The following is a 57,671-nucleotide window of genomic DNA, read 5'->3' as shown; positions in this document are numbered from 1 at the left end:
ATGCTTATTCGACAGCGCCATCAAAATCGTACCACGTATCCGCGCCTGTATATTTTCCTCGGTAGCATCCGCCGATAAGCCAGAAAACTCTTGCTCGAGCGTTGTATTAAAAGAAGCGAAGCAATCATTAATAGAGATTTCATCATAACGTACAGCAAGACGCTGAACCATATCGCGAGAGTCAAACAAAGAAATATCCGCTGTATACGGAGATGGCATCATTACCGCCCTAACCTTACCCGCTCCCAGCGCATCCACCGCAATCGCGAGCGTCAAGGCCGAATCTACACCACCAGACATCCCAATCAACACATGTGGAAAGCCATTTTTCGTGACGTAATCACGCACGCCTAACACCAAGGCTTGATAAATCTGCGTCTCCACACTTAAAACCGCTGTGATCTCTCCAGTCATTGGTGTTGCGCCGTCAAACACTATAACTTGCAAATCTTCCTCACAGTGTTTGAGGCTGGCGCAAAGCGCTCCGTCTTGACGCATTACAAAAGAATTGCCATCAAAAATAAGTTCATCCTGACCGCCAACCAAATTTGCGTAGACCAAAGACATTCCCTGCGCAGCCACATTTGCTCGCATAATCTCCAAGCGCTGATCAGGCCTACTCATATGAAAAGGAGATGCATTTGGGACTAATAAGACTTCCGCTCCGGCCATCCTAGCTTTACTCGGGGCATGAGGATGCCAGGTATCTTCGCAAATATTAATTCCGAATTTTGTTCCTTTTACTGAGAAGACGACAGGCTGATCCGATTCAACAAAATACCGCTTTTCGTCAAATACCATATCATTCGGTAGATCGCTTTTACAGTAGGTAACAGACACACTGCCGTTTAACAAAACAGAAACCGCATTAAAACGTAAGCCATTTTTTTCAAACGGATGGCCAACTAAAACATGGACATTAAGAAATTGCTGTAATTTAGTAGCTAAGTTCAGCAAAACCTCTGCGGTTTTTTCATAAAACGCAGGTCGTAACAATAGATCTTCCGGCGGATAACCGACCAAGGAAAGTTCAGGCGTGACGACAATATCGGCGCCCTGTTTAACCGCAGCATGTACGGCTTGAAAGATTTTTTCAGCATTGCCTAGCAGATCACCAACAATACTATTAATTTGGGAAATAGCAACTTTTACTGTCATAGTGGCTTACATCATCTTTAATCAGATATTTAATAATAGAAATGAACATTCCTACCGTGCAGACATATTATCGCATGAGCATCCTCAATTCTCTGAATGATGTTGGTCAGAAACAATGGGATGCATTAGTACAATCACAAAATAATGCGAATCCTTTTCTCTCGTTTGCATTTTTAAACGCCCTCCACGAATCAGGCTCAGCGTGCGAAAAAACGGGTTGGAAAATGTCTTACCTGTGTCTGTGGCAAGAAAATCAACTAGTTGCCTCTATCCCTTTATATGAAAAATACCATTCTTATGGTGAATATGTTTTCGACTGGGCCTGGGCGGATGCCTACCATAAGAGCGGACTCAATTATTATCCAAAATTACTCAGCGCCATTCCCTTTACACCCGTAAGCGGAAATCGTCTTATTGCCAAAGACGCTGCGGCGTGGCGCGCTTTATTGATTGAACTTATAAAATATCAACAATCTGGGAATTTCTCATCGACACATATACTGTTTCCGTCGAATCAAGAAACAGAGCTATTGGGTAAAACAGGATACTTAATACGTGAGGGAATCCAATTTCACTGGAAAAACAATAACTATTTAAACTTCGAAGAGTTTCTTGCAACGCTTGAGTCCAAAAAAAGAAAAAATATTCGCGCAGAGAGACGCAAGATCAAGCAAAGCGAAATTGAATTTGAGCATCTTAAGGGGAGCGAGATGACGCAACTCAACTGGGAAATTTTCAAACAGTGTTATGACCAGACTTACATCGAGCATCACTCCTCCCCCTATTTGAATCTTGATTTTTTTCATCGTATTGGCGCGACTATGCCAGAAAATATTCAACTCGTTTTTGCTAAAAAAAATGGCCGCACAATTGCAGCATCTTTATTAATACACGATGAGAAAACAGTTTTCGGACGCTACTGGGGTTGCCTGGAAACTATTCCCTGTCTTCATTTTGAGACCGCTTATTACCAAGCAATAGACTTTTGCATTAAAAATAAAATCGAAACGTTTGAGGGCGGAGCTCAAGGAGAGCATAAAATGGCACGCGGTTTTCTCCCTCAAAAAACATATTCAGCACATCACCTCAGCGATCCTAGATTCTCGAATGCTGTCGCCGAATATTTAGAAAGAGAAAAAGCAGGTATCGCCCATTATTTAACTGACCTAAATGAACATACACCATACAAAGTCATTTTCAGAGGCGAACTTACATAAGCTCACAAACAAAAGCTTGAAATTTCATGTCCGTCAAGGCATGCTGTGGAAATGATACCGAACACCAGTCTCCCAACTAATAGCAACGCAACTAGCCCTCCAATACGAAGAGTAGGACGCTTCTCCATTACCGAAAAATTAGGTAGCGGTTCAAACGGCACTGTGTATTTAGGGCATGATCCAGTAATCGACCGCGCTGTTGCGATTAAAGTTTTGTCTCCGGGTCTTGCAATTGTCGATAAAAAGCAGCGCGAACAACAATTCATCAATGAGGCGCGAGCAGCTGGAAGGCTATCCCATCCGAATATTGTTACTATTTACGATGCCTCTACTGAAGGTGGCACCACCTTTATCGCCATGGAATTCCTACATGGTAAAGACTTAAGAGAACTGATGGAAAGCGGCAAACGTTTCGACATCATCGAGACTGTTAATATCATTTGCAAAGTGGCCGAGGCATTAGCATACGCACACGAACATGGTGTTATTCATCGTGACATTAAGCCCGCGAATATTTTCATACTCACAAATAAACAACCCAAAGTACTTGATTTTGGGATCGCGCGCGCACCGAATCGTGTACTTGATGACAAAGGCAATCCCGCTGAGACCTTATTCAACAACAACATACTTGGCACACCCAATTACATGTCACGCGAACAGGCTTTAGGGCAGCAAGTTGATGCCTTAACCGATGTTTACTCACTCGGCGCTGTCATGTATGAGATGTTGACTATGCAGAAACCATTTCAGTCTCACAACATCGACAAATTACTTTACCAAATCGCCAATAAGACACCTAAAGCACCGATGGAAATTCGTCCAAGCATTCCGGAGAAATTGTCTTACATTACGATGAAGGCCATGCAAAAAGATCCAGTAGCTCGCTACAAAAATGCTGCAGAGATGGCACATGCATTGCAAAAAATAATCGCGCGAGATAATCGGCTTAAGCGCAATCGTCAAAATAACGACAAGTCTGTTGAGATTGGTGCATCGAAGAAACAAACCAAGAGCAGTCTATTTTGGCTAAGCTGCATTGCGTTAATAGTAGCGCTTGCTGCAATAGTTATAGTGACGCTTCGTTAAAGTTAAGATCGAAAAAAAAGGCACAGATATTGTGCCTTTTTTCCTTTTAAATGCGAATCTCAATCAGCATTTATTGCCAAATATTTATTCTTTGGATTTTTTGTAATTGGCGACACCATCAAGAATTTCTGTTTTTGCATCCTCCGGACCGCCCCAACCCTCAATCTTGACCCATTTACCTTTCTCCAAATCTTTATAGTGTTCGAAAAAATGCTGAATTTGGCGCAGGCGCAGTTCATTCATATCTTCAGGCTTCTGCCAGTGTGTATATATTGGCAAAATTTTATCAATAGGAACGGCTAAAACTTTACCGTCGCTACCGGCTTCATCCGTCATTTTCAATATCCCGATTGGGCGACAACGGACAACAACTCCTGGTATCAGTGGAAATGGTGTAATGACGAGTACATCAACCGGATCTCCATCGCCAGCGATCGTCTCAGGAACATAACCATAATTACATGGGTAATGCATCGCAGTACCCATAAAACGATCTACAAAAATCGCGCCCGACTCTTTATCAACTTCGTATTTAATCGGATCGGCATTCATCGGTATTTCGATGATCACGTTAAAATCGTTAGGAAGATCGCGACCAGCTGGGACTTTATTCAAGCTCATATTGCTCTTTCAATGTGAAAATTTGAGTTATCTCGGCGAGATTATATCTAGTTTTCCGTATAATTTGTGCATTGCAACAGCAACAAAGCTATTTCATAGTCGCAATCGCACATAAGCGGTAATGTTTTGCAGCCTCATCGGCCTGCCCTAAAGCCTCGTGCAACTGCCCCAGTTTAAGGTTTGCCTCACGGACAGTTCTTGATTCAACTGCATCAGATAAAGCTTGCTCAAGATGTCTTTGCGCCTTACCCCAGAGTTTTTGTTTAAAACACAGCACACCAAGTGTCAGCGCTAGTTCCGGATCATTTGGTCGCTCTTTCTTCCAATTCTCACAGTGTTCAATTTGAGTTAATAAAGAAGCCGCGCCTTCTGATGAGCAGGCATCCCGATAAACTCGCATTAATCGATCATCCCAGTTTTCGGTCAAAGCTTTTTCCACTATGATACGGGCATCGTCGTGCAATCCACTTGCATTAAAAAATGTCGCTCCCGTAAATGCGACGAATCGAGTTTTACGATCAGACGCTGGAATTTCAAACCATACACGACGTAAGGAGTCAGCATCGTGACTTTGATTTTTAAGCATGTCTTCATACGCCAATTCTCGCAAGCGGCTAGATAAGGCTGGATGCAATGCATGATGTTTATCCAGGGTGCGCACCAACTTCAAAACCTCGGGCCATTTCTTGGCTTGCTGATTCGCTTTCAAAGACCACCGTAAAACCTGAATGTGTCGAGTGCCACTCGCATTGAGTTCTTTCACAGCAGCCAAGGCGTCTTCGGCTTTATGCTGATCGACTAGCAATTCCGTCATACTAACTAGGCGCGCAGTCTTGTAACTGGTATCGCTCTCTATGCTAGAAAACCAAGTATCGCGTCGATCAAACTGACTCATAAAATGAGCTGCTCGAGCTCCAATCAAGGCTGCTACTGCCGCATTTTCTGGCAAATTTATCGCATTAGTTGCAGCCTTTTCAGCACGGCCAAAACGCCCTTCAAATAGAGCCTTTAGCGCCTCACGCAGTGCTTTATTGCTGTCTCTCTCACGTTTGTTTTTTCGGTAAGCCGCTACTTTCTGCGGCATTTCTTGCGTTGCAACCAAAGTACGCAATAAAAAATAAACTAGGACGAATAATAAGAGCGTCAGACACAGAAAAAAATTCAAAGATAAATCGACCCTATATGGCGGATAAAAAAACACCACATTTCCGGGATTAAAACGAGCACCTATCGCCAGACCAACTGCTAGAGAAAAGAGAATCAGAAGCCGAATAAAAATGCGCATATTATGGCTTCACCTTATAGTTACGAACTGCATTAAGGCTATCTGACAAAGTCGGCATTTCTATTGATAAATTACTCGCTTGAACTTGACGAAGTAAAGCTTGAACCGTTTGTGCTTGCTTAGCGCGGGTATCAAAATATTTGGTCAAGGCATCTTGGGCAGCAATCATGTCACTGCGAAACGCATCTTCATTGCGAGACAACAGCGCCAAGCGTGCATTCAATAAACGTAATTTAAGATTCTCACGTGCAAAATAGCCTTGCGATGGCGTCAGTAACAAAGCGTCTGGCGTTTCAACATTACGAACCCGCATTAACTGCTTAACTTCTATCAACATTTCGCTGAAAAAACTCTGCCAGGCATCCTGGATCCGCATACTCCAGCCATTTTCTGGCACATCTTCGCTACCTTGTTTGCTACCGCTTTTTGAATTTGAACTCGGCGCCTTGGGTAAAACACGCAATGGTGCTTTCGGTGCCAGCCCTGTCGCGACCACTTTTTCATCGGACCATAGTGGAATATGATCAACCTGTGCGATCACACTATCGAGACGCAAAGCCACACCAGTTAAATCCAAAGCAGGCAAAGACTTCAGTTTTTCTACGTCTTTGGCAATCGCACGGCGGATAGAAATAAATTGCGGCTTTTCTGATTTAGCTAAACGGCTATCTGCATTTTGCAATGCGATAATCGCTCCTTGAACGTTGCCGGCCAATTGCAATTGTTGACTAGCAGTCGCTAATACTTGCTCAATTTCTGCCAAAGCCCATTCATCACGATTTTTGGATAAATCTTGATATAGCTGTTCGAGTGCCAACTGTTGGCTCTGCGCCTCACTTTGCTTACCTTCTAAAACCGCAACTTTAGCTTGGATTTCTTTCGATCCATCGTACACAGTTTTGGCAAGCAGTTTAGTCTCGCTACTATTGGTTTCAGCGCGCTGCAAACGCAGAGCGAGCTCTTCTCGCAAACTAGAGATCTGGGTTTGCGATGTCCACCAGTGGACACCTAACAAAACCGTCACCGCTCCTAACATCAGATAAACGGGTTGTGTCCAAACTATTTTTGGGCTGTTGGTAGTATCGGATAAAACAGCTGCTGCCAGCTGCTTTGAAGCCGAATCGGTCGAATTGGCCGTCGATGCGGCGTCGTGGGGTAATTGCTGTTCGCTCATAGTTCAGATTGTAACGCGACAAGCAGACGTTCGTCGCCTGATCCTGTCAGTGTAATGGATAAAAATCCAAGTATTTTTGCAGTTTCTGCGATCCGAGCATGCGGAACCAGTATTTGCTGGCGTTGCATTTTTGCCACGCCATTTTCAAAATCAATTTGCTCGGCCCACGAGAGCATGGTTTTCAGCACTTCAGAACTAGTGACTACCCATGTGTTTTTCTGAGAAAGTAAGCTGTTCAACTGGCTCTGCCGTTGTGCATTAAACTCTGGCGCCTTGCGACAATAAGCGGCAACTTGAACCACTGCAATAGATTTAGCTCTGAGCGCGTCCGCCAACAATTCCCGACCAGTCTCACCGCGTATGATTAATACACTGCGTGCTTTCAACCCATCCAGATCAAGTTCGTCCAACAAGGTTTCCGAGTCCGTGCGTTCAGGATTCGTTGGGCTGATGATATGTGCATTGATATCTGTAATGCCATGCGCAGCCAACGCGGCACGACTGCCCGCCCCCATCACTGCAATCGTCACACTCTGCGGCCAGCTCTGTATATACGAAAATACGGCATTGACTGCATTCGGACTAACAAAAGCAACCATAGCGAAATCCCTTAACCTCGCTAAAATTGCTCTTAACTGCGTATCATCAGCCAGTGCATGAATTTCCAGCATCGGAAATATTTCTGGCTTACGGCCAATTGCCTTTACTTGCTCGGAAAACCCCTTGGCTTGCGCGAGTGGTCGAGTAATGACGACAGCCTCAACTTGCACAATACTCTTCTTACTATCCGGCATTAAATCAGATTTTAATTCGTGCATCGAATTCAATTTACTCTGTAATTTGCTCTTTACACACCGCCAAGATCGCCTCAGCATCCTGCGCCGACAATGCCTGAACGACTTCTAATCCAAGCTCCAGATACATTTCAGACTTACCGTGAACCTCAGCACTAACAACACGTGTGCCGTCAGGAGTCGCGACCATGGCTCGCAAATGCATCATGCCGTCGTGCACGGTCGCAAAAGCTGCCAGTGGTATCTGGCAACTCCCTCCAAACGCCTTCGATACTGAACGTTCTGCACTTACTGCTTGCGAAGTGGGTAAATGATTCAACGGAGCCAAACAAGCCAATAAATCAGGTCGATTAGCGGCGACCTCGATCGCCATCGCACCTTGGCCAGCGGCCGGCAAACTTTGCTCCGGTGCGATGAATGCACGTATTCTTTCTGGCAGCCCCAGTCGTTTCAAGCCAGCCGCAGCCAAAATAATTGCCGCGTAATCGCCTTGATCTAGCTTGCGCAAACGGGTATCGAGGTTGCCGCGAAGTGGATGTATAACTAAGTGCGGATAGCGCGCTGTGATAAGTGCCTGGCGCCGCAAACTACTAGTACCAACCACAGCACCGGCCGGCAAATCATCCAGAGAGGCATAGTCATTCGAAACAAAAGCATCACGGGGGTCCTCACGTTCCAGAATTGCCGCCAATGCATAGCCCTCAGGCAAATCCATAGGGACATCCTTCAAGGAATGCACCGCAAAATCGGCGCGCCCTTCTGCCATGGCCACTTCCAGCTCTTTGACAAAAAGCCCTTTACCACCAACCTTAGAGAGCGCTCGATCAAGAATTTGATCACCGCGCGTGGTCATACCCAAAATTTCTATAGTACATGCCGGATACAAGGCCACTAATTGATCTCGCACATGTTCGGCCTGCCACATGGCCAAACGACTTTCACGCGAGGCAATGATCAATTTTGTCGGCGGAGAATAGGTCGAAACGATTGCTGTCATTTTTCAATTAAAGTATAAATATTTGAAACTTAATTTTACCACGCAGCAGCATCCTTTCCTTGACAAAAAAGCGCTGCAGACGGCATTATGCGGATATGAATCAAGCAAAACCACTTTCAAATTTATGCTGGCGCAGCGTTTAAGCCTAGGGGCGGCGCACCCGGTTACGAAGTAATTAGAAAATCAGATCCTAGCGATCTAATCAATGCCGCCACACTGAGCGGCTTTTTTTTCGCCACATCAATCGAAAATACGACTAATTCAGCCTCAACCTTACGGAATATACGCATGAGCGACGATAAAAAACCTTCTTCTACACCGACAGAAAATACCCAACATTTGATCCTGACTGGCGACCGCCCGACCGGTCCGCTGCATTTGGGACATTTTGTTGGCAGCCTTCGCAATCGCGTTCTGTATCAGCACCAATATCAGCAGTACATCATGATCGCTGATGCGCAGGCGCTGACAGACAATATGGATGATCCTGCAAAAGTGCATAACAACGTGCTCGAAGTCGCATTAGATTACCTAGCGGTTGGGATAGACCCGAGTAAATCGACGATTTTCATACAATCGCAAATTCCTGAGCTGACCGAGCTTACTTATTACTATATGAATTTGGTCACCGTAGCCAGACTGGAACGCAATCCAACCATCAAACAAGAGATAGTCTTACGCAATTTCGAACGCGATATTCCGGCTGGATTTTTCACCTATCCGGTCAGTCAGGCGGCCGACATCACCGCCTTCAAAGCGACACTGGTACCAGTAGGCGACGATCAGATCCCGATGATAGAGCAGACCAATGAAATCGTAAGACGTTTTAACCGCTTGGTAAAGCAAGATATCTTGCTCGAATGTGAAGCCCTAGTTCCTGAAATTGGACGCTTGCCGGGTATCGATGGCAAAGCCAAGATGAGTAAATCACTGGGCAATAGCATCAATCTTGGTGCCAGCGCTGCCGAGATCAAAGCTGCAGTTAAAAATGTTTATACCGACCCTTTGCACTTAAGAGTAGAAGATCCTGGGCACTTAGAGGGCAATGTCGCATTCATTTATTTGGATGCCTTTGACCAAGACAAAATCAGTTTGCAAGAAATGAAGGATCACTATGTGCGCGGCGGGCTTGGAGACAGCAAAGTTAAGCAAAGGCTAGAGGCGGTTTTACAAGACATGCTGACACCGATACGTGAACGCCGTCAAGAATATGAAAAAGATCGCGCTCAGGTTTTGCAGATGCTCAAGGTTGGCACCGAAAGAGCCAGAGAAATCGCAGCAAAAACTACCGATGAAGTAAAAGCTGCACTGGGATTAAAGCACTTCTAATATAGCGATAAATAGATGGAACTTACCCTCGCCTCGGCCCGTGCGCTACACCTCGCGGCGCAGGGTTTATTAAATCCAATTCAAAAAACAGCCTGCAAAGCCGATGTACTGCAATGCATACGCCAAATGTCGGCCTTACAAATCGACACCATTAGCGTGGTGGCACGCAGTCCGTATTTGGTGTTATGGAGCCGACTCGGCCAATATCAAAACGCTTGGCTAGACGAACTCCTGGCAGAAGGCGCTATTTTTGAATACTGGTCACACGAAGCTTGTTTTCTACCTATAGAAGATTACGCTTTGTATCGCCATCAAATGGTGTCGCCACAAGGCTTGGGCTGGAAATACAACCACCGCTGGTTGACTGAAAACACCCAGCAAGTTGAGCATGTTCGTCAGCATATACAGCAACATGGAGAAACCCGCTCAGTTGACTTTGAACGCAAGAGTGGTAAAGCAGGCGGTTGGTGGGAATGGAAACCCGAAAAACGCTCACTAGAAGTACTGTTTACTACGGGTGAATTAATGGTTGCCAGACGCCATAATTTTCACCGTGTCTATGACTTACGCGAGCGCGTACATCCGCACTGGAGCGATCAACGCGATTTACCAGAGCAATTACACTGCCAGCAGCAACAGGTACTCAAAGCAGTGAAAGCCTTGGGCATAGCAAAAGCTTCGTGGATCAGCGATTACTTTAGAATGGGGAAATTAAACCCTGTAATCCAGCCTGCGCAACTGGCGCAACAAGGCCTATTAATCAGCTTACAACTGGCAGACTCGGATCAGCCAGTCTATGTCCATCCTGACCACGAAGAACTGCTGCATCAGGCATACGACGGCGCACTCAAAGCGAACACGACACGAATACTGTCGCCATTTGATCCTGTGGTATGGGATAGAAAACGCGCTGCCGAATTATTCAATTTCGATTACAAACTCGAATGCTATACGCCCGAGGCGGCCAGACGTTACGGCTACTTCAGTTTACCGATATTAAGAAACGGTAATCTGATCGCGCGCATGGATGCAAAAGTTCATAGAAAAACCGGCGTGTTCGAAATTAAGAAACTCCATCTCGAATCGGATACTCGGGTCAGCGCAAGCTTGGCAGCGGATGTTTCTCGCTCAATTAAAGACTTCGCACAGTGGCAGCAATGCATAGAGATTCAGTTGCAGCACTGCAGTTCACAGGCGTTTTTTAACTTACTCAAAAACAAATTCTAAATTCAACTGCTCTACAGCAAATAAAAAATGGGGCGCATACCAGCGCCCCTTTTTTTTTAACGCAATACTACCCTAAGTGAAGCATTAATATTCGACCTTCACTTTCACTCCAGAAAAGGCCGATTGCCCATATAAACTGACATACATATAGCCTGAAGGTGGATTGTTGACGGTAACCGCTTCCGTGTTCCCGACCGCGTATGAGCCATAATTATAGTAATCGCGTGTTGCCCAGGTACCCAGGGTGCTAACAAACAAATCGGCATTACCTGTACCACCAGATGTAGTGATACGTACTTGCTTGGTTCCGGCAGGTACATACAAATACATATAAGAGTAATCGCCGAGTGGTGCAGACACATTACTTCTCACGCAGTTTTTACCTAAAGCTTGTGCAGTACCTGGACATTCAGGCAAAGTAGTGCCCGCTTGAATCACGATGCTTTGACTAATCGTAGCTTTTCCACCGCTATTATCAGTCACAGTCAATGTAACCGGATAAGTCCCTGCAGCCGCATAGGTTTTCGATGGATTGGCAGCGCTAGAGCTAGTGCCATCACCGAAAGTCCAAGCCCTGGATGCGATTACGCCATCACTATCGGTCGATTTATCCGTGAAAGCCACCGTCATACCTGAAACCACATTGCCAAACTGGGCAACAGGTAAAACATTCACAGGAGTGCCTCCGACAATCACAACAGATTTGCTGACAACTGACTTGCCGCCGCTATTATCGGTGACAGTCAAACTCACTGTGTAAGTCTTCGCTGTCGCATAAACATGACTAGGATTAGCAAGGCTAGAGCTTGAACCATCACCGAAATCCCATACTCGTGAAGCGATGCTGCCATCACTATCGGTCGAGGCATCAACAAAATTTGCTGCCATGTTCGACACCGAACTACTGAAATTAGCGACAGGCAAAGCGTTGCCACCGGTCCCAGTTGGACAACCAGGCAAAGTCGCATTATTCACACATGGCAACCAAGCTTTAAAATCGGCATCCATGCTGGAACCCATGGCTGAACCGTTCATATAGCTGGTGTATCCGCTATAGTTACCTGGTCGGAAATATGCCAATAGATTAGAGACTTTGTTGCGCTGTTTTTCAAACATGTAACGCACTGCCAGATAACCCCAGTAATAAACCCGTGTTTGTCCAACACTGTAATCATTCTGGAAGATAGTACTCAATGGAAAAGTGGCCTTCGCTGCCTCTGTTTGAGCGCCCGTATCGGCCAGATTGCGATACGAGTAGGACACATACTCAGCGAAACCCTCGGTCCACCAGGTCGATTTTACCGACATGCCTAAATCAAAGTCTCCATACATATCGAAACGACCGTCGAGGTAATGGATGTACTCATGCGTCAAATTCCAGATCTCAAATTTCGGCAACATCCATTCCGCTTGATACGCGATGAAACGCGGCTGATTACCAACCACCTCTGGGCTACCTTCCAAATACATACCGCCGTTGTTGGTATCGATGCCGTAGATCGCACCGGCATAACGTTGGTAATCGAAACTGCTATTGAAGACCACCATCTCTAACTGGGTATTATTGTCCTTCGCCACAGGGATATTGCCACTAGCAACCATCTTATGAAAGTAGCCCTCCTCGGCTCCGACAATATTGCAGGCCTCAGTCATTTGGGCATCCGTCAAGGCTTGCGCACGCAGACGCAAAGTTGGGCTACATGACTTCGCTTTAGGCAATACTTCTTTATCTAAACGCGCCACAAAATCGCACAAATTGTAGTAGCTACAATTAGGCTTATCGAAATAGTCGATCATCTCTCCGACACCGACCCATAAGGAGGCCGTAGTTCCAGTGACATTGCTACGATCGATCATCAACTTTGCCTTAGGTTTGGCAGCAATTTTCGCTGCGCTGGTATCGGCATATTGCAGAAAGCGCCCCAACTCACGCCCTGCATTTGAGACCAAATATTCATTGTCGCCGCCTAACTGCGCAAAATTAGCATTGACGAAGTTGTACAGCGTATCAACGATGGATGTATCAGTTGCGATCAAAGCCTTAAAATCGTCGTTTTGATGGGCCCGAAACAAGACGGTAAACACATTATTCACCGCACCACGCATCCACCAATAAACGTTATAACTAGGGTTGTACGAATTTAGCAAGCGCTTAACTACCGGGGTGAGGAAATGCGCATTCTCACTAGAACTGTCCACCAAGGTGACAAACTCTGACAGGACCTCGCCATGAACATCATTCACCAATCCAAAATTTCCATTATTTACAAACGCATCCATCGCGGGCACGATAGCGGCCTTCATTTTGGCGCCATATACGCCCGTGTCGGCGCTGTTGTACCAATTAACATAGTAGCCGGCGCGCAGGAACAAGACCAACTGCAAAGTACTCGCTGAATTAGTGCCGTTATAGCTAGCAGCGTTCGCTTTGAACCCATCGGCGATCGTTACCATTTGCGCTTCATTAAATACTTTTCCGGCCATCGCACCGCTTAAATTAAACAGATCGTTAATACATGCAACGCTAGACGAGGTCACCGCATTGAGCAAAGCCGAACCGCTCACGGTGTAAAGATTGGCATCACAGGCAGCCGCAGCAGCTTGGGCGCCCTGCATCCCCTTGGCACCTTTGGCAAGGACCGCGGTCGAAGTGTTTTTTGCCAAGCCAGAAGGACGCTTCAAAAAGTCAGGGCCGTGCGTCGCCAAGGAACCATAGCTAGAACGTGCGTTGGCGGCATGGGGCATTTTAGGACCACGCTCACCTGCTTTTTTGGCTTTATGCTGATGATGCTCAGCTTGATGAAGTTTTTCGGAGCTCCCTGCCGCGCCGCTGACACCCGTAGTTAGTGTGGCGCCAGATGGGGCAGCAACAGCAGTGTTGGAATAGCTCATGAAAGCCGCAGAAATTGCAGCAGCGCAGAGCGCTAGGCTCATATTCGGTTTAATAAAAGTAATTGATTTCACTATTGATTCTCCTGGTATTTTTATGTCGTTTTTGGTCCAAACCTATCCTCGAAAAACAGCAATGTATTCTTTGCGGATAAGGTAAACCGGCTTATCGGATCTATTAGAACTTACGCAAAACCGCCCCAGCGTCTTTGTATCCGCCTTGCCGTAAAAACTACAGTCTTCGGCGGCACGCCTAGCTGGAACAGTTTTTCGTAAGTCCTAATGGTGTTTACTTGGCAGAATTTCGTCCCAAATAGGTCCTGGGTCTGCAGACAAAAACGTCACTCAACTGCCCTTGCATGTTTCAATTCAAGCTTGATCCACTCGATAATCGACTTAGCTGCCGCGCTCAAGGAACTTGAATCGTACGGAGTTGCGACTAAACAAAACCACTCAGTTGTTCGTCGCGGACCGGATGCCTTACTATTCAAATGGAGATAAATCACTCTTCACTTAAATTCAAAAAAGTCATCAGAATCACCGTTAAAATATATTAGCAATATTTTTAATTAATATCGAAAGAATATTGTAAGCATGTGTTTCGACTGTCTGATTTACGCCGCACAGACTTATACATTCACAATAGTCAATGATTTAAAGGCAATAATCCCATGCATTTTTGATGTTTTAATACTAATGAGAAATAAATTCTCAGCATATTGAGCTGGTCTTTTTAACACCGAAAATACCCGGTGAATACGGCGGCAACAGCAACGCGCATAGTGTTTTCAAGAAAAATAAATGCTCCTGCCTCAACGCACACTCAACGCGCAATCTGCATGCGGGCTGTAGCCTAGGCAGGCTGGAAACCCGCGTAAACATTGGGCTTTCAGGCATGCTCACATTTGCTTAGACGCTGCCCTCCGTTTTTGCCTGCATTTATCCCGTCGCGAGAGGCCTCGCTGCTCCCGATCTGGCACCCTACCCGGAAAAATAGGCGAATACAGCGCTGCAGCGGTCCCCAAATTACTTAAATAACAATCTAGATCTCAGAGAAATATCTCGCAATATCAATGCCTTAGCACGGAAATTTTCTATTTCAGGTAAAATCGCGCCCATGAATCCTTTACCGCAAAATCTGTTCTCTTTTCCCCGTTTTCGTCCTGAAGTGGGTGGCAACAATGCCGCGCCCTTTTTACCTATGTCGCGCGCCGAAATGGATGTGCTGGGCTGGGATAGTTGTGACGTCATTTTAATCACCGGTGACGCCTACATCGACCATCCTAGTTTTGGTATGGCCTTGGTCGGTCGCTTGCTGGAGCAGCAGGGCTTTCGTGTCGGTATCATCAGCCAGCCAGACTGGCATTCGGCCGATGCATTTCGCGCCTTGGGTCGGCCTAATCTGTATTTCGGCATCACTGCCGGCAATATGGACTCTATGGTTAATCGCTATACGGCTGACCGCAAGATACGCTCAGACGATGCCTACACGCCCGATGGCGAACCAGGCAAACGCCCCGACCGCGCAGTCGTGGTGTATGCGCAACGCGCACGCGAAGCCTATGCCGACACCACAGTCGTGATCGGCAGTATAGAAGCAAGCTTGCGCCGCATCGCCCATTACGATTATTGGTCGGATAAGGTCAAGCGCTCGGTGCTGCCCGACTCCAAAGCCGACATCCTATTGTTTGGCAATGCCGAACGTGCGCTGGTCGATCTGACACACCGTTTGGCCGCGGGTGAACCGATTAAAGCGATCCGCGATCTACGCGGCACCGCCTTCATGACGCCACCCAATTGGCTGCCCGACGAAGACTGGGCCGAAATTAATTCTATCAAGCTAGACACACCCGGCAAGGTCGAAGGTCACACTAATCCTTACGAAATGATCCCGGAAAAAGAGGCCAAATGCGCCACCGGTGAAGCTGGCAATCAAGCTGCCGGCGATGCAGACACCATCGCCGCCGATGTGGTCAAGCAGCAAGCGGTACGCATCATGAGCCGCGAAGAACGCCAACTCATGCTGCGCGACAAACACAATAAAACCGTGATACGCCTGCCTTCGTTTGAAGCGATCAAGGATGATCTGGTGATGTACGCACACGCCTCCCGGGTCTTTCATCTGGAAGCCAATCCAGGCAATGCAAAGGCGCTCTCGCAAGGCCACGGTGAGCGTGATGTCTGGATCAATCCACCGCCATTACCGCTGGCGATGGACGAGATGGATGGCGTGTTTGACCGCCAATATGCACGTGCGCCCCACCCTAGCTACGGCAAGGCACGCATCCCGGCCTGGGAGATGATACGTTTCTCTATCAATATCATGCGCGGTTGCTTTGGCGGCTGTACCTTTTGCTCGATTACCGAGCATGAAGGACGGATTATCCAAAGCCGTTCCGAGCCTTCCATCCTGCGCGAGATTGAAGAAATCCGTGACAAAACCAAGGGCTTTACCGGCACCATTTCGGATCTGGGCGGGCCTACCGCGAATATGTATCGTCTAGCTTGCAAAGACAAAAAAATTGAAGAAACCTGCCGCCGCCTGTCCTGCGTCTACCCTTCGATTTGCAGCAATCTGGGCACCGATCACAGCAAACTAATTTCGCTATACCGCAAAGCGCGCGCCGTACCTGGCGTCAAAAAAATCTTGATCAGTTCAGGCTTGCGCTACGATCTGGCAGTGCGCTCACCCGAATACGTCAAAGAATTAGTGACCCACCACGTCGGCGGCTTACTCAAGATCGCGCCTGAACATACTGAAGCGGGTACTTTATCGAAGATGATGAAGCCTGGCATCGGCGCCTATGACGAGTTCAAGGCGATGTTTCATAAGTACTCGAAAGAAGCCGGCAAAGAACAGTATTTAATCCCCTACTTCATCGCGGCCCATCCTGGCACCACCGATGAAGACATGGTGAATCTGGCTTTGTGGCTAAAGAAAAATGATTTCAAGCTCGATCAGGTGCAGACCTTCATGCCTACCCCGATGGCATTGGCCACCACCATGTATCACAGCCGCAAGAATCCTTTGAAAAAAGTGAGCCAGGATTCAGAAGTCGTAGAAACCGCACGTTCAGGAAAAATCCGAAAATTCCACAAGGCACTACTGCGTTATCATGCCCCGGAAAACTGGGAAGTCGTCAGAGAAGGCTTGCTGCGCATGGGAAGAAACGATCTGATAGGCAGCAGTGAAAAACATTTAATTTCATCGCGTCCGCCTTTGCTGCCGCTGCCCGTAGCGAGCGGCAAACCTGCTGGCAATGCGACTCGCGGTGTCGCGCCCAAGATGAATACCTATGGAAAAAAACCAGCGACACAGGCCTCAGTAAAACCTGCAGCCAGACCTGCTAGCAAAGCGCTTACGCCATCGGCGCGGCCAGCACTTGCATATCGCTCAGCAAAGGCAGCGCCTAGCAAAACAGGACGCAAATAGGACGTCAATAGGAAGTAGGTAGTAAGGAATCGCCAAGCACTGGTACGCCCAGATTAAAGTTTATTACATGGCAATTAGACAAGCTTATTTTGGCGATTTTTGAAGCTAATACGCAGTCTGGCTGCGGCTCCTGGCAGGATTTGGGGCTGCAAGCCGCAGCCCGATTGCGCGATCACTTTTGAAATGCAAAGTAGCGCTAAGAAAATACGCCAATTAAGCGGGAACACCACTGCGAGATCGACTTGCCGAATCCGGAAGTATTATTTTTGAAAAAACTTTTTTTGGCATTCTCGATCTGAGTACGTGTGGCTTCCTGTTGGCATAGCGCTGAACCCATCATTACTGCACCCGCACCGTCCAGCATCGCCACAGCGGTTTCATACTTTAAGCAAGGCGAGCCCGCCACAACTTCTAGCTCTTGTATCAATTCTTCTAAAGCGATTTTTAATCTCTGCTGAGGTACATAATTTGCGACGATTAAATCGATATTCACGACCTGCTCAGGTTTTTTAGCATAATAATAAATAAGCCCGTGTAAACGCTCGCGGTAGTGCGCATTCAAGCCCAGTTGCTGGCCAACCAAGCGGCTTAACTGCAAGGCATCACTACCCAGATCGAACACACTGGAACTTTCGAGCCCACCATCAACTACTGCGGGAAGATTCACCAAGGCAAAATTACTAATGCCGAGATGAATAATGGTACTTTCTATCGCCTTTAAAGCAATGCTCTGCTCGACAGTATCAGTCTGATCGGCATGTTGCTCCTCCACGATGCTCATCGCCTGCTGCCACTGTTCCCAACTAGGGGGAGGAAAATGAGAATTGGATAGCTTCCAAGCGCGCACAATTTTCCTGTGCTGCTCCAGATAACGCAGGTTTTTTACGTTTTTTATTGCCACTATAAGTCTATGATTTAAGCTGCTTTTTATTTAAATTTTATCGATGCTTATCCTTGCCACGAATAATCAATAGCCCGTTTTCATGACATATTCCAGACCGTTCAGCGTGCGCAGCAAGTCTATCTGTCGCGTTAACACTGGAGCGAATCCAAATTCCAGTATGTGTTGAAGATTAAACTCCCCAACCACACCTTCGTAGGCCATAGACTGCACGATCAGGTAAGCATCTTTATGCACAACCGCGATGCTGCTCTGGCGTGGTTCTTGATGATTATCCAAGATCGCCATTTCCAGTCCATAGTGGCACAAGCGCTCTCTAAGGCTTTGAGTAAGGTGCTGCCATCTTCTCTCTTGCGCATCCTGCTCTTGATAAACAAAAACAAATTCATGCGGATGTATCACGCCCTCTTGCGGCACAGCATTTAGGCCGCACACAGGCTTGACTATGCTATTTCCTGCATAGGTAAAATTAAGCACTTTATTTACTTGCATAAGATCAATTTATAAATGGCGAATTGCCGTACTTCAACAGAAACGCATCGCAAACTGAGAAATGCGCACGCTCGCCAAGTTTTTAATTGATCGATGAGAGTGCGCAATATTCAAGGAAATTTAAAACGGATAGGCCGGCGTAGCCGCTTCAATATCTAGCCATGTTCCGGTAGCGAGCTGATTCCCCTTACCCGGTGCCAAGGCATAAAAAGTTAAGGGAGCAATGTCCAATTTCAGATCAGCGATAGAGTCCAAAGATTTTTGATCCAAAGGCAAACCATAGGCCGCAAAATAGGTACGCATATCTTTGCCGATGATCTTGGAGCTCAGTACATACAACAGATCGTGATTAGTGATGGCATTGGTGGTATAACGCCCCATGCCATACTTGGCGGCGTTCGCCACTGTCCAATCCTTAGACACCAGGCGATCACCCTTGGTCAACATAGTCAGGTATTCCAGGCTGGCATCAGGTGTCGGCACAGCCATGCCACGACGGTATTTGGTGTATAAAAATCCCAATTGAAAATGCACTGCACGCATGGCATTCTGACCGCCGTTCCACAGCTTGTTTTGCATATCCAAGCGCTGCGCTTCACCAGTCTTGCCTGTGGCACGGCTATCTACAATGAATTGATACAGGCCTTTATGATCAATCCGGTCACCGTTCCAATCAAGCTTATTATCTAGGCCATACTGGCGCAGAGCCGAAGCGCTGGACAAAATATTGTTATCGCATTCGACCACGCAGCCAGCTGTACCAGGTGGCACGATGTGATGCACCCTTTGTACAGTGTTGTGACCGAGCTCATGCCACCAGCCCCAGCCAGAAGCAACTCCAGTAAATCCATCCGAAGGATTGCCTGAGCAAAGCCAACCGCAAGCAGCGATCCAGCCTATAAAATGCTGCACGCCAGGCGCCCTATGCATGGCGCCATCACAAGTCCAGCTAAGATCAGCGCACAAGCCACTGACCGCCGCTGCCATAGGCATATTGCTGTACCCGTTGGCGATATGATTTGAATCAAACAGTCGCGCCCTAAGGTCATTGAGGACATAGTCTTTAGGTTCAGTATTGCCAATCACGCTCAGTGCATAGGCATTAGTCTGATGCACTTCACCGCCGACAAATTTGTTGGTCTGCCAGCCAAAAGTTTTTGACTTGATCGCGGCAGAAGCGGCATCGATCTCGGTCTGACTCATATTTTTTGTAAAATCAAAATGTCCGTATTTGGCTGTACCCTTTACCCGCAGCTTGACTACGCTACCACCGGACATGCCGTTGTAATTGAGATATAAGGGGCCGCCAAACGGAGTCACGAATACATTATCTTTGGCAGCCGCGATCGGTACATTAAACGAGATAGGGCGACGCGGATGCGCATATTTTTTACCATCGCTAAGCGGGTTACCGTAAGAGCGCGCATAGCCCGATTGCAGGCCTAAATTGCCACCCGCCGCATCGAGTATCTGTATCGTCACGGTCTTGCCTGGAATCGCAGCGCGGCCAATCGCGGTAATCCCACCGCCTTGGGCGATCGTCACATCAAGATCTTCCCAGTCAGCACTGACAGCAATGTTTTGCGCTTCTTTAGGCATAAAGTCGCCATAACCCAAGGGTGCAATTGATGTTTTGCTGCGATTAAATACCACCCAAGAATCAGAAGCATAGGCGCGTAAAAAATCGGTCGCTGTAGCACGTTGTTCCGGTGGCATCTTGCCGTATTTATCAATACTAGGACGCCAGAGATCAGCCCACAGCACCAACTTTTTGTGCAAATCCATAGTCGGTAACTGAAACAGATTGATGCCTTTGCCATGCAAGGCCGCCAGCTCATTATGGATTTGCGAAATTGGATTGGTGGGTGATGCATCCGCCTTGAAATCCCAATCGAGCTTGTCATCCATGAGTTTTTGTATCGTGACGATCAAGGTCCCCATCTTGTCGGCGCGCGCCAGGCTATCGACTGAAGTTCGGCTAGCACTAATCGTCAGACCGGTCGCGCCCTGAAAATAGTTACCTGGATAGCCGCCCAACTCCATCCCCATAGCACTAGCGACCTTGCGCCCACCGGAGGACTCTATCCAATTCGGTGCCATATAAATGACAGCCTTACCTGCCGCCAGATATTTTTGCACTTGCGCCGTCAAACCAGCAGTGTCTTGCGTATCACCGCCAAACACCAATAGGTCGGCGTTTTGCCAGCATGTATTGTTAACATCGGGCAAATCACATTTCTGTTCGGCACCGGCACTGCCCAGACGTGTCAGCAGCGCTCTTACATTATTCGCGTTGTAGCCGGCCGTTGTAAATTTTATCGATGTGGGTAAAGCGAGATCCGGATCACCGTTAATCAGCCAGGTAAACGCACGCGTAAATAAAGGCAAGTGCTGTTGCTGAGCGCTCGTTCCGGCCATCCAGCCGAGCACATCGGCGCCATAGGCCATGCCGCGTCCAGCTCCGACCTGAGTCAAGGCCGCCATGCCATTGCCATTATCGGCACTAAGAAAGCTCATGCCAGAAGTGGAATTCTGCAAAGACACAGAAATACTGCTATTACTGAATGTCAGTGCCTGACTCAGATCCGCGCCATTTTTTTGCAATATTTTGCTCAAAGTGGAAGTCTGAAAATTTCTGACATCGAGCGCGATGTTTTGCGCCTGCTGCAACAAGGTCAACTTCGCTTTGGCATCGAGTCCACTTGCGTCACCGCTGATCATTGCTTTGGCAATGCTGTCATCCGCGACAATCGGCGGAATTCCAACCGAAGGTGGTATCACTACGACCGGAGGCACTGTCAAAGGAGGCGCAGGATCAAGCGGTGGGGGATTCGGTGGATTTGCTCCGCCTGATCCATCGGGATTAGTCACTGGCGGCACAGTTCCACCTGAACCATCAGGATTAAGCACTGGTGGTACAGTGACTACGTGGTCAGGTTCTTCGCCACCGGTTTCAGGACTTGGCGGCGGCGTCACCGCGCCTGGTGGCGCCGCATCGAAAATCTTTATCGCTTCACCACTACCGCAGCCAACAGTCAGCAGCATAGTGGCCAGCAGTGAAATAAGTATTCTATTATTCATTTCTACTTTCTAAGTACAAAAACGGGGAGCGGAGTTAGCGTTGATCCCAAATCAAAGCGAATTCCAAAATCAAATAGAGGCGCACAAGCGGCCCATCATTCAAGCGATATCAAAAATTGACGTGAAGACTGAGCTCTATCCAAAAGCGTCGATAAACTTGAACTAGTCCAACTATTTTTTGATCTAGAAAGGTCGAGGAAGGCAGCGCATTTATGAGTACGCGAGTTTATGTGTGGCAATTTTCCCAGTCAATTGCCCTTTGGGGCAATAACATGGTTTTTAAGCACGAAAAATGAATTTAATGATGAGATAGTGCTTAAAAACAAAATTTTCTTGCGAAAATTGCTCTGCATCTGAGAATGGAATTGAAATTTTTTAGAAAAATATTCAGCACCGATGTCGTGAATATTCCGAACTATGCTTACCGCACTTACTTCAAGTGGGTTTGTACGCCAGTTAAATATAACCTAGTTGCTTAGCCACCAGTACCAATTGCGCAACTGAAGTCACCTCCATTTTCTCCATGACCTTGCTGCGCTGAGATTTAATGGTGCGCTCTGAATTACCCAATTGAAAAGCGATCTGCTTGTTCAACTGCCCTCGCACCACCATATTGAACACCTCTATTTCACGCGCAGTCAATCTTGCATAGCATAGACGCACATGAGATAAATTCCCAGATTCGTCCATAGTTTTCCGATAATGCTCAAGCGCACCCTCTATCGCGACCAGCAGATCATCTTTCTGCACCGGCTTACTCAAAAAATTTTCTGCGCCAGCCTTCATCGCTCTAACGCTTAAACTGATATCGCCATGCGCCGTCAGAAAAACTATCGGTATATGGCTATTGACCTTGTTTAAATATTCCTGCAACTGAAAACCGCTCATAGTCGGCATATTCACATCAAGCAGTATGCAGCTAAGCTCATCGTGTAGCGGATTTTCGATAAACTCCGAGGCTGATTCATAGGTAAGCACACGGTAGCCGCAAGCGAGTAACAGGCGATACATCGCTGTGCGCAAAGGCGCGTCATCATCGATGACATGAATTAATGGTGCTGGCATATTATTCATCACGGACCGCTTCCGCTAAAGGTAGGGTAAAGCGCACTACCCCACCGTCTGCAGCATTTTCGGCCCAAATGCGACCACCATGCGCTTGCACTATCGCCTCAGTAATCGCTAAGCCTAAGCCCATACCTTTTGCTTTCGTCGTAAAAAATGAATCAAACACACGTTCAATATTTTCATTAAACCCGGCACCACTATCGATTACCGACACCTGTACATTATTGGCATCGTAGAGCTCAGTAACTACTAAAATATTACGCCTAAAACCATTGCGTTCATCGATAGCATCAAGTCCATTTAAAATCAGATTGACCATAATTTGCTGCAATTGCACCGGATCAGCACTGACAAACAGAGTCACCGCAGTAAGCTCGTCATTGAGCTGAACATGCCGCATTTTCGCCTCGCCAGATAGAAAATTTAATACCTTCCGTACCATGTCATTGATATTGACAAGGGTGTCCTTCGATTCGTTTTTAGAATCGGACTTGGTCAGTAAACCTCGCATACTCTTGATCAAGTCACCGGCACGCAAGTTATCACGCTTAATATTGGCCAAAATATCCTGAACCATCTCTAGCTGTGGCGGGCTTTGACTGAGAAACAATTGCGCCGCCTCGGCGTTGCTCAAAATTGCAGCCAGCGGCTGTATCAATTCATGCGCAATCGCCTCGGAATAAACCGTTGCAGTGATTTTCCTGTTCATGAAGGCGATCTGCGTCAGTCGTTGACGCGACTCATCCACCGCAGCGCTACGGCGCTTGCGCTCTATCAGCAATGCACCTAACAGTGCTAGCAATAGCGCCATGACAGTAAATGTCGCTGCGATTTGCCAGCGATACAGTTCCCATACGCCGGGCGTAAAAAATCGTAACTCACTGCCGACCGGATAATTACTTTTCTCCACGCCCCAACGCTTCAATTCTCGCCAATCCAGTAGCGGGGTAAAAGTTAATTTCTTAATCGGCAATGAGGATGTTTTTTCACCTCCCAGTAACTTGCTGAGCAAGTCTGCTGTCTCGCGCCCTTGTATGCTGGCATCAAATGAAATTGCGCCAATAGGGCCCAAACCGATATGCGTAGGATTATCGACCAGCAAGGGTGCATTGGCCATCCTGACAATTTCCTGCAAGGCGTATTTGCCATCTAATTTTTTAGATGCGCCATCTCGCGTGAGCATAGTGAAATACACGACCGTATTTTTAGGCAAACTTGCGACTGCAATTCTTAACTCTGATAGAGTTTTTCCGCGCAAATCAATAATATCTATCTCTGCCGAGAAACGCGCAATCTCTTCGGGCAAATCATTTCTATAGACATCGAACTCAGGAGAATTACCCAGAATGGCGATATGTCGAGTCTCCGGTAAAAGCTTTTTTGCCAGACCAACTACATCAGCAAACCCAGCCTTAAGACTGATGCCAGCCACATTTTCTGGCAAGGATATTTTTTTAATCTCAACATCACTAGCTAATGTATATAGGATGGGAACATCTGGCCACAATACCTGCCGATATTCCAATAGGTAATTGAGTGCGCTATGACCAATCACCACGATCGCATCGATTTTAGTATTTTTATATTTGAGATTGAGCCACTTGTCCAGATTTGGTGGGTAAGTGCCAGTAGGAAAGCGCGACAGATCAAGGCTCTCTTCATAGATGACGACAGATTCTGAACGTCCCTCGTTTAATTTGAGCTTGAACGCCGAATAAAAATCATAGAGGTACGGTGAACTTAACAAATCAGGACTTAGTAGCAAAATAGATTTTTGCTTATTACTCTCGGCCCACGCAGGTGCACTACAAGAATAAAATAACACCAACAAAAGCAAACGCAATATTGGAATTATCATGAAAAGGCCTTTTAACAAATAGTATGCCCAGTATAGACACGACCATCTGATTCATCGAAGCGTACACAGAATTGAAATTTGTAAAAGTCGACACTGATTAGCCCGCTGATCAGTGTCGACTTTAAATCAACCCAGAAACAGGCTGACAGTCTGGTCCGTATTATTCGCTCGTAACAACATCAAGCAACCCAATGACGGGCATTTCTGAACATACGCATCCATGGTGAGTCTTCGCCCCAGCCTTCTGGATGCCATGAATTCAACACTGAGCGGAACACCCTTTCAGCATGCGGCATCATCACGGTAAAGCGGCCATCTTGATTGGTCACCGCAGTAATACCCAGCGGTGAGCCATTTGGATTGTAAGGATAAGCTTCAGTCGCCTGTCCCTGATTGTTCACGAAGCGCATCGCGACTTGCGCCGCCTTGATGTCACCCGTGATAGAGAAATCGGCAAAGCCTTCGCCATGCGCAATCGCGATCGGAGTTTGCGTACCTGCCATGCCTTGCATGAAGATGGATTTCGATTCCATCACTTCGACCATGGCAAAACGACCTTCGAATTGCTCCGATTTATTTTTGGTGAATTTCGGCCATGCCGTGGCACCAGGAATGATGGATTTAAGATTACTCATCATTTGGCAACCATTACAAATGCCTAAACCAAAGGTATCAGTGCGATTGAAAAATTCAGAGAATTGCTCGGCCATCATGGCATTAAACAAGATCGTTTTAGCCCAGCCCTCACCTGCTCCCAATACGTCGCCATACGAGAAACCACCAACTGCAATCAGACCTTTAAAGTCAGACAAGCGGGCGCGACCAGAGATCAGATCACTCATGTGAACGTCAACTGCGGTAAAGCCTGCCTTGTGCATCACGTAGGCAGTTTCGATATGTGAATTAACACCCTGCTCACGCAAGATTGCGATTTTAGGGCGAACGCCAGTGGCGATGTAAGGTGCGGCAATATCAAGCTGTGCATCAAACGTGATCTTGGGCTGCATGCCAGGATCCGTCAGATCGGCCAGGCGCGCATACTCGGCATCAGCACAAGCCGGGTTATCCCGCATGCGAGCGATTTGCCAGCTGGTTTTACTCCAGATCTGATGCAAGTCGCTACGTGACTGCTTGTAAATTTCTTTGGCATCGCGCGTGAATGCAATATTACCGCTAGCACTTGGCTTACCAATGATGTGGCTGCAAGCGCCCAGATTGTGTGTGCGCAAGACATCCATGACTTCTGAACGTTGCTCAGTACGTACTTGTATCACCGCACCGAGTTCCTCGTTAAACAAGGCGCGCAAAGTGAGGTCATTACGTCGCTCGGAAACCTGCCCGGCCCAGTTCTTGGCATCACCTTGATCGGCCGCATGTTCGCTTTCCATGGTCAGAATATCGAGATTAATATCCAAACCACTGCGACCAGCAAATGCCATTTCACACAAGCTAGCATACAGACCGCCATCTGACCTATCGTGGTAGGCCAATAATTTGCCTTCAGTATTCAACTGCTGTATCGCTGAGAAAAAAGCTTTTAAATCTTCCGCACTATCGACGTCCGGAGTCTGGTCGCCAAGTTTTTGCATTACCTGTGCAAAACAAGACGCGCCCAAACGGTTTTTACCACGTCCCAGATCAATCAGGATCAAACTAGTATCGCCGGCATCGAGCTTGATTTGCGGCGTCAGTGACTTACGCACATCATAGACTGGAGCGAAGGCAGAAATAATCAGCGATACCGGTGAGGTCACAGATTTATCGACGCCCTCATCTTTCCAGGTAGTGCGCATAGACAAGGAGTCCTTGCCAACAGGAATACTGATACCTAAGGCAGGACACAACTCCATACCGATTGCTTTGACGGTATCAAACAAGGCGGCATCTTGGCCGGACTGACCGCAAGCAGCCATCCAGTTAGCCGATAATTTAATCTCAGAGATATCCTTGATAGGCGCAGCAGCGATATTGGTGATTGATTCACCGACCGCCATACGACCGGAAGCGGCAGCATTAATAACGGCCAAAGGTGTGCGCTCGCCCATAGACATGGCTTCACCCAAGTAGCCTTCCAGGCTCATTGCGGTCACGGCGCAATCTGCCACTGGCACCTGCCAAGGACCAACCATTTGATCTCGCACCGAGGTAGCTCCGACAGTACGGTCACCGATGGTAATCAAGAAGGATTTATCACCCACGGTAGGTAGACTCAACACTCTTTGCGCGACTTCTTGCAAATCCATGCCAGTCAGATCTATCGCAGGAAAATCGGTCACATCATGTGTAACATCTCTGTGCATCTTCGGTGGTTTACCTAACAGCACATCCATAGGCATATCGACCGGCGTACTGTCTTGCTCAGGATCGATCACCTTGAGCTGACGCTCTTCAGTAGCAGTCCCAACTACCGCAAACAGGGCGCGCTCACGTTCACACAAATACTTAAATAATGGCAAACTTTCAGGCGCAATTCCCAAGACGTAGCGTTCTTGCGATTCATTACTCCAGATTTCTTTTGGCGCCATACCGCTTTCTTCCAACGGCACCTTACGCAAATCAAAAACAGCGCCGCGCTTGGCATCATTAGTAATCTCGGGAAAGGCATTCGACAAGCCGCCAGCACCAACATCGTGAATCGACAAGATAGGGTTATCATCACCCATTTGCCAGCAAGCGTTAATCACCTCTTGCGCCCGGCGCTCCATCTCTGGGTTGCCGCGTTGGACCGAATCAAAATCGAGATCTGCAGTATTGGTGCCCGTTGCCATCGAAGAAGCCGCACTGCCGCCCATACCTATGCGCATACCAGGACCACCGAGTTGTATCAGCAAGCTACCGACTGGCAAATCATTTTTATGGGTATGCTTATGCGAGATATTGCCGATACCGCCAGCAATCATGATGGGTTTGTGATAGCCATGTACCGTGCCGCCGACATTTTGTTCGTAGGTACGGAAATAGCCGCCTAACACCGGACGTCCGAATTCATTATTGAAAGCCGCGCCACCAAGCGGGCCTTCTATCATGATCTGCAAAGCCGAGGCGATGCGGTCTGGCTTACCGTAGCTGGCAGTCGCATGATCCGAGGAGGCTAGTACGTCACGGGTGTTCTCCCATGGCTGCACAGCATCAGGTAGCATCAGGTTAGAAACGGTAAAACCGGTCAATCCAGCTTTAGGACGGGCTCCGCGGCCAGTTGCACCTTCATCGCGAATTTCACCGCCCGCGCCAGTAGAGGCGCCAGGAAATGGGGATATTGCCGTCGGATGATTGTGGGTCTCGACTTTCATCAAGGTATGGGTCAATTCCACCGTGCTCTGATACTCATTACCTTTGGCTGCACCATTCGGATAGAAACGCGTTACCACAGCGCCTTCCATGATCGATGAGTTATCACTATAGGCAACCACCGTACCTTTTGGTTGTAACAAATGGGTATTCTTGATCATGCCGAACAAGGAAATATCTTGTTCGACACCGTCTATAGTCCAATCAGCGTTAAAAATCTTATGACGGCAATGTTCACTATTTGCCTGAGCAAACATCATTAATTCTACGTCTGTAGGATTACGTTTGGCGCTGACAAAGGCATTGACCAGATAATCAATTTCATCATCCGATAAAGCCAAACCCAATTCGGCATTGGCATGCAATAAAGCAGTTTTACCGCCACCCAATACGTCAATAAATTCGAGTGCCTTGGCATCGAGTTCAGTAAACAAACCGCGCGCGGCCTGAAGATCTTGCAACACCATTTCTGTCATGCGATCATGCAAAATCGCAATGACTGCCGCTTGCGAAGTCTCGGCAAGTTTTTTAGCTCCACCTAGCAAGCCAGTTTTCACTTTTATAAAATACTGCACGCCGCGTTCTATGCGTTTAATTTGTGCCATACCGCAATTATGTGCGATGTCAGTCGCCTTACTTGCCCATGGAGAAATCGTGCCAAAACGAGGAATGACGACGAAGCTATCCCCGTCCTCCGAACCAGCAAAGGCATCACCGTAAGTCAGCAAGGCATTTAAGCGACTTGTATCGTCATCGCTTAACACGGTAGTCGATTCAATAAAGTGGCTAAACCTAGCGCTAACACCGACTATGCTTGCATCAACAGCTTGCAGGCGCGACAGTAAACCTAGGGTACGAAAAGCAGACAAGGCATTGGAGCCTGGCAATATCAACATGGCGTGAGTGTAGTTGAGGCAATGAGCAGACCGATCAGCGAGGATAGCGGCTACATTGCGGGGGTGAATCAGAAAGACCGAATTATACCTTGATGCTGACAATGGCTCCAGTACGATCATCAAGGTTTAATTGGATAAATATTTCACTAGAGCAATAAAACTAAGCATACAAACACGTCTTTAGCTTGAATTAGTTTGCGTCTTTACTTCTCGTCGCAATTTCCCTGGGGTGGAATAATAGCCCACGCAAGCCTTAGCGCAGAATACGTATTGGTACGATCTGGCATGAGGTCTAATTGTTGCTGTTCGCCTATTTGCGGCCAATGCACCTGCAGCTGCGTCAGCATATCAACATTCGGATCCCAAACCACCAAAGCACCGCAACTGCTCAGCTTAGCTTTTGAAATCCAGGGGCTGATAGTCAAATCGCCGTCAATGAGCACCTGAGTCTGAAAGCTACTCTCGAAACTTGCCACCCCAGCTTCCCAAGAAGTGCCGACAATATAACGTAGCGGCTTACCTGGGAAAGCCAGTCTCCATTTTTGATCCAATGCCTTAGCCAGTTCCGGCCCGGGATAACTGGCTCTGGCATATTTATTCGTCAATTGATGCCACCCAGCGGTATTTTTTGCGGCATAAATCGCACCGAAAAAACTCATTAACAAGACCCATACAATTAGCCAGCGAGGACTCCACAATAGCTCAATACGCGCAGCCAATAACCGAGCAATGATCAAGCCACTGAGCGGAAACATCGCTGTCGCCCACATAGGATGTAGATAACTGCCACTCAAGCCTAGCAACACAGTGATTGCGAAAGGTCCAAAGCCCATTACCCATAAAAAACGCTTATTGAGCCGGCTAAGTTCCGGCATCGTTGAACACTCAAGACTCGTTTCAGATTTATTCCGGCTGCCTAGCAAACCCCAAACGCCCACGCCGATAAGTACCAGATGTACCAAGACCTGCATCGCCACGTAAGAGATAAATCGCTCGCTCCAACTAGCATTTAATGACAAATCCCCCAACCTATCGTTCATATAGTGGATAGGCGCAAAGTCATGCTGCACCAACCACAGCAAATGCGGACCGAGCACGACAAAAAAGGCGATGGCAGCCAGACCGATATTCTTAACAGTTAAGAAGCGACGCGCCTCCTTCTCCCACAGCAGCAACAGCACACATGCAAGAGGTAAAAATGCAGCGCTGTATTTGCTTAAAGTAGTCACACCTAAAGCAGCACCGAAGCCTATCCAATATCGTGCGCGTCCATCCGACACCGCAAAATAGAAGGCACTCACGGTGAGAGCCCAGAACGGTATTTGCGCAACGTTATGGTTGTAATCAGGCGCATACAGATTGTAATAAATCAGCGTTGATTGCAAAAATAAGGCGATGATGCCACGCTTGGCCCCAAAAAATCGCAACGCCAATGGCCAGACCGCCAAAATTGCGATACCAATTGAAAGTGCACTAGGAATAAACAAGGCGAAAGAATTACGCCCGAAAATCGATTCACTAAGATAGATGCCCCATGCCGGCAGCGGTGGATGTTTGTAGTAGCCTAACTGAGGCACATGCGCCCAAGTCGTCATCTCTATCACGTCTAGTGGTGGTGTGTGATGCCCTAGGATAGGAATTAAAGTCCAAAAAGTCACTACGAAAGCGAGTAAAAAATACAGCACTGCGCGGTTCTGCAATGAAATGTGCGGCATGCCGCACATTTTTTGGGGTGCCGTGCTTGGTCTAGATTCCTGCATTTTTTTACATTCACTTTATTAAAGAAAGGGATAATAGTTATACACAGCAAACGCAACGACGTAAAAAACCGATAAGAGTATTCCACAGGCGCAAGCGCCATTATAATGTGGCGCAGTGTAACTCGTATTAAAACCAAGTACTAACGACGTATGAAAAACTCAATGACATTGTCCCTGCCTCCACTACCAGCGAAACAAACGCGACCTGCATCACCGAAAATCAGTTGTGTGGTTCCTGCGTACAACGAAGCCAAGCACATTGCCAATTTTTTAATCGATTTACAGACAACACTTGCTGCGTTTACAAGCAACTATGAAATCATCGTTGTTAATGACGGCAGCACCGACAATACCGCGGAGGCAGTAGCTACGGTCGCGGCTGACTGCGCAGTCCGTTATCTGAGTTTATCGCGCAACTTTGGCAAAGAAGCTGCATTATCGGCAGGTATAGATAGAGCCAAGGGCGATGCCGTCATCCTCCTTGATGGCGACTACCAGCACCCGCTAGAGTTATTACCAGAAATGCTCAGTCTATGGCAGACCGGCTACGACATGGTATACGGTGTCATTGCAGACCGTCGTCACGAATCACTCTTAAAACGCTGGGGAACCGGTTTGTTTTACAATTTAATGGAACGCGACTCGGTCATTAACATTCCGAGAAATGCGGGTGACTTCCGCCTATTAGATCGCTGTGTGGTTGACGCACTACGTCAACTACCAGAACGAAATCGCTTCATGAAGGGTTTATATGCCTGGGTCGGTTATAAAAGTATAGCCTTGCCCTTTACTCCCTTAGATCGAGCCTCTGGTGTTTCAAGTTTTCGACTGCGAGGTTTAGGTAAGTTAGCCTTGGCAGGAATTACCGCCTTCACAACCTTACCACTGCGCGTATGGAGTGGCATAGGAGCCGTAATTTCAATAGCCTCCATCCTGTATGCGCTTTACGTTATGCTTGAAACTCTGTTTTTCGGCAACCCAACGCCAGGCTGGGCCACTCTGACCGTCAGTCTAATGTTTTTTTCCGGTGTTCAATTATTTTCAATCGGCATTTTGGGTGAGTACTTGGGCCGAGTCTATGAGGAAGTGAAAATGCGCCCGCTCTATTTAATTGCTGAAGACCTAGATCACGGCAGAACAGATGCAGCAACACGAACAATTAGCACATCATCAGAGAATATACAGTTGTGAAATTATTAGAATTTAAGCGCATATTACGTTTTACTGCTGTTGGATTGAGCGCTGCGGCGATACATTATGTGAGCGTGGTCATTCTAGTCGAAACGCTATCAACAGCACCTCTACTGGCAAATATTGCTGGTTTTTTAATTTCTTTTTGGATGAGCTATTTCGGCCATAGATTTTGGACCTTTGGCGATCACGCTAGTATTAACAATAACTCTTTTTTGCGTTTTTTAGCGACGGCCTCGCTAGGCTTTGCAATGAATGAATTACTGTTTTATTTAATGCTGACGTATACCTCGATTCCATACACCATCGCTCTTGCCATAGCCGTAGTGACAGTGGCGATTTCAACCTATTTCCTTAGTCGCCTATGGGCATTTCGTTCGCAAAGGACACTACATTCATGAACGACTACAAAACGGAAATTGCACTTTGTGTAGACGATTTTGGACAACATGCAGGCATTGATGCATCAGTTTGCGAACTTCTACAATTAAATCGAATCAGCGCGGTTAGTTGTATGAGTGGAGCACCGCGATGGTCATCCCACTCCGCGCCCATGTTAAGAGAGCGAGAAGCTTGTGCTGATTACGGCTTACATTTTAATCTCACCGAAGGCTTCGGCTCAAGATCGAGCGGGTCATTATCAAGCTTAATATTACGCAGTTATTTGCATAGATTAGAGCCGCAAGGTTTGCGCACTATGCTACAGACGCAGCTAGACTCATTTGAAAACGCCTTGGGTCGTACACCTGACTTTATAGACGGTCATCAGCACATTCATCAATTGCCTATGGTGCGCGATGCACTACTTGAAGTAGTCAAAAATCGCTATACAAGTAACAGACCTTGGATACGCAATACCACTCCAGCAAATCCTAACTGGGGAGGAAAAGCGAGAATACTCAAGTATTTGGGTGGTGCCACACTTCACAAAAAGCTAAATCAGTTTCAAATACCTAGCAACCATGATTTTTCTGGCGTATACGGCTTTGATACGGAAAACTATGCCGCTTGCTTTGAAGACTGGTTAAAATTTACTAGCAAGGCTAGCCTGATCATGTGCCACCCAGCAACCTCGCTTGACACACATGACCCTATCTCCAAGCAACGACTGGTCGAACACAAGTTTTTTAGTTCAGAACTTTATACCAACTTACTAGACCGCTACCGCGTAAAAATCGAACGCATGTCATCCATATTAAGTACTCAGAAATAGCCTAAATTAACTAATATAGTTAAACAAAGACAAAGACGAAGTTTTAACAAATGACTGCTGTGCCGCTTGCAAGGTTACTTCTTGTTGTTTTAACTCAGTAATCGCCTTAACGTAGTCCAAGTCCTGCAACTCAGCCAACTCTTTTTTGTACACCAAGCCAATACCATCACCAGACTCATCCAGAGTATCAATTTCTTTTAAACTAGTCCCCATATTGGTGCGCGATACGATGACGTTGGAGAGTGATGCATCGACATTATTATTCGCTTGCGCCAATCCAGCCGAGAGATCGGCTTTTGCCCCCAATGATCCCGACGAGGTCCTCAAAACATTGATCAAATCAGTCAAGGTTTCAAAAATATTTTGATTTCCAGGCTGAATTGAAAAACTATCCCCGATGCCGGGAGCTGTAGGCGTATCTGTGATATTAACTTGAATTCCGTCGAAAACAATAGGGCTACCGCTAGTGTAGGTCTGAGCACTGAGGGCAGGAAGACCGGTAGTTTTATTTAACACATCGAAATTTGTAGCCGATGAAAATTTTATCTCATAATTATTTCCGGTAAGTAAAGCGGCGTTAGCAATACTTTCCCCTGAGATCACCCCCTTCCCCAAATTCGCAGAATTTGCAGCAACAGCAAAGGCAGTTTTACTGGTACGAATATTTCCGAATACAGCAGGTCCTACATCACCCATCGCGATCTGTCTTGAGGTGTCAGCCTGCACAAATCTTTGACCTTGATCGCCAACGTAGTTTGCACCATTCGCAGTTTTAACATACGGCATGACAGTGTTTGTAAAACCTGAAAACATATAGTTTCCAGTTTCATCAGTGGAGTTCGCGAGACTTAACATTTGATCAAGGTTGCCTTGCAGTTGGGTCGCGATATAACCTCTATCCACATCAGTCAATGAACCATTACCAGCATTCACAATCAATGTCTTTACACTTTGCAGCGTGCTGGTCACGCTCGCGAGAATATTTTCAGCGCCATTTAGTGCATTCTTTCCATTGCGCCTATTTACGGCATATTGATCATTGACAGAATCTGATTGACTAATGACTAAAGCGCGAGCTGAGGCGATAGGGTCATCAGATGGGGTCAATACCCTACGACCAGTGCTCATCTGCTGGTTCGTTTTATTTAAGGCGACCTGCAAATCGCTAATCCTCGCCGCACCAGAGTCGTAGATTGTACTTGTACTAATTCGCATAATAATACCTCTAAACTTTATCTACCCAGCGCCAGTAAAGCATCGAATAACTGACTGGCTATTTGCATCAATTTACCCGCTGCCTGATAAGCCTGCTGATACCGGAGTAGGTTGGCTGCCTCTTCATCAAGATTCACTCCTGAGTCGGCTTGCTGCGCTTGCACCGCCTGCTCAAGCAGCTTTGTCTCCGACAAATTCGTCACTTCTAATTCATGCGTTTTATTCCCGACAAAACTTACGAATTGCGCGTAAGCACCTTGAAAACTCGTGCTTTTACCCACTAAGGTATTCTGTGTTTGCAATTTGCCTAGCAATAAAGCATTACGATTATCTCCCGATCCGTTACTGTTTGGAGAGATAGTAAATACATCGCCGTTAGCCGGTGTGCCAGTCACATTAAAACTGACACCACTCACCTTCACGGTTGCACCGCTGGTATATGGCACTGGCGTACCAGCCACATATGGCCCGTACGGGGTTGTCACACCATTTACCGTGACTGACACATTAGAACCTACGGGAAATCCGGTAAATGCGTTGGCAGAAAAGCTCAAACTAACTGGCGGTACGAATGATGCAGGAACAAAAGTTGCATCTATCACGCCAGGGCTGATTTTCCCGCTACCGGTATTAGTACTTGGAAAGTTGGTGGCAATTGGCGCTGCTGCAGCTAACTTCGAAGTATCGTTGATAGCAACACTAAATCCACGCACCCCAGCTGCAGTCGGGCGAATTAAAAATTCATCTCCGTTGGTCGGCGCCACCGCGGGTGCATTAAACGAAACACCATCAAATATAACCGGCAAGGTCGGCGACAAAGGTGGTGTTGTAGAGGCTCCATCCGAGAGGCGCGTAATTTGATAGTTTCCGGCTAAGTACTGGACACGATAGTCACTGGTAGTCAATGCACCTACATCCACAATACTTGCCGACATATTGCCCGTTACGCCATTATTGGTTGCGCTTGGCTGCGAGATAGGCACGCCAACATTGAAGAAATTACCGCCTAAAGCGCCATTCAAATCCTGACCTAATTTATGCTGGTCATTAAATGTAGTAGCCAAACCAATTGCAACTCGTCCTAGGGAGTTTTCCGACACATCAAGAGAGTTTGCCCTAAAACTAAATAAGCCACCTAATCGACCACCGGTCAAACTGTTTTCAGCAATCTGAACCAAAGTACCATTGGTCTCATAAGCCACTTCTAGTCTTGAGGGATCAGTTAAAGAACTTGTAACTTGCAAACTCGATGCTTTACTGCCTAATACCAGGGGTTGGCCAGTTCCCATGAAAATATTAATTTTCCCGCCCTGCGGAACCACAGAAACATTAACCAACTTACTTAATTCAGTAATAAGGTTATCGCGATGATCCAAGAGATCATTCGGCAAACCGCCGACGCTTTGAGCGCGCTCTATCGTTTCATTTAATGCAGCCAATTGACTCGTATAACTATTAATGGTGCCGACCGAATCTTGAATTTGACCGTTGACACCCTCACGCAGTTGATCAATACGGTTTTGCAAACTTTGAAGTCTTGCAGTGAGGGCTGAACCGGAAGATATAACGGATTGTCGAGCGGCAGCACCTGCCGTTCCATTTGGCGTAGTCGCTAGATTTTGTACTGAATTAAAAAACTCTTGGATTGCAGGCGAAGCACCCGCCTGCGGATCTGCAACTAAGTTATTTATTTGTTTGATTTGACCAAAATAGGCATCCGCATAATTTTTGGAGGACTGCGTTGAGTTAACTTGCTGTCCTAGAAATTGATTATAAACCCTTGCTACCTGGTCAACTTTAACGCCTTGCCCGAGATAGGATCCACCATTACCTTGAGGCTCGGCCGCACTCTGCGAGATAACTTGGCGGTTATACCCAGGAGTTGCTGCATTGGCAATATTATGCCCGGTGGTTGCAATCCCTACTTGCGCAGCCAAAAGTGCACTTTGCCCTATACCTAATACGTTGGTGCCCATGAGTAAACCTATTTAGTTTGCTTGCGTTAACAGTTTCAACATTTCTTAATCAAGTTAACGGGGATAATGCCAAAAACTTTAATCAGAGAAATTGCCCTTACTATGCAGATAATGTTTGTTTGATAATTTTCGAAAGTTTCATTGCGTATTGAGGATCAGTCGCATATCCAGCCTTTTGCAATCCAAAGGCGAAACTTGTCGCGTCTTTGGCATTTGCAATAACATTTTCATAACGAGGGTTTTTTGTTAGCAATTTCGCATAATCTTTGAATGCATCGCTATATGAATCGTAAGCCTTAAATTTTTGAATTTTCCGACTAGCAACACCATCAATATACTCTGTAGTCACCGCTTCAACCGTTTTTCCTTTCCAAGAACTCGTGGCCTTCATACCAAAAATATTATGGCTAGCCGATCCATCCATAGCCTTAATTTCTTTCTTTCCCCAACCACTCTCGAGAGCGGCTTGGCCTAGCATAAATTTAGCAGGTATTCCGGTTTCCAAACTAGCTTGTTCAGCATGCGCGGCGAGTTTTTGCTGGAACTCTTTCACGTGAGTGGGGGCATTTTTATTTAAACCGAATGTTTCAGTAGATTCGATTTTCTTTTCGAAATTTGCTTGTTTAAGATAAGAATCCAGCCCGTTCAAATTTTTCAAATCCGCTTTATTATCATTACTTAAAGAAGTATCTAGGCCTAGAATTTGATTCCCAGCATTATTGGATAGCTGCCGCACCAAGGCATCTGCCAAGCCTATCCCTCGCTTAGACATATTTTGTGATAATTGCTGGTCCAACATAGAAGTATACATACGACTTTGTTCATTTTCGAAGGGGCTATCTTTACTCTCGGCCTGCCGCATCGATTTGAGCATCATATTCATAAACAATGCTTCAAATTGCTTGGCAGCCTCCTTCAGGGCCTCCGGCGATTTTTCTCTCGCAGATTGTTTTAGCCCATCAAGCCCCTTACTATCGAAAGCAAGTTTATCTGATAAATCGGCGCGGCCTATCATGATTAATCCTTAGATAATTTCCAAATCGGCATGCAAGGCACCCGATGCCTTCATTGCCTGCAATATGGCCAGTAAATCCTGCGGTGTCGCGCCGATAGAATTAAGTGCCTTTACCACATCGCTCAAAGAAGCGCCTGCTTTAAGCACCATTAACTGTCCCGCATCCTTAGCAATCGTTATATTTGAATTTGCGGTGCCAGCGGTCTGCCCGCCAGCCAAAGCATTAGGTTGGCTAACTGCGTTGTCAGTATTAATGACGATAGACAAATTTCCGTGTGAGATCGCGCATGTGTCGAGCGTGACCGATTGGTTCATCACGATAGAACCTGTGCGTGCGTTCAATATTACCTTCGCAGCATTCTGTGCGGGTGTGACATCAATGCTTTCCAACGCGCCTAGGAAACTAACTCGCTGATCATTACTAGCAGGCGCTTTCACCTGAATAACTCTGCCGTCAACCGCTGCTGCGGTATCAGCACCAAAGCGCTTATTGATAGCCTCAACGACCCGACTTGCGGTAGAGAAATCTGAAGTATTCAACTCCAACTGTATGATATTCCCATGTCCTAAGACAGAGGCAACCGCACGTTCAACGGTGGCACCTGAGGATATTCTGCCCACACTTAAGTGATTAATTTGCGCCTTACTTCCATTCGCCGATGCACCAACCCCACCAACCAAGACATTACCTTGGGCCATACCATAAATTTGATTGTCAGCGCCCTTAAGAGGTGTCATCAACAAGGTGCCGCCGCGCAAACTTTTAGCGTTACCAATTGAGGACACCGTAATATCCAAGGTTTGCCCTGGTTGGGCAAAGGGAGGAAGCGAGGTTGTTACCATGACGGCCGCAACATTTTTCAATTGCAGACTGGTACCAACCGGGATGCTCACACCAAGTTGCTGCATCATATTGATAATGCTTTGCACAGTAAATGGAGTTTGGGTAGTTTGATCGCCACTACCGTCCAGACCAACCACTAAACCATAGCCTATCAATTGATTCTGTCTTACGCCTTGTATGCCGGCCAAATCTTTCAAGCGTTCAGCCGCCACCTCAAATGGGGTAAAGCCAAGGGACACAAACAGGCATGTTGTGAGCGAAATTTTGAACGCAGAGAAAAATTTACTTATCATCACAATGCTCTTAAGGAAGGCTATAAAGGAATAAAACTCAGAAAAAACCGCGTCAACAAAGAATTCATTTCGGCGATATCAACATGGCTAGTCGAGCGATATTCGAACCGCGCATCAGCCACCTGAGTAGATGCTACCTGATTTCCGGCAGTGACCGTCTGAGGGTTGACAACACCCGAAAAACGGACGAACTCAGCGCCTTTATCAAAGGCGATTTGTTTCTCTCCACTGACCAATAAATTGCCATTTGGCAGAACATCAATGACAGTAACTGCGATGGTGCCAGTAAAGCTATTACTCGCCGTCTCAGCGCCCTTTTCATCAAATTTGCTTGAGGATGTGGTTGAAATAGACGCTTTGGCTAAAGTGCTAGCAGGAATTCCAAGAACGACAGGAGCTGAAAATGAGGCGCCGCCAGATTTGCTTCCAGAACTTGCGGCAGCTTTTCCTGCCGAGGTTTTTTCACTGATAGAGACTGTCATTACGTCACCAATCAATCTCGCTCTAGAATCCTCAAAAAGAGGTCTATAAAATGCCGATTGAAAAATTGCACCATTCATCTCGCGTTGCGGTTTAGCGGATTGTGGCTGTATCGTCATAGGCTGATGCACAATAGGGGTCGGCGTAACTGCGCAACCCGACAAGCCAATCGCAAAACACAAGCCTAAAAAGATTTTAATATTCATCATTTCCTCAGCATCACTCAATAATTACAGTTGCGAAAGTCTTTGCAGCATCTGATCTGATGTCGTTATTGCCTTACTATTGATCTCGTAAGCCCTTTGCGTCTGTATCATATTGACCAATTCTTCGGCCACATTCACATTCGAAGTCTCGACCGAACTTTGTATAAGAAGCCCAGCGCCATTTGTTCCTGGGGTATTCGTGCCAGGATTACCGGAAGCTGCGGTCTCAACATATAGATTCTCGCCCATAGACATCAACCCAGCCGAATTAATGAAGGTTGCTAGCTGAATAGACCCAACCTGCACTGGAGCGCTAGATCCGGGCTGAGTTACTGATACCGTACCATCGCGTCCAACCGTAACACTTTGGGCGTTAGCGGGTATCGTAATAGCAGGTTGAATCACAAAGCCACTGGCCGTCACCATTTGACCTTGGCTATCTACTTGAAAAGAACCATCACGTGTATATGCAGTCGAGCCATCGGGCATCAACACCTGAAAAAAACCTTGACCGCTAATAGCCAGGTCTTTACTATTCCCAGTTTGCTGAAGATTCCCCTGAGTGAAAATACGTTCAGTTGCAACGGGCCGAACACCGGTTCCTAGCTGCAAACCCGATGGCAATTGGGTTTGCTGAGAACTTTGGGCGCCAGGTTGACGTATGTTTTGATACAGAAGATCTTCAAAAATCGCACGTGAACGCTTGAAGCCTGTGGTGCTTACGTTTGCAAGATTGTTGGTGATTACATCCATTTGCGTCTGTTGCGCATCTAGACCTGTTTTTGCTATCCATAATGAACGTATCATTTTATTCTTCCTTATTCCGCATATCCGAAGGCGCCATCAAGCCTGTTATTACTTTAATTATCTATCAGCCCAGATTGAAAATTTGCCCCGCTTTTGCGGCATTACTCTCGGCGTTGCTTAATAATTTCATTTGCATTTCGAAAGAGCGAGCGAGATTAATCATGCTAACCATAGACTCAACCACGTTCACATTACTTCCTTCCAACATACCACCAGCGACCGTCACGTTCAGATCAGAATCTACAGCAAGACCGTCTTTGGTTTTAAACAAACCATCGTCACCTCGCAGTAAATTTTCTTCAGCTGGATTCACTAATTTTAAGCGCCCTATCACTTCCACCGCATTCGGTTTACTTCCCGTCGGCACCGTTGACACTGTGCCATCTTTCGCGATAGCAATAGAAACATCAGGAGGAATAGTGATTGGACCGCCATCTCCAAGAACATTCAATCCACTCTGAGTCTGCAACACACCATTTTCACTAAGCTTTAAACTGCCATGCCGGGTATAGCCTTCCGTGCCGTCTGCTTTTTCTACCGCCAACCATCCCTTGCCTTGAATTGCCAGATCCAGCTCGCGTCCAGTGCTCTGAAAGCTGCCGGTAGAAAAATCCGTACCGACAGTCGCATCAACCACAAATGCCCTAGTTGGCAAGCCTGGCCCCAAGATAGGCACCGCGCGAAATGAATCAAGTTGGGCGCGAAAACCGGTAGTCGTGGCATTGGCAAGATTGTGCGAAGTGGTAGCCTGCTGCTCCAATATATGCTTCGCTCCCGTCATCGCGGTATAAATTAAGCGGTCCATGACATCCTTCTTAGCTAGCTAATTGGTTTAATAAATGCGCGTTCATACTGATATTAATTAACGTAGATTTACCAAAGTCTGCAATATCTGATCCTGAGTTTTAATTGTTTGGGCATTTGCCTGGTAAATCCGCTGCGCTGTAATCATATTCACCAATTCGCCCGTCAGATCAGTATTCGAATCTTCAGTGGAACTAGCTGCCAACACCCCCAAACTTCCGGACCCCGGGGATCCAACTAAAGGCTGGCCAGAAGTTGCCGTTTCATTCCATTGGTTATCACCTAGAGATTGCAATCCATTCGGATTAACAAAATTTGCAACAACAACCTGCGCTAAGACCCGCGTCGTTCCATTAGTGTAACTACCGACGATAGAGCCATCTTTTGAGGTATTGAATTTCGATAATTTCCCAGAGGTAAAACCATCTTGCTTCAGAAAATTTACGCTAAATGGGGAGCCAAATTGGGTCGTTCCAGTCAGATCATATTTCACCAACAATGGAGTGGAAATCGGAGTGACCGAGCCAGTACTAGGAACATCTATCCGGACATCAAACGCGAAAGGAGTTGTAGCCGCGGAAGGTGTGACCGTCGTTAATTTACCGAATGCATCAAAACCCACTTTTCCTATCGAATTAGTCGGTGTTGGAGCGGGAAGTCCAGGCGGCGTTAGCGGTGGATAAACACCATCCACCACCGTAAACACATCCCATTCTTTAGTCACAGTGGAAGGCGGTCCCGGTAACGCCCGGTTACTCTGAACATAGAAAGTCTGCAAAATATGCGGGTTTCCCAAGCTATCAAAAACCTCTACCGAAGTTGCCTTATTAAATGTGCTGGGGTCCGTTGGATTAAATGCCACCAAGGTAGTTATCGGTGGTGTACCAGTTGTTTTTGGAACCAACTCACGAGAATCTAGATTGACACGAGTATTGATATTGGCGGTCTGATTTGCAGCCACGTCAGCAGTATTAATAACGATAGGAACCGCGGCTCCTGTAGAGAGTACGCCTTGCGCATTCGCCACATAACCAGTTAACTGAGCGCCCTGAGAATTAACTAAGCCCCCATTTTTATCCATCTGAAACTGACCATTACGACTATACGTAATTGAGCCATTGGTCGACATTCTAAAAAATCCAGCTCCGTTAATCGCAATATCTAAAGGATTATTTGTTCCGGTAATATTTCCTTGAGTAAATTGCTGGGCCACGGTCGCTAACCTTGTACCAATACCTACGCTATTTGTACCACCGCCGCTGAGCGAGTTGGCATACACATCGGCAAACTGCGCTTGCGCCATTTTAAAACCGACAGTATTGGCATTTGCAATATTATTCCCGATGACGTCCAGCGATTTAGACGCCGCATTTAGTCCGCTCAAGCCTTGTTGGAAACCCATGATTTTCTCCTCTATCAATTATTTAGATGCAACGCCACTCAGTACCAAGATCAGTAAATTTGCTTTACGTCAGCCATACTGATATTTCCAATATTCGCTACACTTAATTTCGCGCCTTGTGCACCGGAGCTGATACTAGAAACAATGCCAAAACCAAGAGTTTTCGCGTCAAGCTTTTTCTCACCAGATCTCGCACTCACCTCAAATTTATAGACACCATTCGGCGCAACCGCCCCACTATCAGTCTTACCATCCCAGGTAAGAGTATTGACTCCCTCGGCCATGGCATCGGCATCAATAGTTTTCACAATAAGACCACCAGAATTGCGAATAGAAATGCTCACTTTATCAGCTGCCTGCGGCAACTCAACCCCATAAATGGCTTTACCATCGGTTAGAGAAATCGCATTACCAGAAGCTATTACTCCATGCCCTATCATGCTAGCGGCTTGTAAGTTTTGAGCCGCCAAAAAATTGGTGTTCATAGACGTGACGGTCGCATTTAATTTATCGATTCCTGTCACCGTTGACAACTGCGCTAATTGGCTGGTTACTTGCGCGTTATCCATAGGATTTAATGGATCTTGGTTTTTCATCTGAGTAACCAGTAAGGTCATAAACCTGTCCTGAGCCTCTTGCGTTGAATTTTTAGCGGCGCGACCACCATTCATAGTCGCTTGCAAGCTGGGATCAACGTTATTTGTTTGTACGGTAGTCATGACTATCTCACTTTATGATGGATTACTGACCCAAAGTCAGCGTTTTCAACAACATGGTCTTGGCGGCATTCATCGTCTCTACATTGGTTTGATACGAGCGCGACGCCGAAATCATATTCACCATTTCCTCAACAACGTTAACATTTGGCATCGCAACATAACCTTTTTCATCAGCCAGAGGATGCTTGGGGTCATACATCATTTTTGGTGGATTAGCATCCTCCACCACCTCACTCACTTTGACGGCGGTTGAAGTTGAGCTAATCGTTGGAACCGCACTGAACACGACTTGCTTTGCTTTATAGGGCTGGCCATTCGAACTTGTCACACTATCAGCATTTGCCAAGTTGCTAGAAACCACGTTTAGGCGCTGTGCTTGCGCACTCATGGCAGAACCTGCAACGTTAAAAATATTAAATAAAGACATGGCTATTGCCCCTGAATTGCAGAAAGCATATTTCTAATTTGCATATTTAGAATAGTCAAACTAGCTTCATAACGTAAAGAGTTCTCGGCAAACTGATTCCGCTCAACGTCCATATCAACGGTATTTCCATCCACATTAGCTTGATCATTATTGCGATACTGAGTAGCCACACCAGATCCATTTTTCGAATCCAAATGGGTCGCCGTCGTTTTTATCAAGGTAGCAGCATCTTGGTTGCCGTTCTTATGCAAGGCGGCATTCATGACAGCACCAAAATCAATGTCGCGAGCCTTATAATTAGGAGTGTCTGCATTGGCAATATTTGATGCAAGCAACTGCTGACGCTGCCCTCGAACACTGAGCGCGATCTCGTGAAAACGCATAAAATCATCTACTTTCCCAACCATATCCCCTCCTAGATCAAACCTGGACCACAGCCACAAGAGCCGAAACGGTTCTTTATATTTATCATAGTAGATGCTCTAACCCCATTCGGATCGAAGGAGCATCACTATAAATCCCCCGCTATTCCCCAATTTAAAAAACTAGCTGAGCGCTAACATTGCCGTATATAAGTGGCATAGAGAAAAGTATGGATAGGTTCATTTTTTGCGCAGTGCTATGCACATGCAATTTGGCAATGGCGCAGAGTTCCGAAGCGACACAAGATTTGGCGCAATTAAAGTTGCTGGCCGAAGATTTTTTGAAACAACAGACTTCGAGTTATCCAGGCTCAGTTGAGATTAGCAGCGCACAATTTGACAGTCGACTAAAACTGCCAGCGTGCAGCAACCCGCGCCCATTTTTAACACCGGGCAGCAGAATAGTAGGAAAAGTGACCGTAGGAATACGTTGCACAACACCAAAGCCATGGAATATTTTTCTCGCGGCCCAAATAAAAGTCAGTGGTGATTATTATGTAACGACCAAACAAATTTCACCTGGGCAAACTATCCTCCCCTCAGACATACTCAAAGTGAGTGGCGAATTATCCAGCTTACCAGCAGGTGTCATTACAAATCCAGAACAAATCATAGGAAAAACGCTTAGTAACTCACTTGCTTCGGGCAGCATCATAAAATTGGATGCAGTAAAGGCTTTTCCATTCATCCAGCAAGGGCAAAGTGTAAAAATTATCAGTGCGGGACCTGGGTTTCAAGTAACGACAGATGGTATAGCGTTAAATAGCGCAAACGAAGGGCAAGTGGCGAGGGCGAAAATCTTATCAGGGCAGGTCCTGAGCGGCGTCGCCAAAATGGCAGGCGTCTTAGAGATTAATTATTAATAAAAACATATTTAATAACTTCAATGGCAAGCTGATAAAATATTTCTTCGAGTTATGTTAAAGTTTAAAATAACACAGCCGATATACAAAGTGTAGATGTATATAAATACCACCAAAAAGGGTGCTGCTGTGAAAATTGAGAACACACTAAATAAGACTGCTGAACTGGCTCCAAGTCCGTTGCAGACACGTACTGAACGCTCTCCTGAGAAGGCTGAATCTGCCAATACGCCCTCTCATAACGTACAGATTTCTTCGCTATCCACCCAGTTGCAAGCGCTACAAAACACGCAATCAAGCGGAACAGTATTTGCCTCTAAAAAAGTAGAAGAAATTAAACTTGCCATTTCCGAAGGTCGCTTCCGGGTAGACGCGGAAAAAGTCGCCGATGGTCTCCTAGAAACTGTTAAAGATTTACTTAACGCGAGAAAACGCTAGTCATGAGTCAGATTGATCTCTATCCGTCAAAGTTGTCTGAGTGCTTGCTCGAGGAGTTAAGTACCATGTCACTTTTAGCAGATTTATTAAAAACGGAAGAGACTGCGTTGGTGGCCGCTGATGTCGCGACACTAAACAATTTAACCCAAGCAAAGAGTCAACAACTTGCCGCGCTTTCTAGTTTAGAAAAAAAACGCCAGTCTTACCTGACGCATATGGGCTACTCCAATGACGCGAAAGGTATGCAAGACTTTCTAGCGACGGGAAAAATTGAACCAGCAAGCTCGGAAAACTGGATAAAATTACTACAAATATCCGCCAGTGCAAAAGAAACAAATCGTACCAACGGCCTACTAATTAATCGTCAAATCAGCAAAAATCAAGGTGCTCTCAACATACTTCAGCAAAACAATCCTGCTGGCGCGATGTATGGTCCGAACGGTCAGTCCACGAATAAATCATCCTCTGGCAGAGGATTTATCATCGGCTAAATAATTGACGCATTAGTTGATTATTTCCGATCTCCAGTATTACCCACCGGCACTTCGACTGCTTGCTCTGGCAAAATTGCCAGAATAGTTACCGTCACGCGACGATTTCTGGAGCGCCCCTCAGCGGTTTCATTCGAGCCGACCGGCAATTTTGGCCCCTGCCCAACGGCTGTCATACGATTTTCATCGATACCATTTTCGGTAAATAAACGCACGACGCTACTGGCACGCACAGCAGACAGCTCCCAGTTAGAGGGAAACATAGAGTTTTTTATCGGAAGATTATCGGTAAAACCTTCGACCTGAATCGCATGATCATCACTGGCAAGCACAGAAGCTATAGCTTTGAGTGCAACATATGAATCATCACTTAGTCGCGCCTCCCCTGGCGCAAATAGGACACTGGCATTAATTTCTATGGTCACACCCCGGCTTGTTTGCGTGACCCTGACCTTCCCCTCTCGCACTAGAGGCTCAAGTACTGCAAGGATATCCCTCGCAACACTGGTCATTTGATCTCTCTCCTTTCGTAAAGGCGCAGCATTCTTTTGCTTAATTTGCGCGCTGGAATCGAGTTTGATTGTTTTTTCTATCGGAGCGTCAGGGATTTTCCCCGAGGAAATCATGGCATTCCCAAAGGCCCCAGTCAAAGAATTAGAAAGAACCCGATACTTCCCTTCATTCAGCGAAGAAATCGCATACATCACAACAAAAAATGCGAACAACAAAGTCATGAAATCAGCATACGACACCAACCACCGGTCATGCGTATCTGGTTCTTCCTGATATTTTTTTCGCGCCATTTGTGTCTTCTGATTTGTGTCTTCTGTTTAATGTTTGTGGTTTAACAGTCTCTCCTCGACGATTCGAGGACTATCACCTTGCGCGATACTATAAAAAATATCGGCTAACATTTCTCGACGAACGACTTCACGCCCTACAATTTCTTTTAACTTATTCGCGACCGGTAGAAAAAGTAGATTGGCCAATCCCACCCCGTAGATAGTCGCCACAAATGCAACCGCGATACCGCTACCTAATTTACTAGGGTCCGTCAGATTTTCCATCACATGTATCAAACCCAATACCGCCCCCAAAATCCCTATGGTAGGCGAGTAACCACCAGCGGCATCCCATATCTTAATTGCCTGGCGCTGCTCCATTTCGTAGAAGGAAATATCGATCTCTAAAATTTCACGTAAGCGCACTGGATCAATACCATCAATGACGAGTCGCAAACCCTTTCCAATAAATGGATCTTTTGAAGAGTCCATATATTTTTCCAGGCTAAGAAAGCCCTCACGGCGCGCCACCACGCTCCAAATCATGGCATCCTGCACGTTCTTTTTACTCGTATCTTGCGGCATGTTCACTACCCATTTGAGCATGTTTACACCGCGAATAAAGGTAGGCATGCGGCTCTGCAAGAGTACCGCGCCTATGGTACCTATCACCACAATGACAAATGCAGCTGGCTGCACCAAGGACGACAGACTTCCGCCCTCAATAGCCTGGCCAAATACTATGCCACCAACGACCAAGATCAAACCAATTAAGCTAGCCCAGTCCACGCTCTCTCCCTCAATGACACCCTTAAGCGGGCCACAGCTTGACTATGCAGTTGGGAAACCCGGGATTCAGAAACCCCCATTACCGCCCCAATTTCCTTTAAATTTAACTCTTGCTCATAATACAAACCCATTAATAGCTTTTCGCGTTCCGGTAAACTATTAATCGCGGCTATCACCGCGTCACGAAAATCACCATGCAGCAGATTTTGTAAAGGATCGCCTGAGTCGTCCGAAGAATAATGATCAAGGAAATGTTCCTTGGTATCGGCATCATGAAAATCTTCATAATAGACCAATTGATGGCCGCCACTTTCACCCAATAATTCCTGGTATTCGGTGAGCGACAATTTGAGTAATTTTGCCACTTCAGTTTCTAAAGGTGGACGCCCCAATTTTTGCTGCAATGAATTCATCGCATTTTCAATTTTCCGCATATTTTGACGTACACCACGCGGTAACCAATCACTGCTGCGCAACTCATCCAACATGGCGCCACGTATGCGTTGCACCGCATAGGTCTCAAATTGCGCACCATGATTATCTTCATAGCGGTTCACGGCATCGAGCAAACCTATCATTCCTGCTTGCACGAGATCATCCACCTCGACACTAGGAGGCAGGCGCGCTTTTAGCTGATAAGCCAAACGTTTAACGAGAGGCGCATGCTCCGTAAGCAAGGAATTTTTATCCGATTTTCCGCTGGCGGTGTACATAAATTTTATATTTCCAAGCGAACACCTACATCAGGTATTTTTTGTAACGCTAGAGTTGATCGTGCTGCTAATACGGATTCTGAAAAATACTCAGCCAACCGAGAAAATGCCTGAGACGCCAGCGCTTGCGGAAATGCATCAATCACCGAGCGGCCTAAATTTGCCGCTTTTTTCATGTGCTCGTCGGCTGGAACATAACCCACGAAATGCAAGGGAACCGCCAGATACCGGCTGGCTGCCTGGGCCATATTTGTGTACACCAGTCGCGCTTCTTTTTCATTGGAGCCAGAGACTAAAACACCGTAAGAGCGCCGTCCGACCCGATTACTGACGCGCTTAATTAAGCCATAGGCCTCTTTTATACTGACTGGATTCGCCGAGACCTGCATAACGAGCTCACTTTCATCCAAGGAAGCAAGTGGAAAAGCGTCATTCATATCGACTTCACTGTCGACTATGACCAAACTAGAGCGATCGACCGCCAAATCAAACACACGTGACAAATTCCGAAAATTCTCGGGAAGCAGACTATTTGATGTTATCTCATACTTAGAGAGCATAGTCACAGAAAGCCCCGAAGAGATAAGTTTTATCACATTTTGTATTGTACGCTGTTGTTGTGCAACATCCAACAAGGTCTGATGTGGATCAGCATTCAACCAAGCACCAACGCTATTGCGCGAAGATCTGGCGTCAACCATTAACACCTGCTGCCCTTGTCTGGCGAGAGCGGCACCCAAATTGACTAATACTGCACTCTTCTCCTCATCCCGCAAGGCTGACAAGAAGGTCAACACGCGCGTCTTTGGCACTTCCAACATACGGCGTAAACCCTCCGCCTGATCGAAATTAGCCAAGGCTATGCTCCTTAAGGTTGGCAGCTACAGTTTGCCTAGCATGCAAATTTGCATTCGCCATCAAGATAGGCAATTCATCATCCTGAAACTTGAAAGCGCCAGTTTCACGTTTTAATTTGAAGGCACGGTCAACCAGATACAGTTTATTTGCCACATGCAAGTCTTCTGGAACGCGCTGTCCACTGGCGACATAGTAAATATTGAGTTTCTGGCGTATCACGATATCGAGTGCGCCACCGATAGTGGCGGCCTCATCCAACTTGGTCAAAATACAGCCAGCCAAGCCATTACCCTGATAGGCGCGCACCACTTCACTCAGGGTTTCCCCGGTAGAAGTGGCATTCAAGCAAAGCAGACGTTTCACACTGGCATCGGCACCGGATAACATAGCAACCTGCTCCGTCACCATTTTGTCACGCTGACTGACACCGACGGTATCAATCAATACCGTATGCTTATTTTTCAGCTCCGAGAGGGCAATGCGCAGATCCGCCTCATCCTTCACCGAATGCACCATGACGCCTAAAATTTTCCCATAAATTCGCAATTGCTCGTAGCCACCGATACGATAACCATCGGTCGTGATTAAAGCTAATTTTGCCGGACCATGCCGCATCACGCAGCGCGCCGCAAGTTTAGCCGTAGTGGTAGTTTTCCCGACGCCTGTTGGGCCTACCAAAGCGTACACACCGCCTTTTTCTAAAATTTCACTCTCATTACTGATAGTCGATAAATTGTTCGCAAGGGTAGATTTAATCCAGGCTAAACCATTGCTAGCCAGTTCAGATTCAGGCAATTTATCCAGCAGATAGCGCGATAAACTGGCGCTAAAGCCGGTGGCCAGCATTTCTTTCAAAAGCATGGCTTTTTGAGGTTGGCGTTTTTGTGTATTCGCCCACGACAATTCCGCCAATTGCGACTCCAACATGCCGCGCATGGATCGAATTTCAGTCATTACATCTGAAAATTCCGCTGCACTCATGCCGCTAGCGTTCTCATTCGATGGCAATGCGGTACTCGCATATCGATTCAGGTCTAACTGCGCATTGCCCCTGGGAGTAAAACTAGGCATAGCCGGTACTGCCACAGCATCGATGGCCGGCGTCGCGATTGAATTAATCGCGGCATCTGCCATCGCTAGTATCTCCACCCTGCCATCAACCACGCGATTGGATAAAATAACGGCATCTGAGCCCAGGGCATCGCGCAACATGCGGATTGCCTCGCGCGACGTATTGGCTGTAAATTTTCTGACGTTCATAATTGACCTCCTACCAAACTAGTGACTCTAATTGTTTTTGTCTCGGGTATTTCTGCGTGCGACAACACTTTTAATTGTGGCAAAGTACGCTTCAAGAAGCGCGCCAACAAGGCACGCAATTGATTTGGTACCAGCAGCACGGGAGTAAGCCCCATCTGCTCTTGATGCTGGGCTGCAGTTTCAGTCTGACTCGCCAGTGTATCGGCTAGACCTGGCTCTATGCCTGCACCATCGGCGCCGCTAGTCTGCAAGGCTTGCATCAGCAAACGCTCCAAACGGTTATCCAGCGTCATCACAGTGAGCTCATTACCGGACGGGAAAATTTGCTGGACGATGGCACGTCCCAAAGCAACCCGCACATAACTGGTTAAATCATTGGCATCTTGGGTTTGCGCGCCGAACTCGGTAAGGGTTTCAATAATGCTGCGCATATCCCGGATGTGTACGCCTTCGATCAAAAGGTTTTGCAAGACTTTTTGAACCACCGACAAGGGCAACAATTTAGGCACTAGATCTTCGATTAATTTAGGCGTGTCTTTGGCGAGGTGATCCAATAATTGCTGGACTTCATGCCGCCCCAGCAGCTCTGCCGCATGCGAGGTAATCAAATGATTTAAATGGGTGGCGATCACAGTACCTGCATCGACCACGGTGTAGCCCAGCGCCTGTGCGTGTTCACGCATGCTCGCCTCTATCCACACTGCCGGCAAACCAAAGGCCGGGTCGGTCGTGACCACACCAGGCAAAGTCCCCGACACCATACCCGGATCTATCGCCAGATACTGCCCGTTATTCGCCTCACCGACACCAACATCCACGCCTTTCAGGGTGATTTTATAGGCCGATGGTCGCAACTCCAGGTTGTCTCGAATATGCACAGGCGGCGAAAGAAAACCGACTTCTTGCGCGAATTTTTTACGTATGCCCTTAATGCGGCGCAATAGCTCACCGCCCTGCGCCTTATCCACCAAAGGGATCAAGCGATAACCGACTTCCAGACCTAAGGTATCGACTGGCAAAATATCTTGCCAGGTAGCCTCTTCCACTTCAGCCGAGGCGAGCGGCGCTTCCGCTTTAGTCTCAACAGGAGCCACCTGTTGCGCTTTTTTACTGAGCAAATACCCGCCACCACCGAGCACTGCTGCTAATAAGATGAAGGCAATATGCGGCATACCAGGAATGATACCCATGCCACCCACAATCACCGCGGTAATCTGCAAGACCTGCGGCTTAGCAAATAATTGATTGATCAATTGACCGCCAATATCTTCATCGCTAGCGACTCGAGAAACCACCACACCGGCAGCGGTAGAGATGATCAATGAGGGGATTTGTGCAACCAGGCCATCACCAATTGCCAGTAGAGTATAAATCTTTAGGGCATTCGAAAAATCCAGGTCATGCTGGACAATACCGACTACCAGGCCGCCGATCACGTTGATGATGGTAATCACAATACCGGCTACCGCATCACCTCTGACGTATTTACTCGCACCATCCATCGCGCCATAAAATTCTGCTTCTTGCGCCACTTCGGTACGGCGGCGGCGTGCTTCAGGTTCAGCGATCAAGCCGGCATTTAAATCCGCATCGATCGCCATTTGCTTACCTGGCATCGCATCTAAGGCAAACCGGGCACCAACCTCAGCAATACGCCCGGCACCTTTGGTCACCACGGTAAAGTTAATGATGGTCAGAATAATAAATACCACGATACCGACGGTATAGTTACCGCCAATCAAAAAGTGACCGAACGCCTCGATCACCTTACCGGCGGCATCTGGCCCGGTATGTCCCTCGGTCAGTACCACGCGGGTGGAGGCCACGTTCAATGACAAACGCAGCATGGTGCTGACCAAAAGTACGGTAGGAAACACCATAAAATCGAGCGGCTTTACCGTATACAAACTGGTCAGCAAGACGATAATCGCCAGCGCAATATTGAAACTAAAAAATATATCCAACACGAAAGCCGGCAGCGGCAAAATCATCATCGCCAGCATCATGATAATCAGGATAGGCGCAGCCAAGGCCTGACCTGGTATCGCTGTCATCCATGCCGGGAATTTAAAACCATTCATACTTTAGCTTCCAACTGATTGTTCGGTGCATTGTTAGGCGCATTGTTAGGATCCAACTCTAAGGGAACTGGTAAATCGGAAGGCTCCACCGGGCGCATACCTCCATGCTGACGGAAACCACGCAATTGAAATACATAGGCCAGCACTTCCGCCACGGCCGCGTACAGAGCCTCAGGTATTTCATCGCCCAACTCGGTATGTTTAAACAAGGCACGCGCCAGGGGCGGAGCTTCCAGCAAGGGAATATTATTTTCCTTACCCAACTCACGAATTTTCGCGGCGACCGCATCTGCACCTTTGGCGACCACCCGTGGCGCGCCCGTACCGCCCTCCTTGTATTTCAAGGCCACCGCAAAATGCGTAGGATTGGTCACAATCACGTCGGCGGTAGGCACTTCTGCCATCATGCGGCGGCGCGCCATCTCGCGCTGCTGCTGGCGAATTTTGGCTTTCACCTGAGGATTACCGTTCGCCTCTTTCGATTCCTGCACCACTTCCTGATGCGTCATCATTAATTTATTCGAGTAATGCCACATTTGATATGGCGCATCGATCGCCGCGATCAAAATCAAGCCGCCAACGATAGACAAAAAACAAACGGCCAACATGCTTCCAAGATGCGCACTACCTTGCTTTAAAGGTTCCAGCGCCAGTCCGAAAATTGCCTCTTTTTGATGCGAGACCACGAGCCATGCAATGCTGCCGACCAAAATTGTCTTCATAATTGCTTTGAACAACTCGGCTGCCGCCCTGCTAGAAACCATATTCACCAGACCGGACATGGGATTCATGCGTGAAAAATTCGGCTGCAAGGCCTTGGCACTAAACAACCAACCACCGATCAACAGAGGCGAACCGAGCGCCACCAAGATCAAGAGCCCGGCGATCGGTGCAAACGCCAACAAAATCTGCTCTAGCGTGCGTGAAACTAGCGTCAGCAACATGGTCGAGTCGTACGCCAAGGCCCGCTCCATCGACAAAAAAGCGATCAAGGCATGACTCAACTCGCGTATCAAACCGTCTCCTGCCACCCACAAGGAGCCACCAGCGGCCAGCAAAATGGTACAGGTCGACAACTCTCTGGAGCGCGGCACATCGCCCTCTTCCCGCGCCTGTTCTAGACGCTTGGGTGAGGCCGGTTCGGTTCTTTCGAGATCGCTATCTTCGGCCATGGCCGACTCCAATTCATCTTCACTTACTGTCAAGACAAAGAATTGACAGATTTACAGTAAGGATTATTCGCGAAATCGGCGCACCTAGATGCCGCGAATACACGATTAATTACCCCCTACTTCTTGGAATCACTTGCTTTTGAGCAAGTGCAAGCAAGCGCACCATCATTGCCTGCAATGGCAAGACAGCTGAGCAGATTAAACCTGAAGTGGGGATCATTAACAAAATAAAAACACCGCGCTTGTGCAATAGGCATGCGGGTTTCCAGCATGCCATGCTCGAAACCCGCATGGATACTCGCTAACCGGGCAGGCAAGGCTGCCGACCGCATGCAGATTGCGCCCTAGCCTGCCACCGTGACGCGCAAAAAAAAATGAGCCCATCGCGGGCTCATTTTTTATACCTCTAAGTGTAGTTCGGGATCTACCCCGCTAAGGCTTATTCCGACTATTTTTAGCGGCTTACTTCAATTGCTCATTGAGCAGCGTCAGGATTTTACTCGATACCGCGGACTCTTCTGGCTTACCCTCGTTATTGAGTACCGTGACGCGACTTAATTCGCCGCTATCCTTGACTTGTACGCGGTATTTCTGAGAGTTTTTGGTGGCATCACTGCTGCCCCAGGAAAACAACTTAGAAAGCATACCATCGCTGGCACCCTTGGTTTTGGCATCGATATCTTGATCAATATAACGAACAAAATACACGCCTTGTGAACGATCTCTATCCTCGACGGTAAAGCCCATACGATCTAAGGCCAAACCAACTCTACGCCATGAACGGTCAAAGCCCTCATCGGTCTCGACATAGCTGATTGTGCCATCTTTGAGCAGTTGTGAGCGTGGTTTTACTGTAGCAACTGCGTTCACCGCAACTTTCGCGCGCTCGCCATCGGAACCCAGACGCACCATCAGGCGCGTCAAAAATTCAGCTTCCAAGCCGCTATCGGAAGGTCTAGGAGTCCAGGTGGTGCCATCTTTTTGCACGCCGACCAAGACCTCTTGCGCACCGCGATGACTGATGTAAATTTCTACGTTGCCGTTCGCTGCACGCTCTAGACGGGTACGAAATTTATCTCTCTCCCCAGTCGAATACAGCGAATCTAAGACCTTGCCCAAGGTATTGCGCAACATGTCTTGCGGAATCTTGGCGCGGTTTTCTGCCCAATCGGTTTCCATGATGCCAGCATCTTGTTTTTCTATGCTGATCAGGAAACCCAGATCTTGCCAAAAGTCCTTCAGCAAAGGCCACAGGGCTTCTGGCGTACGCTTAACGCTTAACCAGCGCTGCGAACCATCGCGCTCTATACGCATATCTTGCACTTGATTCGGCGCGATCATGGCGCTCGCCACTACCGGTGCAGTCGATGACTTCTGCAGATTGTAGCTGGAGGCGGTAGCACTACCTTGGTTCGCTTCCGGAATAGCGAAGCGACTATCTCTACGAATTTGCGTTAAATCAGGAGGAACTTCCAAAGCGACCGTACTTACTTTACTGGCACTCTTGTAATCAATGCGATTAGATTCAAACCCAGTTGAAGTGCAACCAGCTAAACCGATTACGCCAACCAGCAATAAAGCACGATTCATCTCTTTATTAGCAACAAAGCTTTTTGCCATGTGAAAGTCCCTACGAATTATTATCAATTAAAATCAAACTGAGACCAGAGCAAAAGCCTGGCCCAAGAAAAAACTTATTTCAAAATACCCGATTCACGCATCGCAGCGCGCACAGGTTCATGAAATTGTTCCGACATAGGCACTAAAGGCAAACGCATGCCTGTCGGTATCAAACCCATCTCCATCATGGCCCATTTTACTGGCAGAGGATTTGGCTCTATAAATAACTTATTATGCAAAGGTATCAAACGATTATTAATCGCGATCGCCTCCTTGATATCGCCACGCATAGCAGCGGCACACAAGTCATGCATGGCACGTGGTGCCACATTGGCAGTCACCGAAATATTCCCTTTACCACCGCAAAACATCAAGGCCATCGCGGTTGCATCATCGCCCGAATAGACGGCAAATGACTCTGGCGCCAAACGGATCAAATCTGTATCGCGCGCAATATTACCACTCGCTTCTTTGACACCTATGATGCCAGGCACTTGCGCCAAACGCAGCATAGTCTCGTTTGACATATCGGCCACGGTACGACCTGGCACGTTATACAAAATAACCGGGATATCAACTGATTCAGCGATTTTTTTGAAATGCTGATACATCCCTTCTTGGGTAGGACGATTATAGTAAGGCACCACTTGCAGCGAGGCATCGGCACCGCTAGCTTTGGCAAACTTGGTCAAGACGATCGCTTCTGCGGTGGAGTTGCCACCGGAACCAGCGATAATCGGTACCCGTTTATTCGTATGCTCGACTGCTACCCGGATTAATTCACAGTGCTCTTCAACGCTGACAGTCGGTGATTCACCGGTGGTGCCGACGATCACGATGCCGTCAGTACCCTCTGCAATATGCCAATCGATTAATTTGCGCAAGCAAGGCAAATCAAGACTGCCATCTGCATGCATTGGGGTCACAATAGCAACCAGACTTCCTTGTATCATAGTCATGTTAGCGCGAGAAAAAGTAAAACCCTGATTGTAGCGGATCGCCCTCATGTATGGGCGAGAATCGCTAGAAATTCAAGCAAAAGAGCGTCAAATTCTATCCAGAACGCCCGCATAAGCCAAGCCAGACCCTAGCGAGCGCAGGCATATCCTTTGCAGCATGGCTGGAGCCGGTTTTTCTACATAGCCATGCTCATAGGCGATGCAATGATTTTTTTGATTTGGCATAGTATCAGACAGAAATTCGCGCAAAAGTTCCCCATCTTGCAATAAGAAGTCAGGATTCTTGGGGCGTCCATAGGTTTCATTGCCTAGCGCGAAGGTTTCATAAATCAAGACACCCTGATGATTCAAAGCCGCATTTAAGTAGGGGAATAAGGGTCTATGCAAATAATTGGTCACGATGATGCCAGCAAACATAGCTGGCTGAAACGGCCAATTGGACGTTTCAGCGGCATCGCCGTCAGCCGGCGACTCCAGATCAAACTGCAAGCAACGTGCACCCAGCACCTCCAAAGGCGCTAGTAAGGCCGCCTCTTTATCCAGCGCCCAGACCTCATACCCAGCATCGAGCAAGAGCCGTGTATGCCGTCCACTACCGCATGCCAGATCAAGTACTGGTCCGGCATCCTTAGGTATCAGCGGCAAAAACCGGTGCACCCAAGCAGAGGCTATTGCGCTATTTGAGGAATTGAAGTCAGGGGTATGCGCCATATTGGTCACTTTGCTTGGAAAATATGGAGACAACTAGCCGAGCAAAAAACTAAAAGGCGAGATCATTAACTGCAGCAATAAATTGGCGATGAACATCACTGGCGCCATCCAAAACTGAAGTACATGCAACATCACTAGGCCCATCACGATAAAAAAACCGTAGGGCTCTATCTGGGCAAACTTATGTGCCATCTTGTAAGGCAATAAACTGACCAAAATTCGCCCCCCATCCAAAGGCGGAATAGGAAACAAATTAAAAGCAAACATCACCAAGTTAGTCAGCACGCCCGCTCTGGCCATGCGCAGAAAAAAATCTTCGTCAACCCCCATAGAGCTTAATGACAAGGCAAAGAACAGCCACAGAAAAGCCATTAAAAAATTCGCAGCGGGCCCAGCCAGAGAGACCCAGGCCATATCACGCTTAGGATGGCGTAAATTGGAGAAGTTAACCGGCACCGGCTTGGCATAACCAAACAAAAAGGCGCCACCTGTCGCCAGATACAAAACCGCGGGAATCACAATAGTGCCAAACGGATCTATGTGCAGTAAAGGGTTTAAGCTGACCCGTCCTTGGCTATACGCAGTCATATCGCCAAAATATTTCGCGGCAAAGGCATGTGCCGCCTCATGCAAAGTAATTGCAAAAATAACCGGCAGCGCATACACCGCGACGGTTTGTATCAATTCATTCATGGATAGTTTTTCAACAAAGTAAAATTACAAAAAATAAGTTGCGCCATCACAGACCAAACAAGCCTACGTCACCCCTGCCCTGACGTATTAGCTCGGGCGTTTCATGAGTCATATCGATCACGCTGGTTGGGACCAGACTGCAGGCGCCGCCATCGATCACCAGATCGACCAGTTTTTCAAGGCGTTCACGAATAATTTCGGGGTCGGTCAGCGGCTCATCTTCGTTCGGCAAAATCAGAGTCGCGCCTAGCAGGGGCTGCCCCAACTCTTCGAGCAAAGCATGCGTGATGCGATTCTCCGGCACCCGCAAACCTATGGTCTTACGCGATGGATGACTAAGACGGCGCGGCACTTCTTTGGTCGCCTCCAAAATAAAAGTATATGGCCCCGGGGTAGCCGCTTTGAGCAATCTAAACTGGCGATTATCCACCTTGGCATACAAGGCGATTTCAGACAAATCTCTACATAACAAGGTTAAATGATGCTTGTCGTCGACCCCGCGTATGCGTCGCAAGCGAATGACTGCATCCTTATCGTCGAGGTGACAAACAAGAGCGTAACAAGAATCCGTAGGGAGCGCGACGATACCACCCTGATGTATCATCTGCACCGCCTGTTTAATCAAACGTAGCTGTGGATTTTCGGGATGGATTTGAAAAAATTGACTCAT

At 47.1% G+C, this 57,671-nt stretch carries 48 protein-coding genes (1 of these 48 running past the window's edge); 11 read left to right on the top strand and 37 right to left on the bottom strand.

All coding sequences use genetic code 11. The annotated features are described in order from the left end of the window. Positions 1-1,158 carry the 5' portion of an NAD+ synthase gene (locus EJN92_RS18370; protein ID WP_126129149.1) on the bottom strand. It extends 456 nt beyond the left edge of the window, so the window shows 1,158 of its 1,614 coding nt (coding positions 1-1,158); it begins with the start codon at positions 1,156-1,158; its stop codon lies off the left edge, out of view. A 41-nt stretch (positions 1,159-1,199) separates the two neighbouring features. Between EJN92_RS18370 and EJN92_RS18365 the strand changes: the two genes are divergently transcribed. Together EJN92_RS18365 and EJN92_RS18360 are read left to right on the top strand one after the other, a co-directional pair. Beyond that, positions 1,200-2,375: a GNAT family N-acetyltransferase gene (locus EJN92_RS18365; protein ID WP_126129148.1), complete on the top strand. Its 1,176-nt coding sequence runs from the start codon at positions 1,200-1,202 to the stop codon at positions 2,373-2,375. A 51-nt stretch (positions 2,376-2,426) separates the two neighbouring features. Continuing rightward, positions 2,427-3,464: a serine/threonine protein kinase gene (locus tag EJN92_RS18360; protein ID WP_126129147.1), complete on the top strand. Its 1,038-nt coding sequence runs from the start codon at positions 2,427-2,429 to the stop codon at positions 3,462-3,464. A gap of 84 nt (positions 3,465-3,548) precedes the next feature. On the opposite strand, the gene ppa is transcribed toward EJN92_RS18360, so the two are convergent. The 5 genes from ppa to hemC all read right to left on the bottom strand — a co-directional run bounded on the left by ppa (position 3,549) and on the right by hemC (position 8,335). Further along, complete coding sequence (ppa, locus tag EJN92_RS18355; RefSeq protein ID WP_126129146.1) at positions 3,549-4,085, bottom strand: inorganic diphosphatase; 537 nt, start codon at positions 4,083-4,085, stop codon at positions 3,549-3,551. Between the two features lie 88 nt (positions 4,086-4,173). Beyond that, complete coding sequence (locus tag EJN92_RS18350) at positions 4,174-5,370, bottom strand: heme biosynthesis protein HemY (RefSeq protein ID WP_126129145.1); 1,197 nt, start codon at positions 5,368-5,370, stop codon at positions 4,174-4,176. A 1-nt stretch (position 5,371) separates the two neighbouring features. Further along, positions 5,372-6,544, bottom strand: a complete 1,173-nt coding sequence (locus EJN92_RS18345; protein ID WP_126129144.1) for a uroporphyrinogen-III C-methyltransferase — start codon at positions 6,542-6,544, stop codon at positions 5,372-5,374. Next, positions 6,541-7,362 carry a uroporphyrinogen-III synthase gene (locus EJN92_RS18340; RefSeq protein WP_227869601.1) on the bottom strand — a complete coding sequence of 274 codons (822 nt, stop codon included), beginning with the start codon at positions 7,360-7,362 and terminating at the stop codon, positions 6,541-6,543. The genes EJN92_RS18345 and EJN92_RS18340 overlap by 4 nt, the downstream gene beginning before the upstream one ends. Positions 7,363-7,372: 10 nt before the next feature. Then, on the bottom strand, positions 7,373-8,335 hold the full coding sequence (gene hemC / locus EJN92_RS18335; RefSeq protein ID WP_126129143.1) for a hydroxymethylbilane synthase: 963 nt from the start codon (positions 8,333-8,335) through the stop codon (positions 7,373-7,375). Between the two features lie 288 nt (positions 8,336-8,623). On the opposite strand from hemC, the gene trpS reads away from it, so the two are divergent. Together trpS and EJN92_RS18325 are read left to right on the top strand one after the other, a co-directional pair. Then, positions 8,624-9,664 (top strand): tryptophan--tRNA ligase, encoded by a 1,041-nt coding sequence (gene trpS / locus EJN92_RS18330; RefSeq protein WP_126129142.1) that lies wholly within the window; start codon positions 8,624-8,626, stop codon positions 9,662-9,664. 15 nt (positions 9,665-9,679) lie between these two features. After that, on the top strand, positions 9,680-10,891 hold the full coding sequence (locus EJN92_RS18325; RefSeq protein ID WP_126129141.1) for a winged helix-turn-helix domain-containing protein: 1,212 nt from the start codon (positions 9,680-9,682) through the stop codon (positions 10,889-10,891). 84 nt (positions 10,892-10,975) lie between these two features. Here the strand turns inward: EJN92_RS18325 and EJN92_RS18320 are convergent, their stop codons facing one another. Then, the gene (locus EJN92_RS18320) at positions 10,976-13,855 is read right to left on the bottom strand and encodes a collagenase (RefSeq protein WP_126129140.1); all 2,880 of its coding nucleotides are present in this window, start codon (positions 13,853-13,855) and stop codon (positions 10,976-10,978) included. Positions 13,856-14,981: 1,126 nt separating this feature from the next. Between EJN92_RS18320 and EJN92_RS18315 the strand changes: the two genes are divergently transcribed. Next, positions 14,982-17,213, top strand: a complete 2,232-nt coding sequence (locus tag EJN92_RS18315) for a YgiQ family radical SAM protein (RefSeq protein ID WP_227869847.1) — start codon at positions 14,982-14,984, stop codon at positions 17,211-17,213. 196 nt (positions 17,214-17,409) lie between these two features. Here EJN92_RS18315 and EJN92_RS18310 read toward each other — a convergent pair whose 3' ends face one another. From EJN92_RS18310 to EJN92_RS18280, 7 genes are all read right to left on the bottom strand, one after another. Next, positions 17,410-18,114 carry a hypothetical protein gene (locus EJN92_RS18310; RefSeq protein WP_126129138.1) on the bottom strand — a complete coding sequence of 235 codons (705 nt, stop codon included), beginning with the start codon at positions 18,112-18,114 and terminating at the stop codon, positions 17,410-17,412. Between the two features lie 66 nt (positions 18,115-18,180). After that, complete coding sequence (locus EJN92_RS18305; protein WP_126129137.1) at positions 18,181-18,606, bottom strand: kynureninase/PvdN C-terminal domain-containing protein; 426 nt, start codon at positions 18,604-18,606, stop codon at positions 18,181-18,183. 120 nt (positions 18,607-18,726) lie between these two features. Next, positions 18,727-21,687 carry an ImpA family metalloprotease gene (locus EJN92_RS18300; RefSeq protein WP_126129136.1) on the bottom strand — a complete coding sequence of 987 codons (2,961 nt, stop codon included), beginning with the start codon at positions 21,685-21,687 and terminating at the stop codon, positions 18,727-18,729. A 456-nt stretch (positions 21,688-22,143) separates the two neighbouring features. Beyond that, a complete protein-coding gene (locus EJN92_RS18295) occupies positions 22,144-22,761 on the bottom strand; it encodes a response regulator transcription factor (RefSeq protein ID WP_126129135.1) in 618 nt (205 codons plus the stop codon). Further along, positions 22,754-24,613 carry a sensor histidine kinase gene (locus tag EJN92_RS18290; protein ID WP_126129134.1) on the bottom strand — a complete coding sequence of 620 codons (1,860 nt, stop codon included), beginning with the start codon at positions 24,611-24,613 and terminating at the stop codon, positions 22,754-22,756. The genes EJN92_RS18295 and EJN92_RS18290 overlap by 8 nt, the downstream gene beginning before the upstream one ends. Before the next feature lie 179 nt (positions 24,614-24,792). Further along, on the bottom strand, positions 24,793-28,797 hold the full coding sequence (gene purL / locus EJN92_RS18285) for a phosphoribosylformylglycinamidine synthase (RefSeq protein ID WP_126129133.1): 4,005 nt from the start codon (positions 28,795-28,797) through the stop codon (positions 24,793-24,795). 203 nt (positions 28,798-29,000) lie between these two features. Then, positions 29,001-30,512, bottom strand: a complete 1,512-nt coding sequence (locus tag EJN92_RS18280) for a glycosyltransferase family 39 protein (protein WP_157984392.1) — start codon at positions 30,510-30,512, stop codon at positions 29,001-29,003. Between the two features lie 195 nt (positions 30,513-30,707). Between EJN92_RS18280 and EJN92_RS18275 the strand changes: the two genes are divergently transcribed. From EJN92_RS18275 to EJN92_RS18265, 3 genes are read left to right on the top strand one after another with little or no spacing between them, the layout of a single operon-like run. Continuing rightward, positions 30,708-31,748 (top strand): glycosyltransferase family 2 protein, encoded by a 1,041-nt coding sequence (locus EJN92_RS18275; protein ID WP_407701526.1) that lies wholly within the window; start codon positions 30,708-30,710, stop codon positions 31,746-31,748. Next, complete coding sequence (locus EJN92_RS18270; protein WP_126129131.1) at positions 31,745-32,149, top strand: GtrA family protein; 405 nt, start codon at positions 31,745-31,747, stop codon at positions 32,147-32,149. The genes EJN92_RS18275 and EJN92_RS18270 overlap by 4 nt, the downstream gene beginning before the upstream one ends. Continuing rightward, positions 32,146-32,961: a ChbG/HpnK family deacetylase gene (locus EJN92_RS18265; protein WP_126129130.1), complete on the top strand. Its 816-nt coding sequence runs from the start codon at positions 32,146-32,148 to the stop codon at positions 32,959-32,961. The genes EJN92_RS18270 and EJN92_RS18265 overlap by 4 nt, the downstream gene beginning before the upstream one ends. 6 nt (positions 32,962-32,967) lie before the next feature. Here the strand turns inward: EJN92_RS18265 and flgL are convergent, their stop codons facing one another. The 11 genes from flgL to flgB all read right to left on the bottom strand — a co-directional run bounded on the left by flgL (position 32,968) and on the right by flgB (position 43,556). Further along, positions 32,968-34,176, bottom strand: a complete 1,209-nt coding sequence (gene flgL / locus EJN92_RS18260) for a flagellar hook-associated protein FlgL (protein ID WP_126129129.1) — start codon at positions 34,174-34,176, stop codon at positions 32,968-32,970. Positions 34,177-34,193: 17 nt separating this feature from the next. Then, positions 34,194-36,152, bottom strand: coding sequence for a flagellar hook-associated protein FlgK (gene flgK / locus EJN92_RS18255; protein ID WP_126129128.1), 1,959 nt, complete (start codon positions 36,150-36,152; stop codon positions 34,194-34,196). 100 nt (positions 36,153-36,252) lie between these two features. Beyond that, positions 36,253-37,167 carry a flagellar assembly peptidoglycan hydrolase FlgJ gene (flgJ, locus tag EJN92_RS18250; RefSeq protein ID WP_126129127.1) on the bottom strand — a complete coding sequence of 305 codons (915 nt, stop codon included), beginning with the start codon at positions 37,165-37,167 and terminating at the stop codon, positions 36,253-36,255. A gap of 9 nt (positions 37,168-37,176) precedes the next feature. Next, the gene (locus tag EJN92_RS18245; RefSeq protein ID WP_126129126.1) at positions 37,177-38,304 is read right to left on the bottom strand and encodes a flagellar basal body P-ring protein FlgI; all 1,128 of its coding nucleotides are present in this window, start codon (positions 38,302-38,304) and stop codon (positions 37,177-37,179) included. A gap of 20 nt (positions 38,305-38,324) precedes the next feature. Then, on the bottom strand, positions 38,325-39,011 hold the full coding sequence (locus EJN92_RS18240; RefSeq protein WP_227869600.1) for a flagellar basal body L-ring protein FlgH: 687 nt from the start codon (positions 39,009-39,011) through the stop codon (positions 38,325-38,327). Between the two features lie 3 nt (positions 39,012-39,014). Next, positions 39,015-39,797, bottom strand: a complete 783-nt coding sequence (gene flgG, locus EJN92_RS18235) for a flagellar basal-body rod protein FlgG (RefSeq protein WP_126129125.1) — start codon at positions 39,795-39,797, stop codon at positions 39,015-39,017. 64 nt (positions 39,798-39,861) lie between these two features. Beyond that, entirely contained in the window at positions 39,862-40,602 is a 741-nt protein-coding gene (flgF, locus tag EJN92_RS18230; RefSeq protein ID WP_126129124.1) for a flagellar basal-body rod protein FlgF, read from the bottom strand. 57 nt (positions 40,603-40,659) lie between these two features. Then, positions 40,660-42,003: a flagellar hook protein FlgE gene (gene flgE, locus EJN92_RS18225; RefSeq protein WP_126129123.1), complete on the bottom strand. Its 1,344-nt coding sequence runs from the start codon at positions 42,001-42,003 to the stop codon at positions 40,660-40,662. A gap of 50 nt (positions 42,004-42,053) precedes the next feature. Further along, positions 42,054-42,722, bottom strand: coding sequence for a flagellar hook assembly protein FlgD (locus tag EJN92_RS18220; RefSeq protein WP_126129122.1), 669 nt, complete (start codon positions 42,720-42,722; stop codon positions 42,054-42,056). Between the two features lie 22 nt (positions 42,723-42,744). Beyond that, the gene (flgC, locus tag EJN92_RS18215) at positions 42,745-43,149 is read right to left on the bottom strand and encodes a flagellar basal body rod protein FlgC (RefSeq protein ID WP_126129121.1); all 405 of its coding nucleotides are present in this window, start codon (positions 43,147-43,149) and stop codon (positions 42,745-42,747) included. A gap of 2 nt (positions 43,150-43,151) precedes the next feature. After that, entirely contained in the window at positions 43,152-43,556 is a 405-nt protein-coding gene (gene flgB, locus EJN92_RS18210; RefSeq protein ID WP_126129120.1) for a flagellar basal body rod protein FlgB, read from the bottom strand. Positions 43,557-43,789: 233 nt separating this feature from the next. Between flgB and flgA the strand changes: the two genes are divergently transcribed. The 3 genes from flgA to EJN92_RS18195 all read left to right on the top strand — a co-directional run bounded on the left by flgA (position 43,790) and on the right by EJN92_RS18195 (position 45,363). Further along, positions 43,790-44,434, top strand: a complete 645-nt coding sequence (flgA, locus tag EJN92_RS18205) for a flagellar basal body P-ring formation chaperone FlgA (protein WP_265415623.1) — start codon at positions 43,790-43,792, stop codon at positions 44,432-44,434. Positions 44,435-44,530: 96 nt separating this feature from the next. Continuing rightward, positions 44,531-44,872 (top strand): flagellar biosynthesis anti-sigma factor FlgM, encoded by a 342-nt coding sequence (gene flgM / locus EJN92_RS18200; RefSeq protein WP_126129118.1) that lies wholly within the window; start codon positions 44,531-44,533, stop codon positions 44,870-44,872. A gap of 2 nt (positions 44,873-44,874) precedes the next feature. Beyond that, positions 44,875-45,363, top strand: coding sequence for a flagella synthesis protein FlgN (locus EJN92_RS18195; RefSeq protein WP_126129117.1), 489 nt, complete (start codon positions 44,875-44,877; stop codon positions 45,361-45,363). A gap of 20 nt (positions 45,364-45,383) precedes the next feature. On the opposite strand, the gene motD is transcribed toward EJN92_RS18195, so the two are convergent. The 12 genes from motD to EJN92_RS18135 all read right to left on the bottom strand — a co-directional run bounded on the left by motD (position 45,384) and on the right by EJN92_RS18135 (position 57,671). Beyond that, positions 45,384-46,166 (bottom strand): flagellar motor protein MotD, encoded by a 783-nt coding sequence (motD, locus tag EJN92_RS18190; protein ID WP_126129116.1) that lies wholly within the window; start codon positions 46,164-46,166, stop codon positions 45,384-45,386. A gap of 27 nt (positions 46,167-46,193) precedes the next feature. Continuing rightward, complete coding sequence (locus tag EJN92_RS18185; RefSeq protein WP_126129115.1) at positions 46,194-46,934, bottom strand: flagellar motor protein; 741 nt, start codon at positions 46,932-46,934, stop codon at positions 46,194-46,196. Then, positions 46,916-47,647: an RNA polymerase sigma factor FliA gene (locus EJN92_RS18180; protein ID WP_126129114.1), complete on the bottom strand. Its 732-nt coding sequence runs from the start codon at positions 47,645-47,647 to the stop codon at positions 46,916-46,918. The genes EJN92_RS18185 and EJN92_RS18180 overlap by 19 nt, the downstream gene beginning before the upstream one ends. A 5-nt stretch (positions 47,648-47,652) precedes the next feature. Then, a complete protein-coding gene (locus tag EJN92_RS18175) occupies positions 47,653-48,504 on the bottom strand; it encodes a MinD/ParA family ATP-binding protein (protein WP_227869599.1) in 852 nt (283 codons plus the stop codon). After that, positions 48,497-49,765, bottom strand: a complete 1,269-nt coding sequence (flhF, locus tag EJN92_RS18170; RefSeq protein ID WP_126129112.1) for a flagellar biosynthesis protein FlhF — start codon at positions 49,763-49,765, stop codon at positions 48,497-48,499. The genes EJN92_RS18175 and flhF overlap by 8 nt, the downstream gene beginning before the upstream one ends. Then, positions 49,762-51,846, bottom strand: a complete 2,085-nt coding sequence (flhA, locus tag EJN92_RS18165; protein WP_126129111.1) for a flagellar biosynthesis protein FlhA — start codon at positions 51,844-51,846, stop codon at positions 49,762-49,764. Before flhA ends, flhF begins: the two co-directional genes overlap by 4 nt. Continuing rightward, positions 51,843-53,018: a flagellar biosynthesis protein FlhB gene (gene flhB / locus EJN92_RS18160; RefSeq protein ID WP_126129110.1), complete on the bottom strand. Its 1,176-nt coding sequence runs from the start codon at positions 53,016-53,018 to the stop codon at positions 51,843-51,845. The genes flhA and flhB overlap by 4 nt, the downstream gene beginning before the upstream one ends. Before the next feature lie 462 nt (positions 53,019-53,480). After that, positions 53,481-54,638 (bottom strand): outer membrane protein assembly factor BamC, encoded by a 1,158-nt coding sequence (bamC, locus tag EJN92_RS18155; RefSeq protein ID WP_126129109.1) that lies wholly within the window; start codon positions 54,636-54,638, stop codon positions 53,481-53,483. A 74-nt stretch (positions 54,639-54,712) separates the two neighbouring features. Further along, on the bottom strand, positions 54,713-55,591 hold the full coding sequence (gene dapA, locus EJN92_RS18150) for a 4-hydroxy-tetrahydrodipicolinate synthase (protein ID WP_126130010.1): 879 nt from the start codon (positions 55,589-55,591) through the stop codon (positions 54,713-54,715). Positions 55,592-55,684: 93 nt separating this feature from the next. Then, complete coding sequence (locus tag EJN92_RS18145) at positions 55,685-56,308, bottom strand: class I SAM-dependent methyltransferase (RefSeq protein ID WP_126129108.1); 624 nt, start codon at positions 56,306-56,308, stop codon at positions 55,685-55,687. Between the two features lie 33 nt (positions 56,309-56,341). Continuing rightward, complete coding sequence (locus EJN92_RS18140) at positions 56,342-57,001, bottom strand: site-2 protease family protein (protein WP_126129107.1); 660 nt, start codon at positions 56,999-57,001, stop codon at positions 56,342-56,344. Positions 57,002-57,047: 46 nt separating this feature from the next. Then, positions 57,048-57,671 carry an L-threonylcarbamoyladenylate synthase gene (locus EJN92_RS18135; RefSeq protein WP_126129106.1) on the bottom strand — a complete coding sequence of 208 codons (624 nt, stop codon included), beginning with the start codon at positions 57,669-57,671 and terminating at the stop codon, positions 57,048-57,050.

The sequence above is a fragment of the Undibacterium parvum genome (assembly GCF_003955735.1).
Lineage (GTDB): Bacteria > Pseudomonadota > Gammaproteobacteria > Burkholderiales > Burkholderiaceae_D > Undibacterium > Undibacterium parvum.
This window is presented reverse-complemented; position numbering and strand designations above follow the sequence as displayed.

Coding starts and splice junctions, on each gene's coding strand:
- EJN92_RS18365 (WP_126129148.1), top strand. CDS start 1,200: ATGAACATTCCTACCGTGCAGACATATTATCGCATGAGCATCCTCAAT.
- EJN92_RS18360 (WP_126129147.1), top strand. CDS start 2,427: ATGATACCGAACACCAGTCTCCCAACTAATAGCAACGCAACTAGCCCT.
- ppa (WP_126129146.1), bottom strand. CDS start 4,085: ATGAGCTTGAATAAAGTCCCAGCTGGTCGCGATCTTCCTAACGATTTT.
- EJN92_RS18350 (WP_126129145.1), bottom strand. CDS start 5,370: ATGCGCATTTTTATTCGGCTTCTGATTCTCTTTTCTCTAGCAGTTGGT.
- EJN92_RS18345 (WP_126129144.1), bottom strand. CDS start 6,544: ATGAGCGAACAGCAATTACCCCACGACGCCGCATCGACGGCCAATTCG.
- EJN92_RS18340 (WP_227869601.1), bottom strand. CDS start 7,362: ATGCACGAATTAAAATCTGATTTAATGCCGGATAGTAAGAAGAGTATT.
- hemC (WP_126129143.1), bottom strand. CDS start 8,335: ATGACAGCAATCGTTTCGACCTATTCTCCGCCGACAAAATTGATCATT.
- trpS (WP_126129142.1), top strand. CDS start 8,624: ATGAGCGACGATAAAAAACCTTCTTCTACACCGACAGAAAATACCCAA.
- EJN92_RS18325 (WP_126129141.1), top strand. CDS start 9,680: ATGGAACTTACCCTCGCCTCGGCCCGTGCGCTACACCTCGCGGCGCAG.
- EJN92_RS18315 (WP_227869847.1), top strand. CDS start 14,982: ATGTCGCGCGCCGAAATGGATGTGCTGGGCTGGGATAGTTGTGACGTC.
- EJN92_RS18305 (WP_126129137.1), bottom strand. CDS start 18,606: ATGCAAGTAAATAAAGTGCTTAATTTTACCTATGCAGGAAATAGCATA.
- EJN92_RS18300 (WP_126129136.1), bottom strand. CDS start 21,687: ATGAATAATAGAATACTTATTTCACTGCTGGCCACTATGCTGCTGACT.
- EJN92_RS18295 (WP_126129135.1), bottom strand. CDS start 22,761: ATGAATAATATGCCAGCACCATTAATTCATGTCATCGATGATGACGCG.
- EJN92_RS18290 (WP_126129134.1), bottom strand. CDS start 24,613: ATGATAATTCCAATATTGCGTTTGCTTTTGTTGGTGTTATTTTATTCT.
- purL (WP_126129133.1), bottom strand. CDS start 28,797: ATGTTGATATTGCCAGGCTCCAATGCCTTGTCTGCTTTTCGTACCCTA.
- EJN92_RS18280 (WP_157984392.1), bottom strand. CDS start 30,512: ATGCCGCACATTTCATTGCAGAACCGCGCAGTGCTGTATTTTTTACTC.
- EJN92_RS18275 (WP_407701526.1), top strand. CDS start 30,708: ATGAAAAACTCAATGACATTGTCCCTGCCTCCACTACCAGCGAAACAA.
- EJN92_RS18265 (WP_126129130.1), top strand. CDS start 32,146: ATGAACGACTACAAAACGGAAATTGCACTTTGTGTAGACGATTTTGGA.
- flgL (WP_126129129.1), bottom strand. CDS start 34,176: ATGCGAATTAGTACAAGTACAATCTACGACTCTGGTGCGGCGAGGATT.
- flgK (WP_126129128.1), bottom strand. CDS start 36,152: ATGGGCACCAACGTATTAGGTATAGGGCAAAGTGCACTTTTGGCTGCG.
- flgJ (WP_126129127.1), bottom strand. CDS start 37,167: ATGATAGGCCGCGCCGATTTATCAGATAAACTTGCTTTCGATAGTAAG.
- EJN92_RS18245 (WP_126129126.1), bottom strand. CDS start 38,304: ATGATAAGTAAATTTTTCTCTGCGTTCAAAATTTCGCTCACAACATGC.
- flgG (WP_126129125.1), bottom strand. CDS start 39,797: ATGATACGTTCATTATGGATAGCAAAAACAGGTCTAGATGCGCAACAG.
- flgF (WP_126129124.1), bottom strand. CDS start 40,602: ATGGACCGCTTAATTTATACCGCGATGACGGGAGCGAAGCATATATTG.
- flgE (WP_126129123.1), bottom strand. CDS start 42,003: ATGGGTTTCCAACAAGGCTTGAGCGGACTAAATGCGGCGTCTAAATCG.
- EJN92_RS18220 (WP_126129122.1), bottom strand. CDS start 42,722: ATGACTACCGTACAAACAAATAACGTTGATCCCAGCTTGCAAGCGACT.
- flgC (WP_126129121.1), bottom strand. CDS start 43,149: ATGTCTTTATTTAATATTTTTAACGTTGCAGGTTCTGCCATGAGTGCG.
- flgB (WP_126129120.1), bottom strand. CDS start 43,556: ATGGTTGGGAAAGTAGATGATTTTATGCGTTTTCACGAGATCGCGCTC.
- flgA (WP_265415623.1), top strand. CDS start 43,790: ATGGCGCAGAGTTCCGAAGCGACACAAGATTTGGCGCAATTAAAGTTG.
- flgM (WP_126129118.1), top strand. CDS start 44,531: ATGTATATAAATACCACCAAAAAGGGTGCTGCTGTGAAAATTGAGAAC.
- EJN92_RS18195 (WP_126129117.1), top strand. CDS start 44,875: ATGAGTCAGATTGATCTCTATCCGTCAAAGTTGTCTGAGTGCTTGCTC.
- motD (WP_126129116.1), bottom strand. CDS start 46,166: ATGGCGCGAAAAAAATATCAGGAAGAACCAGATACGCATGACCGGTGG.
- EJN92_RS18180 (WP_126129114.1), bottom strand. CDS start 47,647: ATGTACACCGCCAGCGGAAAATCGGATAAAAATTCCTTGCTTACGGAG.
- flhF (WP_126129112.1), bottom strand. CDS start 49,765: ATGAACGTCAGAAAATTTACAGCCAATACGTCGCGCGAGGCAATCCGC.
- flhA (WP_126129111.1), bottom strand. CDS start 51,846: ATGAATGGTTTTAAATTCCCGGCATGGATGACAGCGATACCAGGTCAG.
- flhB (WP_126129110.1), bottom strand. CDS start 53,018: ATGGCCGAAGATAGCGATCTCGAAAGAACCGAACCGGCCTCACCCAAG.
- bamC (WP_126129109.1), bottom strand. CDS start 54,638: ATGGCAAAAAGCTTTGTTGCTAATAAAGAGATGAATCGTGCTTTATTG.
- dapA (WP_126130010.1), bottom strand. CDS start 55,591: ATGATACAAGGAAGTCTGGTTGCTATTGTGACCCCAATGCATGCAGAT.
- EJN92_RS18145 (WP_126129108.1), bottom strand. CDS start 56,308: ATGGCGCATACCCCTGACTTCAATTCCTCAAATAGCGCAATAGCCTCT.
- EJN92_RS18140 (WP_126129107.1), bottom strand. CDS start 57,001: ATGAATGAATTGATACAAACCGTCGCGGTGTATGCGCTGCCGGTTATT.
- EJN92_RS18135 (WP_126129106.1), bottom strand. CDS start 57,671: ATGAGTCAATTTTTTCAAATCCATCCCGAAAATCCACAGCTACGTTTG.